Here is a 56,241-nt window from a genome sequence, read left to right as displayed (position 1 = left end):
CTTTTTAAACTTGTTAATAAAAGCTGAAACTCATCCCCTTGCAGTCTTCTTTCTCTCCTGTCAGATCGAGAAATAAGTTTAAGATCATGTAATGCTGGGTATGCTTCAGTAACAGCCTGATCAGTTATATTTATTCCCAATAAAGGTCTAGCGATTTTCAGAACTTTACGTAAACAACTAATATCTACTGCAATAGTCGATGGACTTGGAGTTGATGGGCTATCTCTTCTATCGATTGCGAAATTAACGATATCTTTCGCATTTAATCTATTGGTGAGTATTTTAGCTATTGGATAATTAAGGATTTGACGAAATGCAAAGAATGCTGAACGCCCAATGGGTCTACCTGATTTCTGTTTCATTTCTAAATACCGCTCAATCAATTGTCCTAAAGTACATTCAATAAGATCAAAAGTGGTATTGTCGAGATTCGATTCAACTTTATTAACAGTAGATTTAGCCCACTTTACTGCTAACACCTTTGATTTAAAACTTTTAGATTTACTAAATATGACAACCCCTTTCTCTTTGCTTCTAACTCTAACACTGTATGAATTACCGTTTTTACTCGCTCTCTTTGTAATGCTATAATTCGCCATTAGTAAGCCTCTTTAATACATATTTTGCTATCCAAATTTGTTCCCCCAAAACCGTGTATTTGTTCCCCCCGAGAGGGCATTTTGGGGTAAAATATGGCAAAATTTGCGTGTTTGTTCTTTTGGGAAGAAACTTCTTTAGGTTAATAATGATAAATAAAATCAATATGTTAGGTGTTTTGTCGTGACTGATTTAATCAACCGCACCATCTCCGTCGCGCCAATGCTGGATTGGACTGATAAACATTGTCGTTATTTTTTACGACAGATTTCACAACACTCTTTGCTTTATACCGAAATGGTGACAACGGGGGCTATCATCTTTGGTAAGGGCGATTATTTAGCTTTCAATGATGAAGAGCATCCAGTTGCGCTGCAATTAGGTGGTTCGGATCCCGTGGATATGGCTCGCTGTGCGTTGCTCGCCCAACAACGTGGTTATGATGAGGTGAATATTAACGTTGGCTGTCCGTCTGATCGTGTACAAAATGGACGCTTCGGCGCTTGTTTGATGGCTGAGCCAGAAACCGTTGCTGCATGTATTAAGAGTATGCAGGCCGAGGTAGATATTCCAGTGACTGTGAAATCTCGTATTGGTATCGATGAAATGGACGAGTATGAAGATTTGACCAGATTTATCGAACAAGTCGCGGATGCTGGTTGCGATACCTTTATTGTGCATGCCCGTAAGGCTTGGTTAAAAGGCTTAAGTCCGAAGGAGAATCGCGACATACCGCCTTTGATGTATGAGCGTGTTTATCATTTAAAAGAGCAATTTCCAGATTTGCACATTAGCATTAATGGTGGAGTGAAGACGTTGGACGATGTGGCCTTACACTTAAAATATATAGATGGGGCAATGATAGGTCGCGAGGCTTATAGCAATCCGTATATTTTAGCCGAGGTTGATAAGCTTTTTTACAACGATAGCCATGCTATTCCAACTCGTCATCAGGTTGTTGAAAAAATGATTGAGTATGCAGAGGTCCAATTAGAGTTACCTCATACCCGAATCTGGCACATAGCTCGGCATATGCTCGGTTTATTCCAAGGACAACCAGGTGCGCGTATTTGGCGCAGATACTTAAGTCAGAATGGTACTCAAAAAGGTGTCGGCATTGAGTTATTGCATGATGCATTAGATACTCTGGATGAAGCTCAATTCCAAGCGGAACAATTTCGCAATACTCATGCACCTGACCAAGTTGGTTAAAAACGCTAAGTGACTTGGTCAAAAACACTAAAATATTATTTTTTACTTCAAAAAAATGTTCTTTGGTTTATTTGTCGCGTCCCATGTTTTTTGAAAATCCTTTAAAAAACAAATGGATGTAATTTTTTTTAGTAGTTGGCACAACTATCGCAATAATGATTGCGACTTAACTAGTAACTGAATAATCAGTTACACATACAGCACAACTACTAAGGAAATTATTATGTTTAAGAAAATCACAGCAGCAACAGTACTTATCTCAGGTTTATTCGTAGCTTCATCTGTACATGCAGCAAATGTATCAGTAGAACAACTTGTTGGTTCACTTATTTCACAAGCAGTTAGCGTTACTAAAGAAGAAATATCATACGGTGTTGAAGAGGCCATTTTGACAGTAAACAATTCAATTGGTTTTGAGTCTGATTCACAAGATTATGTAACTAACGTAACCATTACAGATTTAAACAGTGACACTGAACTTAAAAAAGAAGAAAGTGATAAAGCTGAATAGTAAGGAGACTAACTATGTTTAACCACATACATCTACTTACTCTATTATTAGCACCGGTAATGGCCTACCTCGCAGCAGCATTAGTATTTAGTCTGGTCGAGTGTAAAAAGAACAGCCATGCAGTACCGGTTAATGGTTCTAATCTCCAATATCATGACGGTCGCAACGCGCAGTAGAGACCGTCATCTTTTATTTAAATTACCCTCTCGAAATTTATCCATCCTTAGCTTAAATAACTTTCCATCCTGTCCGCTTTGTCATCTAAAATAATGGTTCACTAAATTAATTGTTGATATATACTTGATGTGTCAATTAATGATTTGGATATGAAATGAAAAAACTAACTGACTCTATGTCGCTGTTAATCAATTTGAACTTAGCTGCTGTAAAGGTTAATAAAAAGCTTGATCGTAGTTTAAGTGTGCACGGGATTAGCTTTAGTGAGTACATGGCATTGCATGTTTTGTCTAATCAACCGATGCACACAATGAGTCGAATCGCCTTAGCTGAAGCTTTAGGTATGACAGCTTCAGGTGTAACACGTATGTTGAATCCTCTAGAAAAAATTCACCTCATTGAAAAACAAAAAAATCCAAGAGACGCCAGAATAAGTTTGGTTAAGTTATCGGCCACAGGTGCTGCATTGTATGAAGATGCATCTGTCAGCTTTAAACACTTTTCTGAGAATAGTGTATCTGACTTAAGGCAATATCAAATGGAGTCTGTTCTGGAAGTACTTAAGAAGTTTTAGTTGCCCGTCCGTTTCAAACCCTAGTATTAGGTTTAGCGGACTTGCTAAAAGTACTACTCACTTTTCAGAGGTTTGTTGGTTTGCCTGGTGAGATCGCGATCTCTCTAAAGATATGTTGTGCGCCGACAACATACTCCCATCACTATGACGTTTTTTCACGCCCTTAATTCAGACATCGAACATTTATCTGCCGCTATTTTATAACGCTTTCCTAGTTTTAATATTTTGACCAACTAATTAGCGAATTTGACTAATATCCTAATTTGAAATTCAAAACGTATTTTTTAATTTCAGGTGAAAACATTAAAAGTAGATAATAAACAATGGTTTAGCTGTATTTGAAAGTTTGGCACGTAGTTTGTAATAAGAGAAGTACTGGTAAAGAAAATTGAATTTAGAATTATCAAAGTAATTCAAAATACAACACTCATATAAATCTCGGAGGATCGAAAAATGGGTATGTTCACAAGAATGTCAGACATAGTACAAGCAAATCTTAATGCCATCTTAGACAAAGCGGAAGATCCACAAAAAGTCATTCGCCTAATAGTGCAAGAAATGGAAGAGAGCTTAGTAGAAATACGCTCAGTTGCGGCAAGAAGTTTAGCTGATAAAAAACACTTAGTGCGCAAACAGGAAAAGCTAGAGGGACAAGTTAAAGATTGGCAGAGCAAAGCCACAGTCGCGCTTAAAAAAGAGCGTGAAGACTTAGCTAGAGCCGCTTTAGTAGAAAAAAACAAAGCGCAAGAGTCGTTAAAATTGCTAACCAAAGAAATGGACGTGGTTGAAGAGGCTATTGCTAAATTGCAAGACGATACTTCACGTTTGCAAGAGAAACTTAAAGAAGCAAGAAGTCGTCAAAAAGCGTTGGATATTAGACAGCAATCAGTGTCAGTACGTCTGAAAGCGAAAACCTCTCAGAGTGTCGAAAAAATTGACGATGCAATTGCTCGGTTCGAACATTATGAAAGTCGTATCGACGACTTAGAATCACAAGTCGAAGCTTATGATTTGGTGTCTGAAAGCCAATCTTTAAGTGCGCAAATCGAGAAGCTTGAACAAGACGAAAATATCGAAAAAGAGTTGGCTGCGCTGCGCAAGAAAGTCGCGTAACAAAGTCGGCTCGGCAATCTCTAAAATGTTTATTCGTAAGGCCTGAAATTTTTGGGCCTTCGATTAAAACGTACTAATTTCTGTAGGAGTATCAACATGAAAGACTATTTAAATACAAATCAACTATATCGTGACACGGTTCGTGGCAAAATTAGCGGCGTATGTGCAGGCATTGCAACGCATTTTAGTGTTGATGCTTGGATTGTAAGAATCGCAGCTATCGCAGCCTTTATTTTTATGCCAATGGTTGTTGGTGTGGCTTATCTGTTAGCGGTTTTGTTAATTCCAACAAGATAACCTTAGTTTCGTAGGGAGAATGCGATGAAAAATCTTATTTTAGCTATTTTGATTGCCGTACTTATTACTTACAGTTGCGGTATCTTGGTTAGCGAGTGGTTTGATTTCTCGATTCATTTAGATGAGCATATATTTGGTCCGATGGAGTCGGTTGTAGGGGTTACCGCTATTGGCGCCGTAATGGCCATTGTTGGTGTTATTGTCGCTATCAGCGTGTTTGGTGCCATAGCATTGGCTTTGTTTGTTGCGTTTGTGGCTATGTTATTGGCTGGCGTTACTGTGTTTTGGCCAATGTTACTGGTGATTGCCTTCATTATCTGGTTAGTAAAAGACAAGCGGCCAACTCAATACTAACGGTAAAAATCGCCGGGCCGCATGAATACCAGTTACCGTTATTAACCGCACAACATAATCTGCCGCCATTATTAGGTGAGACGATAAACAACTCACAACTGAAAAAGCGCTGACTATTCTGGTAAAAGCGCGTGAATTAATTGATAATTACGGGAAATTTATTATTCAGGAAAGGCAGTTTATGAAATTCGTCAAGCAGCAACCGTGGTTGATTTTCATCGGATTATTGGTTTGTAGTTTTGCTAGCTCTGCAAATATCAAAATATCAGATGCAACAGTACGTTTATTACCGCCAACAGTTCCTAATACAGCTGCTTATTTTAAAATCCAAAATACTTCCAACAAAGATGTGGTTCTGGTATCCGCCAGCACCGACATTGCTGAAAAAGCTGAATTGCATGCTCATGTTATGGAAAACGGTATGATGAGTATGCAACAACAAGAACAAATTAAAATACCAGCTGGGGAAACAGTCGCCTTCAAACCTGGTGGTTTACACGTAATGATATTTGGTCTTAAAAAGCCATTGTCAGAAAATCAAAGGGTTTTAATTACCTTGGTCAGCGAAGATCAAAAAACGATTCAGGTAGAAGCAAAAGCGGTTATGCCCGGCAAAGAAAAGTCACATAGCCATCATTAGAATAGATGATGTTATGCGTGTAAGGTGTCATTAATTCAAAATACAGGAAGCATATTATGCAACGTTTTTTAAATGCGAAATGGCTCACCACCACTTTCCTAATAATTGTGTTTATAGGTTGGTTAGTTTCTATCTATTGGAGTTCAGAACCTGATTCGTTCAATGTGAGAACTGAAGCTCAATCATATGCTCAAGCGAATTCGGAAAATGTGGTTGTAGGTTACACAACAACTCATACACTGATTCGTGTGGTGGAATCGTTAATGGATAAACCGGGTGGTTATTTATCAAACGACGTTATGCCGCCGGGAATATTCATGGATAACATGCCTAGATGGGAATTTGGAGTGTTAGAAATGTCCCGTGATCTTGCGTTGGCAATGCGCAAAGATTTTAGTCGCTCGCAGTCACAATCTATGGAAAACCCAGAGTTAATAAAAGCGCAGCCAGCGTTAAATATGAATCACCTGAGTTGGATGCTTCCTTCAGCAGAGTCAATGTACCAAGACGCGCTTAAAGATTTGTATGCTTATCGAACTGATTTGGCTGATAAAGGCCAAGGCAGTGCGCAATTTTTCTCTCGAGCAGATAACTTGAGGGATTGGTTGAAGCAAGTAGAAAAACGATTAGGCAATCTTTCACAGAAGCTAAGTGCCAGTGTCGGCCAAGAAGTGCTAAACACAGATTTAGCTGGGGATGCACAAGCTAGACAGTCTACACCTGAACCTAAACAGCGTTATGAAAAAACCAGCTGGTGGAAAACCGACGATAATTTTTATGAAGCAAGAGGTGCCGCATGGGCTCTGATTCATTTTCTCAAAGCGGTAGAAGTCGATTTTGCTGACGTGCTTGAGAAAAAAAATGCGACTGTGAGTTTACGCCAAATAATTCGTGAACTAGAGTCAACCCAGCAAACTATTTGGAGTCCGATGATTTTAAATGGAAGTGGCTTAGGTATGTTAGCTAATCACTCATTAGTCATGGCGAACTATATTTCCCGAGCAAATGCTGCTTTAATCGAATTAAATGAACTGTTAAATCAAGGATAAAAGAGTGAAACATAGAGTCAAATCATTAATTTTAGCCGCATCCGTAGTCGCTGTACCTGCCCAAGCAGATACTCTACTCGGTTTGTATGTGGGTGCCCAAGGCTGGAATATGGATACCGAAGGTGGATTTGCCAACGATGCTGATATAACCAGATTTAATTTTGATACTGAAACTAAGTCGAGTTTTTATGCCGCATTAGAGCATCCAATCCCGTTGTTACCGAATATCAAAGTTCGTCAAACAACCCTAGATACCAGTGGCGATATTACACTAAATAGCACTTTCACCTTTAATGGTGAGATTTTTAGTGTAGACACGGCGCTGACCACGGAAGTGGATATGAGCAATACCGACTTTATTTTGTATTACGAATTATTTGATAACGATTTGGTTAGTTTTGATTTCGGCATCAATGGGAAATACGTAGACGGTGAAATATTTGTCAGAGAAACGGCGGACGCCTCTAACTTTGCCAGAGAAGAGTTTTCTGGTGTTGTGCCTATGGTGTATTCAAAACTTTACATTGGCCTACCTTTTACCGGCTTAGGGGTTTACGCAGAGGGCAGTTATTTGGCGATAGATGACCACTCTTTGAGTGATTATGAAATCGCGTTAGCTTACGAATTTATAGACAATTTGGCGATTGATATGACGCTACAACTGGGCTACAGAGCGACTTCTTTAGAGTTGGAAGATCTAGATGATATCTACTCAGATTTAGAGTTTAGTGGTGCATTTGCCGGGATCGAAATACACTTCTAAGTCAATAAAGTTTGGTTTTAAGTCCAATAAGTAATAAAAAATCCTATTTAGGTCTTTCCTGTTAATAATAAAAAACGCTAACCTGCTTGCATCAATTAAAAGGTTAGCGTTTTTATGTCTTCAAAGAACAATCAGGCACTTGTGCCAACTGCTGTTATTAACGAATCACAATGGCAACAAATTAATAGCGCCATCGCGCCGCTAAACAATGACCAGCTTACTTGGATGAGCGGCTATTTGGCGGGTTTAGCACATCAACAAACCGGTGGACAAGTCGTTGCGCCTGCTGCAACTGGTGCCGTTGTTGAAAAGCAACTTACAATTCTTTATGGATCACAAACTGGCAATGCCAAAGGTGTTGCCCAAGACTATAAAGAAAAGGCAGAACATGCTGGTTTGAAAGTCAACTTACTGAGTATGGCTGACTACAAAGCTAAGCAGTTGAAAAGTGAAACTCATCTACTTATCGTGGTCAGTACTCACGGTGAGGGCGATGCGCCAGATGATGCAGTTGAATTACATGAGTTTGTTGGCAGTAAAAAGGCACCTAAACTGCCAGAATTAAATTTTGCTGTAGTTGGCTTAGGTGATAGCAGTTATGAATTCTTCTGCCAGACCGCAAAAGACTTTGACGCTCGTCTTGAAGCCTTGGGCGCCAAACGCATTACTCCAAGAGTCGATTGTGACGTAGATTACGAAACTGTAACCAACGCATTTTTTGATCAAATAGCCATTCAGTTAAAAGAAGAATTTGCCGCTAGTCAAGCGCAAGTTGCACCTGTCGCTGGGGCTGTAGTTAGTACTTCTGGAACGGCAAGCAAATCAGAATATTCTAAGAAAAATCCATTTACGGCTACTTTATTAGAAAGTCAAAAAATCACTGGGCGAGATTCAATTAAAGATATTCGTCATATCGAAATTTCTCTTGAAGAATCAGGTATTCAATATCAACCAGGTGACGCATTAGGAATTTGGTTTACCAATGACGAAGCGCTAGTTGACGAATTATTGAAGCTCGTTGCTGTTGATGAAAATGAAACCGTGGTGGTTGGCAAGGATACTCTTAGCGTTAAACAGGCGTTAATCGAAAAATTTGAGTTAACCTTGAGTTATCCTACATTTGTGAAGAGCTATTTAGAGTCTGCTCCGAATGAAAAATTACAAGCATTATTCGATGATAAAGCGAAGCTAAGAGAGTATTTAGCGGATAAGCAAATTGTTGATATTGTGACTGATTTCCCAGCAAAAATTAGCGCTGAGCAGCTGGCTAGAGCACTCAGGCCCATTACCCCAAGACTGTATTCAATCGCTTCGAGTCAAGCAGAAGTAGATGATGAAGTGCACCTTACTGTTGCAATGGTTGAATATGACGTCAATGGCAATGTGCGCCAAGGTTCAGCTTCCAACTTCTTGGGGAAACGCCTAGAAGAAGGTCAAGAGCTCAAAGTGTTTGTCGAACATAACAATAACTTCCGTTTACCACAAAACCCAGAAACACCGGTGATCATGGTTGGTCCAGGCACAGGAATCGCTCCGTTTAGAGCTTTCATGCAACAGCGTGCAGAAGATGATGCCGAAGGTAAAAACTGGTTGTTCTTTGGAAATCCAAGTTTTACTCAAGACTTCCTATATCAAACGGAATGGCAACGTTTTGTTAAAGATGGCGTGGTAGACAAAGTAAGTTTGGCATTCTCCCGTGACCAAGAGCAAAAGATTTATGTACAGCACCGCATTTTAGAAAATGGTGCTGAGTTATTTGATTGGCTAGAGCAAGGCGCGCATTTTTACGTATGTGGTGACGCGACCCACATGGCTAAAGATGTTCATGATGCACTTTTGACTGTTGTTCAAGAACACGGTGGTAAAAGTGAAGAAGATGCTGAGGCGTATTTAACCGAAATGCGTCGTAGTAAGCGTTATCAGAAGGATGTGTACTAATGGTTTCCGATAAAAAGTTTATAGTTGAAGGTAAATTGGCAGAAAACGAGCGTATTAAAGGCGATAGTAACTTTTTGCGCGGGACGATTGCCCAAGACCTTAAAGACGATTTGACCGGTGGCTTTACCGCTGACAATTTTCAGTTAATTCGATTCCACGGTATGTATCAGCAAGATGACCGTGATATTCGTGCTGAACGAGCGAAACAAAAACTAGAGCCATTACAAAATGTGATGTTGCGCGCACGTTTACCTGGAGGAATTATTTCTCCAAAACAATGGTTAGCAATCGACAAGTTTGCAGAAGAGCATAGCCTTTACGGCAGTATTCGTTTAACTACTCGTCAAACGTTTCAGTTCCATGGTGTATTAAAACCACACATTAAAATGATGCACCAAATGCTTGATAAAGTGGGGATTGATTCAATCGCCACCGCTGGCGATGTAAATCGGAACGTGCTGTGCACGTCAAATCCAGTGGAGTCTGCAGTACATCAAGAGGCGTACGAATGGGCTAAGAAAATTAGTGAACATTTGCTGCCTAAAACGCGCGCTTATGCTGAAATTTGGTTGGATGGAGAAAAGGTCGAAACGACTGAAAATGAACCCATTCTAGGAAATAACTATTTACCGCGTAAATTTAAAACGACAGTGGTTATTCCACCGCATAACGATATTGACGTGCATGCAAATGACCTTAACTTTGTGGCCATTGCTGAAAACGGCAAACTAGTTGGTTTTAACGTATTAGTGGGCGGCGGCTTAGCCATGACCCATGGTGATCACTCTACTTATCCTCGTAAGGCTGATGACTTCGGTTATATCCCATTGGATAAAACCTTGGATGTCGCAGCTGCTGTTGTTGGTACTCAGCGGGACTGGGGGAATCGTGTTAACCGTAAAAACGCGAAAACCAAATACACTCTTGAACGTGTTGGGGTTGAGAACTTTAAAGCTGAAGTTGAAGCTAGAGCGGGCATTGAGTTTGCGCAAAGCCGTCCGTATGAGTTTACTTCTCGTGGAGATCGTTTCGGTTGGGTTGAAGGCGTTGATGGCAAATACCATTTAACCGTTTTCATTGAAAACGGCCGTATTCTAGATTACCCAGGGAAAACCTTAAAAACAGGCTGTGCTGAAATTGCTAAAATTCACACTGGTGATTTTCGTTTAACCGCGAATCAAAATCTGGTTATTGCTGGCGTGCCTGCTGAGCAAAAACAGGTAATTGAATCTTTAGCCAGAACCCATGGCTTGATTTCAGATGACGTGAGTAATCAACGATTAGATTCCATGGCTTGTGTTTCATTGCCTACTTGTCCTTTGGCAATGGCGGAAGCTGAACGCTATTTACCTGATGCGGTAACGGATATCGAAGGTTTGCTGGCTAAACATAATGTCGCTGACCGCAGCATAATATTCCGTGTCACTGGTTGTCCTAATGGATGTGGTCGAGCCATGCTTGCAGAAGTTGGTTTGGTTGGAAAAGGCCCTGGTAAATACAATTTCCACCTCGGTGGCGATCGTCAGGGTACGCGTATCCCCAAAATGTACAAAGAAAATATTAGCGAGCAAGAGATTTTAGCTCACCTCGACGAACTTATAGGTCGTTGGGCTAAAGAAGGTAACCAAGACGAAGGTTTTGGTGACTTTTTGATTCGCGCTAAAGTCATCGCTCCGGTTGTTAATTCAGCCAAGGATTTTTATGCCTAACGCAGTATTCCAAAATTCAGCCGAAAATGCTCATGCAGCAGATTGGATTAACAGTCTGAACACTGAGCAATTCGCTGAGCTTAATGCAGATCTTGAAAAACAAACACCTCAACAACGGGTGGTTTGGGCGCTCAAGCATCTGCCAGGTGAGCACATCGTTTCGTCTAGTTTTGGTGCTCAATCAGCGGTGATGTTACATTTATTATCTCAAGAATATGCCGATATTCCTGTTGTCTTAACTGATACCGGTTATCTTTTTCCTGAAACCTACAAATTCATTGATGAGTTAACGGAGCGATTAAAGCTTAACTTGAAAGTGTATCGGGCTCCAGAGTCCGCTGCATGGCAAGAAGCTCGTCACGGGTTATTATGGGAACAAGGTATCGAAGGTATTGAGAAATACAACAAGATGAACAAGGTTCTACCTATGCAGCAGGCTTTGAAAGAGCTGAAGGTTGGAACTTGGTTTGCTGGTTTAAGACGTTCTCAGTCAGACTCTCGTGAAAACTTAAATGTGCTGCAAAGATTAAACGGACAAACCAAAGTTTATCCAATTATTGATCAGTCAAACAAAGCACTGCATCAGTACTTAAAAGCACATGATCTGCCTTACCATCCACTTTGGGAGAAAGGTTTTGTGTCTATTGGTGACTGGCATACTTCGAAAGCTTTGGAAGCTGGTATGAGTGAGCAAGATACGCGTTTCTTTGGATTGAAGCGCGAATGCGGGTTGCATGAGTTTGGTGACGGCATTTAGCGGGGATAAATCCCCGCCTACAATGTAGCATGGGCTTTAGCCCATGATTAATTTAAGAAACAGCCGGAACTTTATCCAATTTTGTCCTGAGTTTTTGTTTCAAAATCACTGGCATCATGACGCTCATGTAACTGTGATTCTGGTTCTCCCCAAGTTTTATTTACCATGCGACCACGCTGTACTGCTGGACGCTCAGTAATCTGATCTGCCCAGCGGATAACATTTTTGTATGTATGGGCTTCAATAAATTCAGCTGCATCGTAAGCTAACCCTTTGACTAAAGCGCCATACCAAGGCCAAGTTGCAATATCCGCAATCGTATATTCATCACCACACATGTACTCGTTGTCAGCCAGTAGCTTGTCGAGCACATCAAGTTGACGTTTTATTTCCATGGTGTAGCGATCTATAGGGTATTCAAGTTTTTCAGGTGCATACGCGTAAAAATGACCAAAACCGCCGCCTAACAAAGGCGCACTAGCCATTTGCCAGAATAACCATGATAGACATTCTGTGCGTTGAGTGGGGTCTTGAGGTATGAATTCGTTAAACTTTTCAGCCAAATACAACAGTATTGAACCTGATTCAAACACGCGAGTAGGTGGTGATGTGCTGTGATCAACAAGGGCTGGAATTTTAGAGTTTGGATTAGCGGCCACAAAACCACTGCTAAATTGATCTCCTTCTAAAATATCGACCAAAAATGCGTCGTATTCCGCTCCTTTGTGCCCTTTTTCTAACAGTTCTTCTAGCAATACAGTCACTTTAACGCCGTTTGGTGTCGCTAAAGAATAAAGTTGCAAGGGATGTTTGCCCACTGCTAACTCTTTGTCGTGAGTTGCACCGGATATTGGCCTGTTAATATTTGCAAATTTCCCACCGCTTTCTTTATTCCAAGTCCATATTTTAGGTGGGGTATAAGAGTCACTCATTTTAGCTCCTGATAAAATTAGATAAGCGTATAGGATCGCATAGAATATTTAGATTGGGGTCAATTGAAAAACTTAAAGTAATGAACTTCAATTTAATTCAAACTCACCTGAAAGTAATACTAACAGGTCATCAATATAGTGTTTATTGGCAGTGCTATTTATCAAGCGCGCTAGTTCAGAGCCAATTGAGGTAAATTTATAATATTGTAGGCTTAAGCCTCTTTTTTTCGGGGCTAAATGAAAGCTTTCGCCGGCACAGCGATATTGAAATCTACTCTGTATTTCAAGCTCACTAGTCTCTATCTCACTATTATAAATTAACCCTAGATCCATTAACGATAATAGGTCAGGGTAGGCTAAACCATATGCGGCTAAATTTATTTGTTCGTTTTTAATCAGTCTAAACACTGACAAAATATTAGGTTTTCGATGATAACCGTAGATGATTTTTAAACCGTGTTCACCTTTTCGTCTACTTGCCATTCCTACCGCTAACTTGAGGATTTTGGCATCTCTATGGGTTAAGTTTTTTAAAGTATGTAAGGTTTTAAGTGAAAAAGAGCCGGGAACGCTTATCTCTACTGTGAAAATTTTAGCCCATAATTCTTGCATTGCTGGTGAATTGATATTTTCTGCCATTTCGCTAAAACTGAAGAACCAATCGGGATCCAGTTCATCTTGAACTGCTTGCTCTTGGCTGAAATCTGTCGCTAAAGTAAGTATACGTTCTAAATTTTTTAATTTTCGTTGTGCTTTTACAAACTGATGGCGACTCACCTTTTTATGCAGGTCTTGTTCAATAGCGCTCTTTTGCCCTATTGCAATGCCCGCCCTACTAAACCATTGCAGCATTTTGGTTTTTACCTGTTTAGCGTGCTCGGTGCTGGCTTTTTGTGTCGATGACACCTGTCCTTGCGCAGTGCTTTTGGCAACGGAATCTTTCCCTTGTAAGAGGTTGGGAGGTGGGATATTGGAATCTATTTTCATATAAGTGAAATTGACCTAGATAATAGGAGAATGATTATACCCGAAATCCACAACAATTGACGAATTCGACTGACATTATGAAATTGTGACAAAAACAAGCGGTTTTGCTGAATTTTGCTACAATTATTATTCCTCTTTGCTGCATATTGAGATATGTTTAAGCTGTAAACAATAGTATTCACCAATTATGGTGTTCGTATAGTGGAAGGATGAATGTCTCCAACGGATTATGAAAATGATGAATTGATTTTCTTGGAAGAAGACGAATCACAGGAACAAGAGACTAATTTCGGTCGCTGGAATGTGTTAGTAGTTGACGATGACGAAGAAATTCATTCAGTAACCAGATTAGCTTTGTCTGATTTACAGCTCAATGACAAAAAGCTACATTTTCATCATGCTTACTCAGGAGAGCAAGCACTCACTATCATTGAAAAGTTAGGCAGTAAACTAGCCATTATTCTTCTCGATGTCGTAATGGAAACCGATGATGCTGGGTTAGTGGTCGCGCGCAAAATGCGCGAAGAACTTAAATTAATGGAACCCAGAATAATCCTGCGAACAGGTCAGCCTGGTTATGCACCAGAAGAAAGTGTCATTAAAGAATACGATATTAATGATTACAAAACAAAAACCGAACTTACTCGCAGTAAACTGGTTACTACAATAATCGCCTCTCTTCGTTCGTATCAGCAAATACTCACCATAAATCAAAGTCGCCAAGGCTTGGAAAAAATTATTCACTCCTCAGCTAACCTATTAGAAGAGCACTCAGTGAAGGGGTACTGCGAAGGCATAGTAACCCAAATTAGCTCATTAATTGGTCTAGATGCTGGCGGTGTTGTCTGCGCGCGGGCTGGTGCTATTTTAGATAAAGAAGATAACAGCGTGTATGTGTTAGGGGCCGCTGGAGAATTTGCCAAGTACATCAATGAAAGTTTGGAAAACCTGCACGATAAAAAAATCGTTGATTCAGTAAGTCGCTGTTTAAGCAAAAAACAACACTTATATGAAGACAATTACTCTGTCTTGTATTTAAACAGTTCCGGTTACGATGCTGCGGTTTTTCTCAATGCAAAAAAGCAGATCAATTCACTAGACCGAAAACTGCTAGAGGTGTTTTTACACAGTATTTCCATCGGCTATGAAAATGTAAATCTGTTCCACCAATTGCGCACAGCAGCATTTAAAGACTGGTTGACCAAACTGCCCAATCGTAATGAATTCATTAATATGCTTGATGAAACTGCAGTAATGACAAGTACCGGTTACAACGTAGTCGCGTTGCTTGATATTAAGCATTTTTCCGATGTAAATGATGGATTAGGACAAGATGCAGGGAATAACCTGCTAAAAGCTGTATCTAAGCGAGTTCAGGACAGTTTAGGGGCAAATGTCAGAATGGGCCGTATCGGTGCTGATGTTTTTGGTTTGATTGGTTCTGAAGAAGTGGTGAATCCTGAACGAGTTAACGCTTTGTTTGCGTTCCCGTTCAAGGCTGGAGATCACACCTTACCTATTAATATAACCATGGGCTTTTGTAAGTTAGTAGATGATGAATGCTCTGGTATTAATTTATTAAAACAAACCAATATTGCCCTAAATCGAGCGAAAAAAGATCTCAACACCAATTTTGGTTATTACGAACCGGAAATGGAAGAAAAGACGACTTGGCGATTAGGTTTGATTCGCCAACTACGAACTGATTTTTCTGCACGCAAGTTAGAAGTTTGGTATCAACCGCAAGTAGATTTAGTCACTGAACGTGTTGTTGGTATGGAAGCGTTGTTGCGCTGGCCAACTGAAAATGAGGGCTTTATTTCCCCTGCGGTATTTGTTCCGTTGGCAGAGTATTCGGGTCTGATTATTGAAATTGGTGCTTGGGTTTTAGAGGAGTCATGCTGTCATCTCAAAGAGCTTATAAACAAAGGTTACACCGATTTGCGCATGGCTGTGAACATTTCCATGCCGCAATTCAGAGACCCAGACTTCATTCAAACGGTTAAAACGTCAGTAAACGACAATTCAATAGTGCCGGCGCAATTGGAATTGGAAATTACTGAAAGTGTTGTGATGGACGAACCGCAAATTGTTGTAGAGTCACTCAAGGAACTTAAAGAGTTTGGAGTGAAAATCGCCATTGATGATTTTGGTACTGGATTTTCATCAATGAGTTACTTGCAGCAACTGCCATTAGATCGCTTGAAGGTAGACAGGTCATTTATTAACGAGATAAAGCCCAATAAATCTGCATTCATTGCCGAAACTATTGTAACTTTGGGTAATCGTCTTGGTTTACAGACAATTGCTGAAGGTGTAGAAAAACGAGAGCAAGCTAGCTATATGTTGAAGTTAGGCTGTGATGAAGCGCAAGGTTATTTATATGCAAAGCCGATGGCATTTGATGAACTTGTCAAATTTTTAGATAGCTATCAATAATATATCAAACTCTTTTTGCTCAGTTATCCAAAAGGAAATTGCTCATTCGCTCTAGGTATTATCCTGAATGATTGTTTTAACTTCAGGTAAAACAGATTCTTCAAACCAAGTGTTCTTTTTTAACCAAATATTATTCCGTGGTGAAGGGTGGGGTAACACTATGTATTCTGGCAAATAGTCTTGCCAGTTCCTGACTCTGTTAGTGACACCTAACTTGTCGTTTAAGTAGTAATTTTGTGCATATTGACCAATCAAAAGGGTTATTTTGGGTGTAAATGAAGATAGCAATCTTTGATGCCAAATCTCTGCACACTTCTTTATAGGGGGAAGATCTCCAGAAGATGACTTTCCAGGATAACAAAACCCCATGGGTAAAATAGCGACGATATTTTCGTCGTAGAAAGTTGCTTTATTCATACCTAACCATGTCCTTAATCTATCTCCAGAAGCATCGTTCCATGCTAAGCTAGAATTATGGGCGGCGAGACCAGGTGCTTGACCAATTATACAAATTTGGCTATTCGCACTTCCTTGAATGATTGGGTTAGGTTGCAACGGCAGAATATTCACACATTCTCGGCAGTTTCTTGCTAAATCAAAGTCATTTTTTTTCAATAAATTACACTCTGTCATAATACTGTCATAAAACTATGGTCCGAATTTGTTGGTACCACACATAGTCTGTGTTATATTCTTTTCATCGGAGAACCGATGAATTAATAGGAGTAACACAATGCGTAAATTATTTTCTCTTCTTGCCGTCTTATCTTTAGGAACGGTTGCGCATGCTCAAGCCGATCAGTTAAAAACCTTTGATTGTGTAGACAAGCAATCGTTTGAAGTGAATAGTCAATGCATGGCAAATAAGATTAGCCAAAATATGACTTATCGAAACGTGCAAATGGACATTGCTGAAAAAGCAAATATTCAAAGTGATGCAATTATGGCCACTATAAAATATTATCCAAAAGACGCGTTAATCGAAGTTGTCGCTCACCGAGATGCGTTAGCGGACCAATCGCTAACAGCAGCAGTGCAACGCTAAGTTATTAAGCTTTTAAAAAAACCTGACAATCGTCAGGTTTTTTTTGTTTCGTATTTTAGCTTTCGACATTCGCGGGGCTAAAGCACCCGCCTACATATAGCAATCAAACCCAACATCAAATTTAAATTGTAGCATGGGCTTTAGCCCATAGAATCAAACCCAACATCAAGTCTAATTGTAGCATGGGCTTTAGCCCATGGAGCCGAGAACAACATCAAATTTAAATGTAGCAAGGGCATTAGCCCATGGAGCCGAGAACAACATCAAATTTAAATGTAGCAAGGGCATTAGCCCATGAAATCTACCTAAACCGCAGGTCGTGCCATAAACATCACTAGCAAAAAACTTTGTTCAGTTTAGGGTTTATTAAAGCCAACGCTAAGCCATTTGATAAAGTTCGTAGAACTTTTGCTTCTGCTGCAACATACTTAATTTTAGTTCTTTGTATTTGTTTGCCAATTCAAAATTGTCGTAACTTTTTTTGATCCGCGCTTGATTAAATTCCAACAACTTTTTCTTAGTCGCATAATAATCACTCATTTTGGCAACTAGCACATCGTACTCGTGTTGTAGTTTAACCATAATTTCTTCAGCGTCTGGTAGATTAGAGATTTTCTTCTGCGTACGTTTCATCATCATTTCAAAACGGGCTTTTTCAATTCTTTCTTCAGGGCAACGACGAAGGTTTTTCGCCAGTTTTAGCGCACAAAGTCCACGAATCAACCACTTAGTTGGATCAAATTGCCACCAATGGATGCCGTTTCGGTAATCGTACTCAAAAATATGATGATAATTGTGATAGCCCTCACCAAAGGTGAAAAAGGCTAAGATACCATTGTCTCGAGCAGTGTTTTTATCTGTGTAAGGCTGTTTACCCCAAATGTGCGCAAGGGAGTTGATAAAGAAAGTCACGTGGTGAACAACAACTAATCTAAAAACGCCAGCTAGCAGCAGCATGCCTAATACGTCGCCATTTAAAAATCCTAATGCGATTGGAATTCCAAAGTTGGTCGCTAACACTATGGGTAAATAGTATTTATGTTGCCACATGACAATAGCGTCTTTTTGCAAATCTCTACAGTTTTTATAATCATCAAAGCGGTGTGACTCATAATCTCTGAGCATCCAGCCTATGTGAGAAAATAGAAATCCACGTTTAGCGGAATAGGGGTCTTTGCCATTTTGGTCCACAAATTTGTGGTGAACTCTATGATCCGAACTCCAGTGTAAAATACTATTTTGCAGTGCCATAGCACCGCCAACCGCTAATATGAATCGAACAACAGAATTGGTTTCATAAGCTTTATGGGACCATAATCTATGGTAGCCGGCCGTTATTGACATGCCTGAAAAGTAGATCAAGAATACACATGTAATCACTTCAAACATGTCGAAACCATTGAAATAGGCTTCTAATGGTACGCCAATAACAGCGATTACACCGGTAATAAGAAAGACCAATATGTTGGTCAGTAGCAGAGGAGGTTTATTCATTTAATATACTTTTGAGCTTACAACTGTACGCTAATTTATCCTGAGCTAGGTATTTTATCAAGTAAATAAATTGAAAAGACTGTTAACCTGAGGTGTAATTCAAGCTGATAACTTTATTATTAGTGTAAAACATCTGAGGGTAGTAAGTGATTCAAACTCGACAGCAACAAAAGTTAAAAACCCGTCGTGCAATCATAGATGCAGCTTTTGGTCTGTTAGATGAACAACATAGTTTTTCAAGTATGAGTCTCAGGGAAGTGGCAAGAGCCGCTGGTATCGCGCCTACGTCCTTTTATCGTCACTTCAAAGATATCGATGAGTTAGGGTTAACGCTAGTGGATGAAGCTGGGTTAACTTTGCGTCAATTAATGCGTCAAGCTAGAGTAAGAATAGCGTCAGGAGGCGGAGTTATTAGTACTTCCATTGATACGTTTATGGAATTTATCTCGGCTAACAGCAATATTTTTAGATTGTTATTAAGAGAACACACTGGGACCTCAAACGCCTTCAGAGCTGCTGTGTTCAGAGAGATTCAGCACTTTACCGAAGAACTGACCGACTATACTGTGGCAACAACTGGTTTAAATAGAAAACTCGCGAATTTACAAGCTGAAGCAATGGTTAAACTGGTGTTTAGCACTGGTGCTGAGGCGCTGGATTTAGATCCTATTCAAAGAGAACAATTGGCGATTCGATTAAAAATTCAGTTAAGGTTCATTACAAATGGCTCGTTAGAGTTCGCTAAAAGCAATGAACCTATTTAAATCTTGTTAGTTTTTTCGCACTAAATATACACCGGCTTCAACGTGGTGGGTATAGGGGAACTGGTCAAATAGAGCAAAACGATGGACTTCATGAGTTTTGCTTAATAGGTCCAAATTATTTTGCAAGGTTTCTGGGTTACAAGAAATATACACGATATTGTTATATTTACTGATCATTGAAACTGTTTCATCATCTAAACCTGCTCTTGGCGGATCGACTAACACTGTGCGGCAATCGTATTGGGCTAAATCCACCCCTTCTAGTCGATTGAATTTTCTTATCCCCGCTTGGGCTTGTACAAACTCTTCGCTAGACATACGAAGAATTGTCACATTGTCAGCCTGATTGGCGCTGATATTATATTGTGCTGCAGCAACTGAGGTTTTTGAAATTTCGGTGGCTAAAACCCGTTTGAAGTTTTGCGCCAAGGGAATGCTAAAGTTGCCTAAGCCGCAGTATAATTCGAGTAAATCACCTTCGCTATTTGCGGTAACATCAAGTGCCCATTCAAGCATTTTTTGATTAACCAACGCATTTGGTTGAGTAAAGCTATTTTCAACCTGCTTAAATTCATAGGTTCTTTGTCCTATAGGTAAACGCTCGATGACAAAATCTTTATCCACTATGACTTTTTGTTTACGGGCTCGACCCACTATATCTATTGGATAGTGCTGTCTTAGCTGTTTTAAAATTTTACTTATCTGTGCTTGCCAGCTTTCATCTAATGGCTTGTGGTAAAGCAGGGAAACGACAATTTCACCACTTAAAGTACTTAAATAGTCGATTTGAAATAGTTTGCGTCGCGCTATTTCATTGTCTTTTAATAGCACCACCAAATCGGCCATTACTTGATTGATCAGTTTACTCGCGGGAGGAAATTGATCGACGCGGTATTTCTCTTTGCTTTGTTGGTCGAACATGATGTGAAACAGCTCATCACCTTCATGCCAAACACGAAACTCCGCACGCATTCGGTAATTCAGAGTTTGCGAAGCGAACACTTCTAATTTGGGCATTTTAAATTGGCTAAACTGAGCGCTTAAAGCTGTCACTTTTTCATCGAGTTGAGCTTGGTAAAATTGGGGATCTATTTCTGTTGGACGCATCAAAAACTCGATTAGGTTGGCATTGAAAGAAGATTCGCGAATTTTAAAGATTTCCTGCGCGCTTGCAAATGCAATTTGGTTTTTGTTTTATCGTACATAGGGTAAAGCACTAATTTGACTGATTATTTCCCATATTAGCGGAGTTATTTAATTTAATTTCTCAATAAAGTGAATTTATAGCCGATACTATTACATGAGGATAGTGAGGTATTGCACATGAATTTCGGTGAAATTAAAGCGTTTATGGGAGATAAAACTCAGGTTAATCCCAATGACGCTGTGAAAAATCAATTGCGCGAAGCGGGTTTAAGACAAGCCGAAGCGGGTATAAGTGCGCCTGCAGAATCTACGGTTAGCAAACTCAGCTCGCAAACCACAGTCGGGTTAAGAATTTACAATAACTCGCTCAATCAAACATTACAAATTGATGAGACGCGGGCCAATCTTAAAAACCCAGAAGAAACTAACAAGAGTCTGTTTGACTTCGAGGAAGTGGCCAAGAATGTGCTCCAATTTGTTGGTGGAGTGATATCTGGCGCTGCTCGTAATGGGGCAGATGAAGAAACATTAGTTAGTTTATTCGAACAAGCACGTTCCGGTGTTTCTAAAGGTATTAAGCTGGCTGAAAAAGATTTATCTGGTTTTATGAACGAAGAAATTTCCGACGGAATAGGCCGAAGTGCCGATTTGATTGAACAGGGAATTCAGCGTTTACAAGATAAACTCTTCGGTAGTCAGAGTGATCCAGAAGATAGGGAATTGCAATCAGATACTTCGTTAATAACAGAGAGTCTTTCTGCCTCCAGCCAACAAAATGGCGAATTACAGATCCGCACTCGAGACGGTGATGAAGTGGTTATTCGTTTCGAAGATTTAAAACAATTCGAATTAAATCGACAGGTTTTATTGCAACAAGAAAAACAGATTAAGCAAGAACCAAACATTGAGCACAATGATGTATTGCCACGGGCTGGTATTGACAGTGCTGGAAATGAAACAGTAGAAACTGCCAACAACGAAGCTGAAGAAGTATCAGCTCAATCTAATACTCAATCTGAAACGTCTCAAGCCGCCACTAAACAAACAGAAGTGCAGCAGTCGGTGTTTATTGCACAGAATAATTACAGCTTTTCTGTATCTGGAGAGTTAGACGAAAGTGAGTTGCAGTCCATTGGCCAGTTAGTTTCTGATGCTAATGATTTGGCTACGACGTTTTTTGATGGTGATATCGAACGGGCCTTCGAACAGGCCTTAGAAATTGGTTTTGATGAACAGGAGCTAACCGGCTTCGCTTTGCAGTTAACTCGACAAGAGCAAGTGGAAGTAGTTAAAACTTACGAGTCAGTCTCACACTACAGCGATGAGCAAGGTAGTCAAGAACAGTCATCAAAGCCGGTGGAGAGAGTAAGTGATTACTTACAAAAAATGTTGAATGTGTTTGAGCAATCACAGCAAAAGTTAGCCGATGGTGATCAGTACGAAACTTTGATTAATAGCATTATTAATGAAGTGCAGGATTTGGGTACAAATGATTTGGTGTCGGCAATCAATGATTTTCATGCATTCAATAAACAGTTATTGAATAATTTGCCCACTGCAAATCAATCATCTGAATCTGAACAATAGTTTAGAGACTAGTGCCACAGTTTATTAACAGGCTGTGGCACTAGTGCATAAACTGAAGTGCCTTTGGATTAATCAGCCCCACTGATGATCTGAATTTGCGCGATATCAGTGTCACCCTTTAAGACTTTCAAAATACCGTCTTGGGTAAGAGTACGCATACCGTCTCGCATTGCCTGGGCTTTCATTTCTGTTACCGATGCTTCTTTGTAGACAAGCGAGCGAAGATCTGGAGTCATGGTGAGAAGTTCATGTACACCGGTTCTTCCTTTATAACCAGTGTCACCGCAATCATCACAACCTTTTCCTCGGTGCAACCTCAATGGCTCTTGAAGATCCAGTTCTTGAAGATATTCTTCACCGTATTGACGGCGGATAAATGCCATGTCTGTTTCGGAAGCTTCATATTCTTCTTTGCAGTTAGAGCATAATGTACGAATCAAACGTTGCGCCATAATACCAACACAGGCATCAGAAAAGTTAACCGGATCTAATCCTAAATCTAATAATCGGGTTATTGTTTCTGGCGCTGAATTTGTGTGCAGAGTCGAAAGCACCAAGTGACCGGTTAAGGATGCTTCAATACCGGCATGAGCGGTTTCTTTATCCCGCATTTCACCAATCAGGATGATATCCGGATCGGCCCGCAAGAAAGCCCGCAATGCATTAGCAAAGGTAAAACCTATTTTGGGACTGACCTGAACTTGTTGTAAACCAGGTTGGGTTATTTCCACCGGATCTTCGGCAGTCCAAATTTTCTTATCTGGTGTGTTTAAATATCCCAATATTGCATGCAAAGTGGTAGTTTTACCTGAACCAGTTGGACCTACAACTAGCAATATTCCATGGGGCTTTTTGATCATTACCCGCAACATGCTCATATTTTTTGGTGAGATGTTCATTTTTTCAATGGGCAAGGCGCCACCCGAGGCCAATATCCTCATGACCACGCCTTCGCCGGCTACTGTGGGTATTGTCGCGACCCGAACTTCAACCAATTGGCCAGACATTTTAAATGCCAACTTGCCATCTTGAGGGACACGCTTTTCTGCGATGTTCAAGTTTGACATGATTTTTATACGGGCAATGACCGCACTATGGTGGGACGCTGGAACTTGTGTAATATCTCGACAAACACCGTCGATACGCATTCGTACCCGAGTTGGACCGTTCTTTTCTGGATCCACATGAATATCTGACGCATTTAGTCGTTTTGCGTCGTGCAGAACACGACTAACCAAACGTACCACTGCAGGAGCATCATCCGACATCTCCTCACTGGTATCATCTAATTCTTCACTACTGGTACCAATTTCGTCCAGTATTTCATCCATCTCGCCTGGCGTACCACCACCACCGCCTGCCCCTAAATATTGTAAAACTTGATTGGGCAAGCCTACGGAGATTTCATAACTGTCTATCCCTAATGCGCTTTCAATTTCCATCAAAAGTGCAGCATTGTTAGGTTCTGCCATTAAAACTATCGGGTTTTCAGAGGCGTCTGCTAACACCACAACGTAGTTTCGTTTTAAATAAGACAGGTTTAATTTATTGCCACTTTGTAATACGTGATATTTCTCAGGAAGATAACTAATATAAGGAACTTGATAGTGAACTGATAATGCATTACCCAATTCATCTTCAGGGATACGGGCTTCTGATACCATGCGTTGGATTAACTGGCGGATATCTTTACTGGATTCAGTAAATTGTTTGAGATCTTTTTCAGACATCAATTTGCGATGAACAAGATAATCAAACGGATTACTGGTGCCACCTAACTCATAACGAAATTTATTGCCTAATATTTCTGACAACGAATTCGCTAAGCGCAGGTCGGCATCACCAAAGGAACCTACTTTTTTATTAATAATCTGCATTACGCCCATCAACACGCCGGCGTTCAAAATCGGCACACAAATGATATTTTCAGTTTTAAAGGAACTGTTTTTATCAAATTTGTCGGCAAACTTTAGGCGAGGATGTATTTCCGCGAGCTCTTGCGCATTATAAGGATCACTAATCAATAATGGTTTTTGACTCAGTGCAACATACCCAGCTATGGACTGGGGACTGATAGGAACTTTAATTTGAAGTGTCTCTTTACCCGTTTTAAAACGGGCAACCAAGTCTTGATGTTGACGCCTGCGTTGAAAAATACTCATACGCTGAGCTTCAAACAAATTCAGAATAATCGGTTCCAATTGCTGATAAGCATCCATCAATGAAGGATGTGCTTCTAACAATCTGTCTATTTTTTGAAGAGTCTCTTCAATAACAAGTTCTGTTGCCATCTACTACGGTCAGTGTCATTACTTATTCCCTAACTATAACTGAGTGTAATCATTAACAAAACCTAAGATTTAGATTGCTTCTCATCGGACTCGCTTGGTTTCACATTTTGATTGAATAAAAAACCGATAATGATGAGCAACATGCTAGAGTGTACTACTGGATTTCCAAATAAATCTTTACCATCTTCAAACCAGCTTCCTGCAACTTGAATGAAAGAGAGTGCAATTAAAATATATAGAATCCAGTTAACAAAAGTGATTATTTTGGGGTTCATTATTTAATCTCCATCGTGTTTTTATGAAAAGTTTTTGTTGAAAAGTGTTGGTTGAAAAGGAAACCACAGATAACGTATAACAATGCTGTTTGTAAATGTGGGTTACTAGACATGTCAATATCATCAAACAACCAACCAGAGGCAGCATTCCAAAGGTTGGTTACTATCATAAAAAACAATATTGCATTGGCGAACATGATAAATTTACGATCCATTTTATTTCCTATTGATTAAGAGTATAAAAGGGGACTAGTCCCCTTGACGTGTACTAATTAGTGAAATAGGTCGTATAAAGTGGTACCCAATTTATAACCAGCCTTACCACCAAAAACATATCCGATGCCGTAGCCAATTGAGTAGCCTATATCTTGAACTTCAAAGCCACCTGATACTTTAGATATATCATGTTCCTTAATCTCTAACATAGTCTTAGCCTCTAAGTTAATGAGTTGCGTCATAAATGCCGTAGCCGAAACCTGTGCCGAAGTTACTAAAAGTGGCGGTTAAACCCATATAACCACCTAACGTAACCATCCCTTTTAAAATCACAATCGGAGCTATTCCACCATTTACATCTTCTAATTGCATTTCATTCAATTCTCGCATTTGCGAATTCCTTTTGATTAATTAAAAATTACCGCTTGGTATTAATCACCAAGCGATTTAAAATTGCATTTCGATTGCTAGAACATCGTATTCTGAATCTCAATCGCAACATCAAAAGGTTAGTGAAATGGTAACTAAAATACACCTGTCCCTTGGTACAGTTTTTTATCGCTATTATTTCTCTTAATTGTTGTACTTATAAAAAAACCTTCTAAACTCGACTTTTATTAGTAATAGGCGTTGCAATAAATCTTCATACATGTATAATTCGCGCCCACTCGCCCTGATGGGTAGTGATTTCAGCCCTATCAATAATTAACCATGTAAGTGGGGAGTTTGAGAAAAAGCTGGAATATTATGAACAAGACCCCAATTGTGGGTCATCGGTTTACATGCATCCTCCCACCTAATGAAAGGTTGGTGTGGATGGTTTTTTTTGTTCTTTCGATTGGAGCTTAATCGATGCCAAATCAAAGAATTCGTATTCGTTTGAAAGCGTTTGATCACAAGTTGATCGATCAGTCTACGGCTGAAATCGTTGAAACTGCGAAACGTACAGGTGCTCAGGTTAGCGGTCCTATTCCACTACCTACTCGCAAGGAACGCTATACAATATTGGTTTCACCTCACGTGAATAAAGACGCACGTGATCAGTATGAAATCCGTACACATAAGCGTTTGGTAGATATCATTGAACCAACTGATAAAACAGTTGATGCATTGATGAGATTGGACTTGGCTGCCGGTGTTGATGTTCAAATCAGCCTGGGCTAACAAGAGAGGGTTTTAACAATGGCGATTGGTCTTATCGGTCGTAAAGTAGGAATGACGCGTATCTTCACTGAAGATGGTGTTTCAATTCCTGTGACTGTTATAGAAGCGACCCCAAACCGTGTGACTCAGTTACGTACTGAAGAAACAGATGGGTATCGCGCGCTACAAGTAACCGCTGGTGATAAAAAAGCAAACCGCGTTAATAAAGCTTCAGCAGGTCATTTTGCTAAAGCTGGCGTGGAAGCGGGCCGTGGTTTATGGGAGTTTCGTTTAGACAGCAACGAAGGCGAAGGTATTGAAGTAGGCAGTGAAATTACTGTTGAAATCTTTACTGAAGCTACAAAAGTTGATGTTGCAGGAACTTCTAAAGGTAAAGGTTTTGCCGGTGCTATCAAACGTTGGAACTTTAGTCACCAACGTATGACACATGGTAACTCTTTGTCTCACCGTGCTCCTGGTTCGATTGGCCAAAACCAATCTCCAGGTAAAGTTTTCAAAGGGAAGAAAATGGCTGGCCAATTAGGCAATAAAGCTGTGACTACTCAATCTTTGGAATTAGTACGTGTTGACGCAGAGAACAACCTTCTTCTAATCAAAGGTGCAGTACCTGGTGCTCCAGGCAGTGACGTTATCGTCAAGCCTGCAGTTAAAGCGTAACGTCTGGGAGTTAAGTGATGGAATTAGTATTGAAAGACGCGAATAGCGCTCTTGAAGTCTCCGAAGCAACCTTTGGACGTGATTTTAACGAAGCGCTAGTACACCAAGTAGTAGTGGCTTACGGTGCAGGTGCCCGTCAGGGTTCTAAAGCACAAAAAACACGCTCTGAAGTTAGAGGCGGTGGCAAGAAGCCTTGGCGTCAAAAAGGTACAGGTCGTGCCCGTGCTGGTACAATCCGCAGCCCAATTTGGGTTGGTGGTGGCCGTGCGTTTGCAGCCAAACCTCAAGATCACAGTCAAAAAGTAAATAAAAAGATGTACCGTGGAGCTATTCGTAGCATCCTTTCTGAATTGGTACGTCAAGATCGCTTGATTGTGGTAGAAAAATTTGGTGTTGATGCACCTAAAACAAAAGCATTGATTGCTAAGCTTGACGAACTTGAGCTTAACGACGTGTTAATCGTAACGTCAGAAGTAGAAGAGAACTTGTTCTTGGCTGCTCGTAACTTGTATAAAGTTGACGTTCGTGATGTTCAAGGCATTGACCCAGTAAGCTTAATTGCATTCGAAAAAGTGTTAATCACTGCCGATGCAGTTAAACAGCTAGAGGAGTCGTTAGCATGATCTCTGAAGAGCGTTTACTTAAGGTGCTTTTAGCACCGCATGTTTCTGAAAAATCAACCATGGCTGCTGAAGGCAACAACGCTGTTGTTTTCAAAGTCGTAAAAGACGCAAACAAAGCTGAAATCAAAGCGGCAGTTGAAAAACTGTTTGAAGTTGAAGTTAGCAGCGTTCGTACCTTAAACGTGAAGGGTAAAACCAAGCGTCACGGTCAGTCTTTTGGTAAGCGTAACGACTGGAAAAAAGCATACGTTGTGCTTAAAGAAGGTCAAGACATCGACTTCGTCGGTGGCGAAGCTTAAGAAGGGGATTTGATATGCCATTATTAAAAGCTAAGCCGACTTCTGCTGGTCGTCGTCACGTAGTTCAGGTTACAAATCCTGATCTACATAAAGGCGCACCTTACGCACCATTGCTTGAGAAAAACAGCAAGTCTGGTGGTCGTAACAACAATGGTCGCATTACTGTGCGTCACATTGGTGGTGGTCACAAACAGCATTATCGTTTAATTGACTTCAAACGTAACAAAGATGGCATTCCAGCCAAAATTGAACGTTTGGAATACGATCCTAACCGTTCAGCTAATATTGCACTTGTGCTTTATGCTGATGGTGAGCGTCGTTATATTCTTGCTCCGAAAGGTGCTCAAGCTGGACAACCTATACAGTCTGGCGCTGATGCTCCGATCAAAGCGGGTAACGCCATGCCAATGCGTAACATCCCAGTAGGTACAACTGTACACGCTATTGAGATGAAGCCTGGTAAAGGTGCTCAAATTGCTCGTTCTGCAGGACAATATGCACAAATATTAGCGCGTGCCGAAGGTTATGTAACACTTCGTCTACGTTCTGGTGAAGTACGCAGAGTTCTAGCCGATTGCCGCGCCACTATTGGTGAAGTTGGTAACGCTGAACACATGCTACGTTCACTGGGTAAAGCTGGTGCAACACGTTGGCGCGGTGTGCGTCCAACAGTTCGTGGTGTAGCCATGAACCCAGTAGATCACCCACATGGTGGTGGTGAAGGTCGTACCTCTGGTGGCCGTCATCCAGTTTCACCTTGGGGTGTACCAACTAAGGGTAAGAAAACCCGTAGTAACAAGCGTACCGATAAACTTATCGTACGTCGTCGTAACAAGTAACAGCGAGGATTCACCATGCCACGTTCTCTCAAGAAAGGTCCATTTATTGACCTGCACTTGCTGAAGAAGGTAGAGGCTGCAGTGGAAAAGGGCGAAAAGAAACCAATTAAGACTTGGTCTCGTCGCTCCATGATCATCCCAGATATGATTGGGTTGACCATTGCGGTCCATAACGGTCGCCAGCACGTACCTGTTTTCGTCTCTGACGAAATGGTTGGCCATAAGTTGGGCGAATTTGCTCCAACGCGTACTTACCGCGGCCATGTCGCGGATAAGAAAGCGAAGAGATAAGAGGAAAAATTATGGAAGCTTTAGCTAAACATCGTTTTGCCCGTTCTTCGGCTCAAAAAGCACGCTTGGTTGCAGATCAAATTCGCGGTTTACACGTTGAAAAGGCGCTTGAAGTTCTGACTTATAGTCCGAAGAAAAGTGCTGCTCTAGTCAAAAAAGTACTAGAGTCTGCGATTGCGAACGCTGAACACAATGAAGGCGCAGACATCGATGAGTTGACTGTCGCAAAAATCTTCGTTGATGAAGGCCCAACTATGAAGCGTATCAAGCCAAGAGCCAAAGGCCGAGCTGATCGTATCTTTAAACGCAGCAGTCATATCACTGTTGTAGTAGCGGACTAGGAGATTAGAAATGGGACAGAAGGTACATCCTACAGGTATACGCCTGGGTATCAGCAAACCATGGACGTCTACTTGGTACGCTAACACAGCGGAATATGCAGACAACCTGTTTAATGATCACCAGGTACGTAAATACCTGACTAAAGAATTGAAAAACGCGTCTCTTTCAAAAATCGTTATCGAGCGCCCAGCAAAAAGCATACGTGTGACTATTCACACAGCTCGCCCTGGTGTTGTAATCGGTAAGAAAGGCGAAGATGTAGAGAAGCTTCGCAAATTTGTATCTAAGCTAGCCGGTGTGCCAGCTCAGATCAATATTGCTGAAGTGCGTAAACCTGAACTAGATGGCCAGCTTGTTGCTGACAGTATTTCTAGCCAATTAGAACGTCGCGTAATGTTCCGTCGTGCTATGAAGCGTGCTGTACAGAATGCAATGCGTCTTGGCGCTAAAGGTATCAAGGTTGAAGTAAGCGGTCGTTTGGGCGGAGCAGAAATTGCACGTTCAGAATGGTATCGTGAAGGTCGTGTACCACTACACACTTTCCGTGCTGATATCGACTATGCAACTTCAGAAGCTTTGACTACTTACGGCATCATTGGCGTAAAAGTTTGGATCTTCAAAGGTGAAGTACTAGGCGGATTGCCTCTTACGCAAGAGCAACCTGCTCAAGCACCTAAGAAGAAAGGCCGTTCTGCTAAGCGTGAGGGCTAATAATTATGTTACAACCTAAACGTATGAAATTCCGCAAAATGCATAAAGGTCGCAACCGCGGCATGGCAGTTGCGGGCGGCAAAGTTAGCTTTGGTACTTACGGATTGAAATCAATTGGCCGTGGTCGTATGACTGCTCGTCAAATTGAAGCAGCCCGTCGTGCTATGACTCGTCACGTTAAACGTCAAGGTAAAATTTGGATACGAGTTTTCCCTGACAAGCCAATTACTGAGAAGCCTCTAGAAGTGCGTCAAGGTAAAGGTAAAGGTAACGTTGAGTACTGGGTATGCCAAATTCAACCGGGCCGTGTGTTATATGAGATGGAAGGTGTTCCAGAATCATTGGCTCGCGAAGCGTTTGAATTGGCAGCGGCTAAATTGCCATTTAAAACAACCTTTGTAACTCGGACGGTGATGTAATGAAAGCTGAACTGAAAGCCAAAAACGTAGAAGAATTGAACGCAGAGTTGTTAAACCTTCTTCGCGAACAGTTTAACCTACGTATGCAGCACAGCACTGGACAGTTGGAAAAGACTGACCAGCTACGTAAAGTGCGTCGTAACATTGCGCGTGTTAAAACCATTCTGACTGAAAAGGCTGATAGCTAATGACTGAACAACAAATTCGTACAGTTCGCGGTCGTGTGGTAAGCAACAAGATGGATAAAACCATTACTGTTGTTGTTGAACGTTTCGTAAAACACCCTATTTATGGGAAGTTCCAAAAGCGTTCTACTAAACTTCACGCCCATGACGAAACTAACCAATGTAACGAAGGTGACGTAGTGACTAAAGCTACTGCTATTTAAGTAGAGCTTTACGTAAAATTAGAAAGCCGCTCATTGAGCGGCTTTTTTGTTTTCGGCTTATATTAAAAAATGATCATCAAACTGCCTATCATTAAAATAAGTGTAAACTTGGACAAGACTATGGCTATACTGTGGAGGTCTTAAATTTAAAATAATTATATGATTAAAGCTGTTCGAATAATTGTGATGCTTATTGTCGCCACATCGCCTTTGCGCGTCATGGCAGACACCTTTGTATCCCACTGCCGGGATTTTCCGCCGGAATTATATTTTGATGGTAAAAAGTGTATAGGTGTTATTCCTGAGCTAGTTGAAGACGTTCTCAACGAGTTAGGTCACGATATAGATTGGATTTATGCACCGTGGATACGATCAATGAAAGAGGCCAAACGCGGTAATGTTGATTTGTTAGTTCGACATTCTATGACCGAGCAGCGTCTGGCTGTTTTAAAGCCGATTAATTACGGGATTAGAAAAAGAACTCTGTCTTTTTTTAAATCCAATGAATTTAAAGGTGACATAACCTCCTACGAAGATTTACAACACGTCAAATTGGGCGCGATTCGTGGTGTTTTTTACTCAGCCGAATTTTCTAAACTTAACCAAGATAAGCTGATATTGGTCGGCAGGACTGAGCAACTAATCGGCATGTTAGAGATGGCAAGAATTGATGTTGTAGTAACCTCACCGTCACACAATATCGATTTATTTGAAGGCCGTTTTGAAAAGGTGTCCTTTGAAGATGCTTTTTTAAATTATTATTACATTAGTATTCCTAGAAATTCTAAAGCAATCCGCTTTTATGATGATATCGCCCGAGTTATGCTTAAGTACCGAAAGACAGGTCAAGTTAATCGGTATTTTCAGAAATATGGGGTATCTGTACCCGAACAAATTTTTTCTGAAAAAGAGGATAAACCATACTAAAATTTCATTCTGAACATCGCATAGTTTTACAATGTTCGTACACTATTATTACTATCTTCAGGAGTTGTCTGCTCGCAACAAATATTTAATCTTGGTTTTGCTGTAGATTGTGTAAGGGATAAAATCGAAACACGAATATTATGGGTACTATCTATATCCATGGCTTCCATTTTGGGCGAGATAGCAAGTTCGATAAAAGTGTGCTTTAGAGCTTCTAATCTATATAGTCCAACTAAATTTTGTGATTAAATTAAAGTTAGCGTTTTTGTCGTTCGAGGTTTTAGAAGTGCTAAAGTGTTTCAGTAAAATATTGCTTGTTGGCAGTTTAATCTTTTGGGGGACGCTTAATGCCAGCCCAAATTCAGTTCAAAAAAATGGCGCAAGCAAAATTCTATTTGCGATAAATGATCCAGGTTCACCTCCATATTTATATTTTGATGATGAAAATCGCCGATACCAAGGAATCATTGTAGACTTTTTCAACAGTTTTACAGAAGAAAACAGATTTGATGTACAGTTTTTAGATTCTAGTAGAGCCAGAAACGAATACTTGGTTTTAAATGGAAAAGCTGATCTTTTTCTATCAAGTCCAGTGTGGTTAGATAATCCTGACGAAGTCCTATATAGCGATGATTTGATACTTCACAAAACTTTTTTGTATTCTGTGAATCAATTTAGTCAGCCATTCTCATTGTCTACCTTACCTAAACCATTAATTTGCGCGCGCAGGGGATATATTTATCCTTCGTTAACTCAGTTGTTCAAAGATAAAAAACTTATAAGGGTAGATTCAAGTTCACAAATAGCTATTGCCAATATGCTAGTGAAAGGCCGTTGTGATTATGCTGTTATGAATGAGTACAATGCCAACGCTGTACTCAACCAAAAGCAATTTTGTGATACTACTTTTTATCAATCGCCTAATTCTATTCATGAAGCTCCGATAGCCTTCGTGATAAATAAACAACGCAGCGATATTATTTCCAATTTGAATCAGCAATGGCGTATTTTTCAAAGTTCCGGTCAGTTGAGTGATTCGATTCGCTTTCACGGTGGAGCTACTGAATTAGCATCTAAAACAAGCTGTTAGCATCTATGGGCAATTACTTTGTTAGACTAGACTACGCCATTGATTTTCTACCAAATAAAACTTGATACTCCAATAAGACAGAATAATATTGCGGCAGCTATGTGGACAGCCTTCACAGGCAGTCTTTGCATTAGTTTCTTACCTAAAAATATAACTGGCACATTGGCAATTAACATTCCTAAGGTTGTCCCGGCAGTAACCAGCCATATCGATTGATACTGCGCACCTAACAACACGGTTGCTACTTGTGTTTTATCACCAATTTCAGCGATGAAAAACAAAATAAAGGTCGCGATAAATGCCCCATATTTATCAAACTGATTTGTTCTTTCTTCGTCTTTATCGGGGATTAACAGCCACAGACCGACGGCGATAAAACTAGCCCCAATAATCCAATTTGCGATTTCAGAAGACAAAAAGTTGCCGATGTATAAGCCAAACCAGGCGGATATACCGTGATTGATCAAAGTGGCTATAATTATTCCAGCTACGAGCGCGCTTTTATTTCGAAATTTAATTGTTAGGAGTAATGCAAGTAGCTGGGTTTTATCGCCTATTTCGGCAAGGGAAACGGTTAAAGTTGAAGTGAAAAAAGCTTCCATAAATGATTCTCTGCGGGGTAAAAAAAGGTACAAAGCCATTCGCCCGCTGTTCGAATCGCATTGCACCTCAGGTCTTGCCGATATCCTAGTGGATACAAATCTACCATATGCCGTTTTCGCACAATTATGTTGACAGATTTACTCAATGAATTGAGCAGGCTACTCCCCCGAAGCGTTAATTGAATTTTAATTTGTTACACATAAATTGCAATGGCTTTTTTATTTTGTTTGAAATTCCTAATTGCTGTAGTTTGCACTTCTTTTTATGCTTAAAAAATATTCTAATTACTTGTTTTTAATCTTTATTTATTTTATCGTTTCAGCCTACTTTCAATAAATTACTCTACTGAATCTGCCTTTCAAAAATGGAAAAAAGAAAGGAAAAGAGCAAGGAAAAGAACTTTGTTAAAACAACGTGGTTTTACACTCATAGAACTCATCATTGTCATTGTGATATTAGGGATTTTAGCGGTTACCGCTTTGCCACGTTATATCAACTTGTCTGACGACGCGAATCTTGCCGTTATGAAAGGTGAGACGGCGGCGTTTAAGTCTTCTGTTGATTTGGTCCGCAATACTTACTTGGTAAGGAAAACGAGTCCGATAGTTGTGCACGGCTCAACTGTTGAAATTGATAGCACCTCCGAATGGCCTACTGGCACCGGTGTCGGAACGGCTCTGTGTATTAGTTTGTGGGATAGTTTGATGGAAGATGCAGCAACCATGAACGCAATTAGTAACAGCAGCCCTCAAGTCACTGGGTGGAGTGCGATTGGATTAAGCAATGTGTGTATTTATGGGAAAAAATACAACGACAGTACCTTTGCGTCTGGTGATCTTCCGCACTTTGCATATTTTATTAATGATGTAGCTGGTATAACTTTATTGGGTCAGACATATGCCGGCTCAGCAGGTGAAATTCAAAAAGTTAATATGTAGACCAGATGCTCACTCTGGTGCGCCTAAGCGCAATCAGTATTAAGACGATTTAGCCGACACTGCCGCAATAACGCCTTGCCTATAATTATCGGTTTTTCTATGATTATCTCGAATTAATGCCTTTCCAGTAACAAACAAGTTTAGCATTCACACATCCAAGCTTTAGGATATCTACACGCTTTTCATAAGGGCAATAATGTTCTCAAAAGCCACTTTGATTGTACTTTCTTAACCTAAATTAGTATTTATGTGTTGCTTATTTTGCTCGAATAAACAAGTATTTAAGTATCTGTTTTTTTTAAGCATATAGTGGGCAGTTACCATTTATGACGTTGCGCTCAATTAATATTCCACCTCTACTGGCAATAATGCTTATGTTCTGTAGTTTTTTAGTCAGAGCAGAAACTGCGTTTTTCTTTCAACATGCAGATAATCAAACTCCTTTTTCACAAATACACGCCACTTTAGTAAATCGTATTGCTGATTCTGCAACCGTTGAAGAGCAGGTGAAAAACAATTTCTCTTTGGCATCGTTGTTATTGCAATTTGATCGGGTTGAGTTACTAACCGAAGTGTTAGATGAGTTGGCTGAGCTGGGTGTAGGCCAATCCAATGGTGTGAATTCACTCAAGTGGCAGATATTTAGGGGGTATAGTTACTTTTCATTAAGTCAATATGTTGCTGCAGATACCTCTTTTAACCAAGCGAAAGACATTCTGGATATTTTAAACATCGCAAATAAACAACAACCTGAGTTGATTTATCTTACTGCCGTATTGACCATGTACAGCGGTATCAATGACGGGTATTTGCAACGTTACACTAAGGCTACTGAATCACTGTCTGAGGTGAACCATATTGCCAACGCTAATAATTGGTCGATACTTTCTGGGCTATCTCTGTACTACAGTGGCGATGTAAATTACGAGCTGAAAAATTACGAACAAGCTGAAGTTTTTTATCGATTATCTAAACAAATGTTTGCCGAACATGACACCATATTTAGGGCCATCTCATTAATGAGTGAAGGGCAAATGATCAATATTGTAGGCGACCGAAAACAGGCATTCTTTTTATTGGATAATGCAATTCAGGTATTTGTCAAAATGGAAGATATTTCTTCTTTGGCGTATGCCTACCTACTTAAATCGTATTTTCACAGTAAAGATGGTAATGATACCGAAGCCTTGAGGTGGATTGGCGAATCTGTGACTTTACGGGAAGAATTGAACAACCCAGTCACTATCGCTAACTCTTACGTGCATTACAGTTCAATTTTAAACGCTAATGGGTTTCTTGACCGAGCTTTAAGTTACGCTGAAAAAGCTGCGTTAATGGCTGCCGAAACCGATGATTTAGCAGGCCAATGGGATGCATTTAATCAATATGCAAGAATACTAAACGAAAAAGGCGAATTTCAGAAAGCCTACGATTATATGTATAAGTCGGAACGTGCTCTTTTAGCCAAAGCTCGATTAGATATTACAAGTCAAACCGCAAGATTAAACAGTGAATTTAATTTGGCACAACAACAACTGGAAAATCAGTTTTTAGACGAAACGAATGAATTGTTACAAACCCAGTTAGAACAGCAAACGCAATTGCAAAAAAGACAGCAATGGATAGTCCTTGGTTTAGTGGTTTTTACCGTTATTGTGATGTTATTTCTTGCGATAATATACCAGCTTTATCGCAAAAATAAACGCCTAGCCATATTGGATAATCTGACTGGATTACGCAATCGCAGGAGTATCTTGGAATCCGGGGAGCAGGCCTTTGCTATTAGTAAACGTTACAAACAGAACTTATGTGTACTGATGCTCGACGTGGATAATTTCAAATTAGTAAATGACAATTACGGACACGCTGAAGGAGATAAAGTGCTGAAGTTCGTTGCTTCAATTTGCAAAGAGGCATTACGGGCTTCCGACTATGTAGGGCGAATTGGTGGTGAAGAGTTTCTATTCGTTTTACCAAATAGCAGTGAAAAAGAAGGCAATCAATTAGCCAAACGTCTTTTCCAGAATATTCAAGAGCACATCTCACTAGCGGGTTTAAAAGTGGGCGAGGTTACTTTTAGTCTTGGTTTGGCGGCAAACTTAGAGCAGTGCAATGACTTTCTTGAGCTCGCCAGCTTAGCTGACGCAGCACTTTATGAAGCCAAAGCCAAAGGTAAGAATCAGGTGCAAACATACACAGATGAGATGCAGTTTAAACACAAAGTAGAACCTACGGGCTAATTTGACTGTTACTTGCTTGATGGAATAACTGATTCAAAATGCGGCCTGAGTTAACCAGATTGTCTGGCCTACTAGGCAGTCAGAATCCCAACATTTTGCATACGTCAGAAACAAAATACCGTCTTTGTCCACTTCAAAATAAATATTAAGTCGACAAGACGGTAAGTATGATAATGATGCACTGTTAGCCTACAAGTTTACAATCAAGTAGGTTGCGAACTACTATCTTAGAGTTGCTCTAAGCATCCACGCGGTCTTTTCATGTACACGCATTCTATCTGATACCAATGCTGCAGAAGATTCGTCATCTGCATCTTGAGCTACTTTAAGGGCCTCTCTACAAGTTTTAACCACTTGCTCATGACCCTGCAATAGAATTTTAACCATTTCTTCTGACGCGGGGACGCCATCGACTTCTTTAATTGCGCTCAGTTTTGCAAACTCTTTATAGGTCCCTGGTGCAACCATACCCAAAGTCCGGATCCGTTCTGCTATATCATCAACAGCAACCGCTAACTCAGTATAATGTTCTTCAAACATCAAATGTAACTCTCTGAATTGAGGACCCGTCACATTCCAGTGAAAATTATGGGTTTGGAGATACAAGGTATAGCTATCTGCCAGTAACTTTTTCAAACCTTCAGCGATTTGATTACGATCTGTTTCATTAATACCAATGTCAATTTTCATAATTTCTCCTTGTTATCTAAGAATCTGCTAATCAGTATAGTCGTTTAGAAAATTTTGTATAATTAGTTTTATCGATTGAGTATATCGCTTCACTATATCAATCTCTCAATATATAAACGTTTAATGTCAGAAAAAGTTCAACCGTCAAATTTATTATTATTAATCAATTGGTTGGTTAACAAAGCTAGCTGTAGCTCAACTCGTTTAACTTCTCTGAGTACAGACAATCGATTTAATTCCATGAACAACCATAAGCGCATAGCTGCGAAGATGATAAAAGCCACAAGTGTTCCAAGCAGCCAGTGTAATTTAATTCCAATATTTTGTTCATTGAATAGATTGAACCCGAAATAAATCGCCAATCCTATGAATATAACTTGCAGGGAAATAATCGCGATGGCCGTAAATTTGAATGTCCCTTTAAAGCTTCGACCAATAAGTTGCAATGTATTTGCTTCTTGTTCAGATACCTTTTCAGCATTGCTTTGTTGTTGCATGGCCGCTAAAATTTTTTGATTAATATCACTCATTTTAATGTCCTTTATTGCTTAGTTTAAGTTTTTGTCGAATCCCATGCAGCCTCGATTTCAATGTACCTACCGGGAGTCCGACAATATGGCTAATCTCGGTTAGCGTAAACTCTTCAAAATAGTGTAAGTACACTAACTGGTATGCGTTGTTATCTAGATTAGAAAGATCAACTTCTGGTGTGTTGTCTAGCAACTCAACTTTCTCGATTTCAAGGTATTGACTTGCTTCAAGTGCACGGGCTTTGTGACGCTCTTTTTGTAAATGTTTGATGGAATCAGCGCACTTGTTTTGTAGTATTTTAAAAATCCATTTAGGAAAAGCCGCAGGATCTTCAATTTTTTTAATATTCCTGCACATATCAAGCAACGCGTTTTGGATTGCATCATTTGCTAAGTGTTCGTCTTCCAGAAGTCTTGACGCATAACCAATTAATTTGGGATACCAGACTCGAAGCAACTGTTCGAGTGCTTTTTCATCGCCCATTTGAGCGTTTATGACTAACCACTCAGTTAAAACTGTTTCACTATTTCTTTTCATACTTTATAGGTCTGTCAATAAGCTCCAGCGGTTCAGTATTTCTTTAATCTTTCGTGATTCGCCCGTGATACTTTTGTGATAAATCATTCGTAATCTGACAATTGCTAGTAGTTATCCCTCATTGCTTGGCGATTAGTAGTGAATTTATTAATGCCAATGTTTCTATCTCTAACATTAATAAGACAAACGAAAGGGATGTAAGCCACGGGAACGCTTTAAATATTGTTTCAAAAGCGTGTTTACTTAGAATATTGGAAGATCATAATTATGAAAACATTAAACAAAGGAATTATCACTACTGCTTTGGGGGCATGCCTAAGCCTCTCAGCCAATGCTACAACTATTCAGGTGCAGGTTAGCAGTTTATTTGACGATGGAGGTTTAGCTATGACGCCAGTCTGGTTAGGCTTTCATGACGGTATGTACGATGCTTTTGACGCAGGCTCTGTGGCGTCTTCGTCATTACAAAGTTTAGCGGAAAATGGCATGACTGCGGGGATTGAAGCGGATTTTGCAATGAGTAACCCAATGGGAGTTCAAAGTGTGTTAGCCGCTCCCACTGGTGCGGCGCCCGTGTTTGAGCCGGGTGAAACGGCAACTAGCGGATTGTTAGAAATAGAAGCGATGAGCAGTGGTTATTTCAGCTTTTTATCCATGCTTATTCCCACAAACGATGCGTTCATTGGCAATGACAACCCAATGTCATATTCACTATTCAATGACGATGGTAACTTTGTAGGATTGGACATCTTAGTGCTAGGTTCATCAGTCTACGATTCTGGTACTGAATTAAACCGAGGATTTGGTGCGCCTTTCTTGCAAGGAGCTGAGGCCGAAGCACGTCAAAACGAAAATGGGGTGATCACCTTTCACAACGGGCTTGAAGTCTTACCCGGAGGATTAGCTATCATCGGTGGAACTACTGCCAGTGGTTATACCCTAGACCAAGCTGCTGCCGATTTTACAGCATCTGGTTTTGAAGTGGCACGCATCACCGTATCACAAGTTCCGGAGCCTGCAACGCTTGGCTTTTTTGCTATCGGATTATTGGGTTTGATGGCTCGGATTAAACGTAAATTAGCTGACTAATATTATCTGCTGCTGCGCACTTGGGTGGCAGCTTTTCGCATATCCTGAATCCAAAATTATTTTTCAACTTATAAGTTGGCGTTAGCGGTTTACGCGAGGCTCAGCACTGCTCTATCCTTTTTATTTGCTAAATCCCATCAACACCTTGTTACATCTTGAATTTGCAGGTCACCAGTGAGGCATCACAATAGTATTGAACTGCTAGATAAGCTCAATGGAGCAATAGTACCATTACCTAAAATTGTTTTTGTCGCAGCATCTAGCGAGTTTGCGATGCAAGCGTTTGAATACAAGGTGTTTGATTATTTATTAAAACCCATCTCCAATTGCCGTTTCAAGGCTTGTTTAGATAGGCTAGGAAATGCATTGTTAGAGAATCAAGCGTTGCTTGCGCAAACTAAACTTAATCAATTGTTGTGTAGTAAAACCGGTAAGTCGTTGGATGGTTTTATGCAATGCCTAGAACATTCGAAGCAAGCTACACTAACGGATTTGCAACAAACTATTTCAATTAAAAGCGGCACTCAATGGTTACGGATCAAGCTAGAAAACATTTTGTGGATTGAAGCCGCTGGTGATTATATGTGTATCCATACCCTTGATGAGACCCATATAGTGCGTAAAACACTTCGTCAATTTGAAGCCGAATTGGATAAATGGTGTTTTCCAAGGATCAATCGGTCAAGCATTATAAATCTGAACCAGATTACACATCTAACCCCTAATTCAAATGGCGAATATATGGCCAGATTAGTCTCTGGCGTTGAGCTCAAAGTAAGTCGTAAATACAAGCTTAAACTGAGTGCACTAAATTTAAATTGATTTAGCGACAAATTTATCGGAATTATAGCAACTGCTATTAACAGGAAGGGGAGGTGAATTAACCGCGTATTATGTCGTAAACGTCAAATAGGCTAACATTCCACTTTGCTAGCTGAATTGCGACTGTTTTAGGATGGCAGAGGCTAATGAATTTGCGTAATATTGTTTTCAACACTGTCATTCTGGCCTAGTAGATTACAATAGTTCAATGGCTAGAGCTTGAAGTAAACTGAAATTGATAAGGGTTCTATGCCAAACCATCTGTCTATACGGTCGTACAGTACTAAGCCCACTAATCATAGCCACACATTCAATCAGTTGGTTTTGCCTCTGAGGGGCGTTATCAATATTAAAGTAGGTAACTTTAACGGCAAGGTAGCGCCGGGTGAGTGTGTCGTTGTGAAAGCCAATGAATCTCATCTTTTTACGGCAAATACTGAAGCTAGGTTTGTAGTCGCTGATATGCAAGTTCTGCCAAAAAACCTGGAACTGTCTGAACAGGTTGTTTTTACAATTAATTCAAGTCTTATCAGTTATTTAGGATTTATCGAGAATCAACTTGAATACCAGCTAAACCCGTCTCTTGAGCAAGCGATGTACGAAACTTTCTTTCTTATATTGAGTGAACAAGCTTTACTACCAAAAGTGGATAGACGAATTGGCGCTACTATTGCCTACATAGAACAGAATATTGCCAACAAACTACAAATTAAACACTTGGCTAAAATTGCATGTTTGAGTGAAACACAACTTAAAAAATTGTTTAAGCAGCAGACTGGTACTACTGTAATGAAATATGTCACCACCTTAAGGATGGAAAAAGCTCAGGCATTGCTGCGCCATACGGATTATCCTTTGCAGCTAGTTGGTGAAAGGGTCGGATTTAGTGATCTTTCGAGCTTTAGCCGAAAGTTTTCAAGCTATTTTGGTCTTCCTCCAACAAAATTTAAACATTAAATTTAGTCTGCTTCGTCAAAGAAAGTGTCTTATTTGTCAAATTTTTTGAATTTTAAAGGCGTATAGTTTTACTACCATTAAATACACATTCTCACATTTTGTTATGTCTCAGCAATTCCACGTTTTTAAAAGTATTTTTGCAATAGTTATTGCTAGCTTTCTTTGGGGTACCACTGGGGTAGCAGCAAGCTATGCGCCAGATATTAGCTCATTGGCGATAGGGGCTTTTTCGATGGGTATCGGCGGCGTGCTTTTGGTGTTTTCTGCCCGTTCCAAGTTACGCGCTGATTTTAGATTAATGCTCGCGTATCCCCATTTCGTGTTGTTCGGAGGCGCGTGTGTCGCGATCTACCCGTTAGCCTTTTATACCTCGATGCGATTTTCTGGTGTTGCTATTGGTACTGTCATTTCTATTGCTAGTGCACCTTTTTTTGCTGCATTGTATGAACGGGTTATTAGTAAAAAGAATATTTCTGTTCAGTGGATTGTGAGTTTTGTTATCGGCGTTATTGGAATTGTCCTGTTAGTGATTGGCAAAACTGACGGTTTAGTCACATCAACTCACCAAACCTTACAATATGTGGGGATTATTTTGGGTTTATTGGCAGGGCTAACCTATGCTGGCTATTCTTGGGCAGCTAAACATTTGATTGAAAAAGGTATTGATTCACAATCTTCGATGGCAGGGTTATTTGGCTTGGCTGCATTGTTGTTACTACCGTCTTTATGGTTTACCGGTGCTAATTTATTTTCTACCGTTACAAATACCTCGGTTGCTTTGTACATGGCCTTTTTTCCGATGTTTCTAGGGTATTTATTGTTTGGATTTGGCTTGAAACTTGTTGATGCTAGTCGCGCCACGTTAATAACGCTAATCGAGCCCTTGGTTGCTACTTTTTTAGCGGTTATCATTGTGGGAGAAGATTTTAAGTTGATTGGTTGGTTTGGTATGGGGCTGATTTCGCTGTGCCTAGCATTACAAACGGTGAAGTTTAAACTTCAGCCTCAGATGGACTCGGTGGTAATATCGAAAACTTAACATGCAGATGGTAATGTTTTCCCCATAGTGACTTCATGGTCACTATGGGAATATTTGTTCTGGTTTATTTTCCTTCATTCTCTACACTTGGTTGTTTGCGCATAGATTGGGCTATTTTTTCGCCACTTCTACCGACAACATAACCGCCTACACCTACGGTTAACAGCGTAAACAGTTCCTCTGGCAGTTCTAACATTGCCACTTTGTCGGTAAACAGATTGAGGTAAGGAAACAGAATGTAGTTATTCGCTACAATAAAAATAATCACCATCATTAAGACCGGCCGCCAATTTCTCTGTATCCAACTTTTGCCTTGAGCTTCGGCGACAATGACGGCTTGCTGAGCTTGAAGTACTTTAGTTTCATACTCTAAAACTTTGTGCTCCAACTCAATCATCTTAAGTTGTACACCAGCCCTAATTTCATCGAGTTGTTTTTTAAGTACTAAGCGTTCTTCATCTGAAGTGTGCACATTATCAATCAAATCTGCAGCTGGCTTAAAAATACCGCCAATAAATTCCATAATTCCAATAGCCATAATGACTCCTTTCTTTAGTTAGGGTGAAATTTACCGGTTATTTACTGCGACTGTTTGCCACTGTTTACAATGGCGATTGTCTTAACCTGTCCTAATATGTTTAACATTTTTTCAGATTAATTGCTGTATTTTTAAACAACTTTTGATTGTGTATAAAAATAAACGTGAATAGTTTTTACATAAGCGCTTTTGGTTTAGAGGACTGCGCCCCCCGCATTGCGAAGTGCGTTCCTAATAAAGATAGTAAACAATAACCAGCAAAATAGTAGAATCCTTGGCCTGCATTAGATAGTGTTTGTGTGCTGATATCTAACGACATTTTAAATCCGAATACCGCAAAATTATGAGAGTCAGTTGTTTCTGCGTGATTGGTGGATAAAATAGCGAGGAAAACTGCTACAACAAACACATCAGCCATCGACCATTTCCCAATGCTTGAAACCACACTTAAAAAAGCCCGTTCTAGCCTTGTACCAGGTTGGAAATATGCAACACAAACCATGCTCGTTTTTATCAGTGGTATCCCCACTGAAAACAGTAAAATTAGTGCCGCGACTAATATTCTTTGGTCGTGCCATAACTCATCGATGGTTGCCATTATCGATAGCTCTTTATCGACAATACTGGAGCTCAGAGTCGATCCCCCTAATGATGCAGCCATCTCCATATCTAACGAAAACATAGGTAATAATATTCCAGGGAAAAACAAACCTATTGCAAGAATATTTAGTGCAAAACCAATATGACGTTTCAAAGCATAATCCTGTGAGTGTATTCAATATGGGACAAATATACCCTAATCATTTTTGAAATCAGTTGTTGGTTTAAAAAAAATTAGATATTTATGAAAGTGATTGAATTCCGAGTCTGTTTTGACCGAAGTTGATTTAGCTGTGATGACTTTGCATCACCTAAGTTTGTTTTATATTGCTTGTAAAATTAATATCACTTGGGAGCTAGCAAGGCTGTGAATTCAGTTTGATATCTTTTGAGTTGCAATAAAAAATGAGTTTGGACCGCTATACTCTTATACTAGTTAGACTAAGACTGATTAAAGTATTGGTACTAAGGGTAATCCACTATGACTATTATACAAATAACTGAGCTATTTGGTTGGGCGTCAATAATTAATCTCGCCTATTTATTACTTGCTACATTAATTGTAACACTTATGCCTGATGCAATAGCTTCAATTCATAGTAAGGTATTCAAAGTTGAAAAAAGCACATTGCCACCTTTGTATATTAACTTTCTGAGTCTTTATAAAGTCATGACATTGGTTTTTATTGTTTCTCCGTATATTGCTTTAAAAATAATGGGGAGTTAAGCGCTAAATGAAGAAGTCCGTATTCATATTCTTAGTCTGTGGATCAATTTTTATCTTCAAAAGTGGGATAGCAAACGATGGACTTCAATTGGCAAGTCAGGAAGATTTATTGGTCGCCAAAGGTGAGCCCAATTCCCAACATGAGTTTGAAGATCAAGGAGACCTTTTTGTTCATTACTACTATCAAACTGAGAATGAGTCTTATTTGGTAGATGTTGAAACCGGTAAGGTTTGCAATGCCTATACAGGCAAAGAAGTTCGCAGTTGCTTTCCTTGTGCTGAGAATGAAGTTTCATTTAAATGCCCTTAACAAACCTATGAGATTGATATGTCGAAAACAACTAAGTATTTATTAATATCAGCGTTATTTTGCCTCGCCTTTGTCTGCTATTACGTTGGCAGTGTCATTGGCGCAATCGCATTTATTGCATTAGGCTTTTTGTTGGAGGTGGCTCTGTGGATTGGTATTTTAAAGACGTCTAAAAAACATATGTCTAACCGCTCTTGCGTCGATTTCCTGCGCTGATGTGAAGACAAAAAAATAGCACTTTAAAAGTGCTATTTTTAAGATTAAAACCTGTATTGAATCAGGCTTATTTCACTGGGAATCCGCGATCGCGCATCAGGGCTTCTACATTTGCATCTCTACCTCTAAACAAACGATAAGCTTCAGCAGGGTCCATTGCGTTTCGAATGGCGAATAAATGCTTAACTAGCTTTTCACTTAGTTCTTTGTCGTAGAATCCACCAGGTGCTTCAGCAAAGGCTTCAGCAGCATCTGAGGTTAAAACTTCAGCCCACATGTACCCGTAATAACTAGACGCATAACCTTCACTACTAAAGATGTGCCCAAATTGAGTACTACGGTGACGCATTACCATTTCTTCCGGCATGCCTAATTTCACAAGTTGTTCTTGTTCAAACTTCTGAGGATCAATCGCAGCAGGATCTGTTGTGTGATACAACAAGTCCATTATTGCAGATGCCATGTACTCAGTGGTTTTGAAACCTTCATTGAAAGTAGATGCTTTTTTGATTTTAGCTACTAACTCTTGTGGGATAGGTTCACCGGTTTTGTAATGCACTAGATAATTATTAATTACTTCATCAGTGATTAACCAACGCTCTAACAATTGAGATTGGAATTCAGTGTAATCACGCACACCTGAATGTGACGTTGGGTAGGCTACCTTGGCCGATAAGAAGTGCAATGCATGGCCAAATTCATGGAAGTAAGTTTCCGCATCATCCCAAGAAATCAATGTTGGCTCGCCTTCAGGACCTTTCACGAAGTTTGAGTTATTCGAAGAAAGTACCGTTTTCTTACCATCAAAAGTGGTGTAACTGCGGTAAGTCGTTGCCCAAGCGCCAGAACGTTTACCAGTGCGAGCAAATGGGTCTAAATACCATAAACCTATATGTTCACCAGACGTAAGATCTGTCACTTCCCATACTTTAACATCTGGGTGAAAAACAGGTACTTTGCCTTCTTCGATAGGTGTAAATTTGAAGTTGAAGAGACGACCTGCAACATAAAACATAGCTTCGCGAAGTTTGTCTAACTGCAAATATTGTTTTACTTGGTCTGAGTCTAGGTCGTATTTTTGTTTACGTACTTTTTCAGCATAAAAACGATAATCCCATGGCTCTATGGTGATATTCGCATTCTCTGCATCCGCAACGGCTTGCATGTCTTTTACTTCTTCATCCACACGAGCAATAGCCGCAGGCCAAACTTTCTGCATCAAGTCCATGGCGTTTTCAGGATTTTTCGCCATGCGATCTTCTAGTCTCCACTGTGAATAGTTTTCGTAACCTAACAGTTGAACACGCTCATGACGCAATTTTAAAATTTGTTTGATCAATTCATTATTGTCATATTCGTCACCGTTGTTGCCGCGGCTGTAATATGTTTCCCAAACTTTTTTACGTAGTTCACGTTCTTCAGAATAGGTTAGGAAAGGGTCCATTGATGAACGGGTGTTGGTAATCGCATATTTACCTTCATGGCCTCGCTGGGCTGCGGCTGATGCTGCACCAGTCACAAAGGACTCAGGTAAACCAGAAAGTTGATCAGCGTCGATGTAGAGCACATAGTTTTCTTCATCAGCCAACACATTATTTGCAAATTTGGTTTGTAAACTTGCTACTTCTTGGTTTATTTCTGCATAACGCTTTTTCGCTTCCCCTTCCAAGGTCGCGCCATTGCGTGCAAAACCGTTGTATGTCAACCAAGTCACACGTTGCTGTTCAGAATTGAGCTGTTTATATTCTTCGCCTTCATACACTGCTTTTACCCGTGCAAAAAGCTTTTCATTTTGGTTTATCTTTGAACTAAACGCGGAGATCTTAGGAACCATTTCCTTTTGAATCTCACGGAACTCAGGGCTATTCTTATTGGAACTCCAAATACCCCAGTAGGTGAATACGCGACCTAACTCTGCACCAGACTTTTCTAACGGAACAATAGTATTTTCGAATGTAGGCGCTTCAGGATTGTTAATAATCGCGTCTACTTCGGCTAAATTGATTTCCATTCCTTTTTCTAACGCTGGAACTAGTAGGGCTAAGTCCATTTTATCAAAAGCTGGAACACCGCCATAAGGGCCTGAATATTCAGCAAGTAATGGATTTGTTTCTTGTGCGACTTGTTCAGTCATGGATGTTTTATCTTCTGTTTTAGTGGGGGTTGTGCTTTGAGAGCACCCACCTAATGTTGCAATTAGCATTGCACTTGTTAGTGTCAGAGCAAATTTTTTCATTTAATTTTTACCAATTATTTGAGAGATAGTTCCGTCATTATTATTCATTGTATGCTCTGAAATGAGCATTGTGGATAATACTAATCTTTAGTGTCAAAACTACAAGCGCTAAGGCCAAATCTACTTTTACATATCGTCTACAAACCCTTACAAAGTAAATTTCACATATCTTTTTCTAGTTTTAAGCCGAAGTGCTGAGTTTGGTCTTTTTAACTAAGTGATTGAAAAGTATTGTTGCGTGTTTGAATCGTCTGTTGTTCACGTATTGTTTCGAATACCTAATGTCGGTTGATGTACGTTACAGCTGCTGTTTTTTGAGTACTATTTAATCAAGTTAAATAAACCCTTTGAGTTAGCCATCATGTTCAAGTATTTGTGTTTGTTTATGACCTTAGTTGGCAGTAGTTGCCAAGCAGATGAGTTTTTTATTGCTAAAGGGGTGAATTGGCTAAACAACCTAGTACCAGAGACTACCAAATTTGAATTTAATAAATCTCGTATTAAATTTGATGGTTGTCGTCATCGGGAATATGAATTGACATTCAGTCAACCGGTTAACCAACGCTTGTCATTTGAAGGCGGTATGAGCTACGCAAATGGCAAGTTGCAGTGGGGCATCAATAGCCAAAAAATCAGTCTTAAGCGTTACTCTTTTTTACCACGCTATAGTGTCAATCGTAAAATTAGTCTAAGTGCGGGTATCATCTTGCAATCAGCGCCTGAATTTAGTACTTCTCAGGGATTAGAGCTCGCCTTACCGAAAAGTAAAATTTATAAGATTAGCAGTCGTTTCAAAGGCATCCGAGATGACCATCAGGTGGATATCGCATTGAGTAGTCACCATTGGGATGCTAACGATGAATTTGGCACTTTGTTTGACAACGGATTAATCGATAATAAGCTAAATGTTAATTACGCCGCATTTTTCTAACGCTAAGTTCGCAGTGCTAAACCGCAGCCCCCTTTACGACTGTTTGACGTAAATGTTTAATGTCACAAAGTAACTGAATTTTACTGAAATCGTTTTTAGCTATCTGAGTTACACAGGTATTTTCAAATCCAGCGCGCTCTAAACTCAACCCATCAATTTTTAAAATGTGTTCTAAAATATATCGTAAGACCAAGCCATGAGTCATCACCATTAAGCTGTCTTCAACCGCGTTTGCCTGTTCAACAATGTGTTGCCACGCTAGCTCAACACGTTGTCCAAATTGGTGCTGACTTTCGCCATTTTCCGGTTGATAATCGGCGGCTAAAAAATCAAAGTCAATTAGCTTCCAAGGGGTTCCTCTGAGCGCTCCCAAATTACGTTCCTGTAACAGTTCCGATAAAACTAATTCGCAGCCCAATAGCTGCTGAACCGGCTTTGCTGTCTGCTGGGTGCGAGTATGATCGCTACACAATATTCTAGAAATAGCGTGGTGTTGATAAGCATCGGCCAAATCGTTTGCTTGTTGCTGACCATGAGCGGATAACGGAGTCTCTGGCGTCTGTACAATCCTATTTCGATTGCCGTCTGTCTCACCGTGGCGGACCAAATAAATAGACATCATTAAGCCCTTAATTTATGCAAATACAACGGTTTTATTTTTGTGAATAATCACGCGGTCTTGCAAATGGTAACGAACGCCATTGGCTAACGCGGCTTTTTCACAATTCTTGCCTTTGCGAACCATATCTTCAGCTGAGTCACTGTGGCTGATGCGTATTACTTCTTGCTCAATAATTGGCCCTTCATCTAAGTCTTTTGTCACATAATGACAAGTCGCGCCAATCAGTTTAACACCGCGGTCATAGGCTTGTTGATAAGGTTTAGCTCCGGCAAAGGACGGCAAAAAGCTATGGTGGATATTGATAGCTTTGCCTGCTAATTTTTGACATAAGTTGTCAGGCACAATTTGCATAAATCGCGCAAGTACTGTGAGATCTGCTTGATACTCTTCTAGTAAAGCTTCAACTTGGGCAAAGGCTACTGCTTTGTCTTGATTTTTGAAATCTACCCAATGGAAAGGTACTCGATACCAATCTGCAAATTGTTTCATTTGCGGGTGATTCGCAATGATGCAAGGTATTTCACAATCAAGCTCACCACTGTGCCAGCGATGCAGAATATCAATGAGGCAATGAGATTCATGGCTGGCAAGCAAAGCCACTTTTTGTTTTTGCAAGGAATCGGATACTTTCCACTTCATTGAAAATTGTTTAGCGATGGGTTCAAAGGCCTGTTTGAAACTCTCTAAAGTCAATTTCAGCGTGGCAGTCTTTATTTCATGACGCATAAAAAAGCGCCCTAATTTGGCGTCTGTATGGTGGCTTGCTTCTACAATAGTGGCTTGATGATCAGCTAAAAACTGACTCACAGCAGCGACTAATCCTACTTGATCGGGACAATCGATTACCAGCCTGAAGGTTTGTTGCATGAATAAATTACTCTTGTTAAATCGGACTTACTACTAATCCCCTTATTGTGCTGCCGGAATAGGCCTGAGGTAAAGCACTTATTGGAATTACATAAAAGTTTATCTTGGGCGAATGGGACGATGCAAAGGCCAAGTCTGTCGAATAGGGTATTGCACCCCGTTTTTGCCACTAACAGATTCAAATAAATGCAATTGATCTATCTTTAACTCGAAATCTGGTTCATATAGTGGCGCCGGAGGATTGTTTTTAGCGTTTCTAACTAGGGTGATATGAGGAATATACTCTCTAATGGGCAAGTTCAGTCCTGCTTGTTGTGCATATTCGGTCAACCGTTTTGTCGTTTGCAACATGTGCTCTGGAATTTGGGTACTACCGAGCCATAATATTTTCGGTTTTGACCAATAACCTAAGGTATCAATTTGCAGGCTAAAATTTTGAAATTGGCTTTCTTGTATGGCACAACAAAGGTGGTCTAATTGTTGTTCTCTAACTTGTCCTAGAAACACACTAGTGATGTGAAAATTTTTAGCAGGCACGCAGCGCTCAAATCTCGGTAAGGCTTTGTTGCGCCAATCATCTAATGCAATTTTTGATTTGGCATCTAAATCAAATCCTAAAAAGTAGCGCATTGAAACTCCAGCAACGATAGAATGGGGTGATTATAGAGGATTTTTGGTTTGACTGCGTGTTACCTGTAGAAACTTGCTGGCCAGCATTAGAAAAATACATTGAAGATCAAGATGTGATTTTAGTGGCTCCACCTGGAGCGGGTAAATCCACATATTTGCCTTTGAAACTGCTACAACATCCTAAATTTGCTGATCAGAAAATCATTATGCTGCAACCGCGACAAATAGCAGTGACGTCGATCGCCAACTATTTGTCAGAGCAGCTAAATGAAACCGTTGGGCACACCATCGGTTATCGTATGCGAGGTGAAACTAAAGTAAGTGCTCACACTAGATTGGAGATTGTTACTGAAGGGTTGCTTACCCGTATGTTGCAAAACGATCCAGAGTTAGCCAATGTTGGACTGATTATATTTGATGAATTCCATGAGCGGAATATCCATTCTGATTTTGCCTTAGCGTTATGTTTGGAAGTAAAGCAAGCGCTCCGTGATGACTTACGGTTATTGGTAATGTCGGCGACTTTGGATGCAGCAGCGGTGGCTAATTTATTGCCTGATGCCAAACAACTGGAAAGTCATGGCCGCAGTTTTCCGGTCACTAGCCATTACCGACCACGAGATAAAAGTACTCTTTTAGAGCAACATGTTTTTAAGATTATCAAAGAAGCAGTGAATAGCCACGATGGCGATATTCTTGTCTTTCTGCCCGGTGCACGACAAATATTGGCAACGCAACAATTGTGTGAGCAATACTTTGAACAAGATATTGAAACTTATACTTTGTTTGGACAACTGGATAAACAAAAGCAGCGTTTAGCAATACGACCGGCTAAACAAGGCATGCGCAAAATTGTGCTGGCAACCAATATTGCTGAAACTAGCTTAACCATCGACGGTATTAAAGTGGTAATTGACTCTGGTTTAGAGAATGTTGCAAGTTTTAATTGGCAGCGGCGCATCGAGCAGTTAAGCAGCAAACAAATTTCTAAAGCCTCAGCTACTCAGCGGGCAGGTCGGGCGGGGCGTTTAACTGCTGGAGATTGTTACCGATTGTGGTCTAAGGATACTCAACAACGTTTAATTGCACAGCGCCCCGCGCAAATTTTAGAAACAGATATTAGTGGCTTGTATTTAGATGCAAAAGTCTGGGGCAGTGAATTATCTGAATTACCTTTGTTGGACACCCCTAGTCGTTCTCAACTCGACTATGCAAAATGGGTGTTATCGTTATTAGGTGCGATAGATTCCTCCGCTAAATTAACCCCCCATGGCAGAGCGTTGAACGGCTTTGGTTGCCATCCAAGATTGGCTGGGATGTTAGTAGACAGTCAAAAAGGGCAGCCCTTGCAAAAAGCGCTAGCGTGCTTATTGGTGGCAATGCTTGAATTTCGTCCCATTAGTGAACTGCGAAGAGAAACCCAGCTACGTCAGCATTTACGTTTTCTACTCACGCAGCCCTCGCATCCTATTTGGACGCAAGCAAAACGTTGGGCAAAACGGCTTGGATGTTCTTGTGATAGCCGTTCGGTAAGCCTTGAAAAGGGGAATCTCAGTGAACTGTTAAGTGTGGCATATCCTGATCAGATAGGTCGCTTGCGAGACAATGGAACTTATCAGCTAGTAAATGGAACAGGAGCTAAATACTTCAACTCAAAAGATCAAGGCACTAGTGCGTTGAGTAAATGGATTATCGTGACCAAATTAACCATCAGTGACCAGGCTGATGCACTCATACAAATGGCCGAACCAATAGACGAACACTTGGTTTTTGAGCGATTTAAACATCATTTTAAACGACAAAGTGAATATAGTTGGTCCCATACATTGGCAAAAGTTGTCGCGCGAGAAAAACAAACATTCGGCGCTATTACGCTATGGGAAAAACAAATCGAAGCCTCAGATGGGCTGCAATGCGTGCAAATATTGATAGCGCAAATCAAACAACAAGGACTTTCATTTTTACCTTGGAAAGAGAAGGTTTGGACGTTTATTTATCGAGTAAGTTTGGCTCGTAAAGTGGAAGGTGAGCATTGGCCTGATTTCTCAGAGACTAGCTTGTTGGCTGAGCTCGAAGAATGGTTGGAACCTTTTCTCGATGGCATAGTTACAGGCAATAAGCTACAGCAGTTAGATTGGTTAACTATCTTAAAAAATCGATTAACTTGGGAGCAGCAACAACAACTAGATCATCACTATCCACTTAAAATGAAAGACGCAACAGGGCAAGACTGTAAACTAGTATATTCAGCCGATGAACAAGTTGAAATGCAAGTGAAAATGCAGCATATGTATGGTTACGATGGTTCACCCTGTGTTGCCAATGGCAAAGTACCAATAACCCTAACACTGCTATCACCAGCCGGTAGAGCATTGCAGAAAACCCAAGATCTTGCAGGGTTTTGGCAAGGTAGCTACAGCCAAATTCAAAAAGAAATGAAAGGCCGATACCCCAAACATTTTTGGCCCGACAATCCAGCGACAGCACAAGCAACAACGCGCGTTAAGAAATATATGTAGTGCTCAAGCCTAATATGTCGCAGTATAGTATTCCAGCGTTAGTTGTTTGAGCCAACCACGTTGCACTGATATACTGGCTTCTTGAAAATAACCCCAACAAAGATCCCCTTATTCAGCCATGTCATTAGCCCAAAAATTGAATCCCTTACCTTGGTTCCGCAAGTATTTCTGGAAGTTGTTTCTGGTTTGCGTCGTTGCTATGTGTGCCTACATGGTTTATTTAGATGCTATTATTGCCCATCAGTTTTCTGGTAATAAATGGCAAGTTCCCGCGCAAATTTATGCTCGTCCTTTGGTGCTAAGCTTAAAAGAAGAAATCACCAGTAAAGAAATTATAGAAGAGCTGACGCTATTGGGGTATCGACGGGTTGCTAAAGCGAGTCGCACTGGTGAATATCAGTACAACAATAATCATTTCGAAGTTTATCGTCGAGCGTTCCATTTTCCTGATGGCTTTCAAGCCGAGACAGCTTTATCTCTGACCGTTAAATCGGGGCGTGTGTCTAGCATTGTTAACCTCAATAGTGGCAAACAAATTGATAGTTTCCGTTTAGAGCCATGGTTAGTTACACGATTGATCAGTGAGGGGAAAGAAGATCGTATGTTGGTGTCTTTGGGTCAGGTGCCTAAAGAACTAGTTGAAGCTTTAGTTCTGGTAGAAGACAAGGATTTTTATCAGCATCATGGAATAGCTCCGCTTTCAATTTTACGGGCTTTGATTGCTAATATCTCAGCGGGACGCGCGGTGCAAGGTGGCAGTACCTTGACCCAGCAATTGGTTAAGAACATGTATTTGACCAATGAAAAGTCGATAACCCGTAAAATCAAAGAAGCGTTTATGTCAATATTGATCGATGCCCGTTATAGCAAAGATCAAATAATGGAAGCTTATTTAAATGAGGTGTTTTTAGGACAAAACGGGAATACTGGGGTGCATGGATTTGGTTTGGCCAGTTACTTCTATTTCGATCGGCCGTTAAACGAACTAAATCTAGAAGAAATGACCACCCTAGTTGGTATGATCAAAGGGCCGTCTTATTACAATCCAAGGCGTCATCCTGAGCGTGTCATTGAGCGACGTAATCTGGTGTTGAGGCTGCTGTTTGAAGCTGGAAAGATTAACAAAACAACCTTTGAACAGTTGTTGGATAAGCCAATTCAAGTCGCCACTGGCGCAACTCTGGTTAGGGGGAAACATCCAGCCTTCATGGATAGAGTAGGGCGAGAATTACGTACTATTCTAGATAATCCAGATATTCGTGATTCTGGTGTGAAACTCTTTACGTCCCTTGACTCAAACGCTCAGCGCAAAGCCGAGACCGCCCTGTCTGGTGGATTAACCAGTATTGAGAAGCAACGTAAATTAGAGAATTTACAAGCCGCTATGGTAGTCACTGACATTGATAGTGGTGAAATTCGCGCTATGGTAGGAGATCGCAACACCGGTTTTAGTGGTTTTAATCGAGCATTGGATGCGAAACGCTCCATAGGCTCTTTAATCAAACCAGCAATTTATATCACTGCTTTAGAACATCCAGAAGAATATAATCTGGCCACACCTCTGTTCGATGATCCAATCAAATTACCCAGTGAAGGTGGGGAAACTTGGGAGCCGCAAAATGCAGATAAAAAGTTTCGTGGTCAAGTGCCATTGTATACAGCATTAACACAATCACTGAATGTTCCCACTGTAAGCTTAGGTATGGAACTAGGCTTAGAAAATATTACTCAAACACTCAAGCGTTTAGGGGTAACTGAACCTATTACCCAATATCCTGCATTGACATTAGGTGCCCTAGATTTATCGCCTATTCAAGTCAATCAGGTATATCAGACGATTGCAAATAATGGCGTGCAAATCCCTCTTCATACAGTTAACGCAATCATGTCTGCAGATGACCAATTAATGTATTCATTTTCTTCTCAGGCCACTAGAATCATCGATGAAAAAGTAGCTTATTTGATGAATTACGCGCTGCATAAAGTCACCTTAGAGGGCACCGCGAAACAAATTAGACGGCGTTTTCCAACGATTAATATGGCCGGCAAGACCGGTACAACTGATGATTATCGAGATAGTTGGTTCAGTGGTTACGACAAAAATATATTAGTAACCAGTTGGATTGGCACTGATGATAACAAAAGTACCGGGTTAACTGGTGCCAGTGGTGCATTGCGATTATTTATGGATTTCCAGTTATTGCAAGAACCTAAGTCACTCGTTCGTCGCTTCCCTAAAGGTTTAGGGATCGCACATTTTAATCCGCAAACCGGTAGAGCGACGCAAGCGGGATGTCAAACAAGCATGAGTTTGCCAGCCATATTAGAAGTGCTGCCGAAACGAGCCGATAAATGTGATACCAAAAATCCGAAGATCCAAGAGCGCAAGAGCTTTTGGGAAAGGCTTTTTGGTAATTAACCAAAAAGTTAATTATTAATATTCAAAACTGACATTAACGTTTGTCTTTGGGGGGCATTGGTTTTTTCACATGTTTGTCTAAGAACGGCGCTAAATCGGTCGGTTTACTGCAATCTAAACTACCACCAGTAAAGGTGGATAAAACGGCAATGGTTTTATTTACTGTTGAGCTGCAATCCACTCGTACCGAGTTACTTTCTCTTAGTTTTTCATCGTCCGTTTTAAAGGGATCAAACTTAGGTAAATTCAAATCAGGCGACTCTCTTTGCTGACGATAGCGCTGCGCCTCCTGTTCAGCCATGCGTTGATTGGCTTGGGCTGAGTGATCTAACAAATGTTTTTGCGCTAAGTTTCGTGAGGTCTCAACCTGAGTGTCAGTGTTAGTTTTGTCTGGAAAATCAATCGAAGGCAAATCTTCCCGTCTTGAATCATTTTCAATAGGGGGTATTTGCGGTGTTACCTGTTCAACAATTTCGGGCGCTTCATTAGGTTCGATGGTATCTGCTGGTGGTAACGTTTCTGACACTTCTATTTCAGTTACTTCTACGTCTTCAATAACTTGGTCTGCTTGTTGTTTTTGTTGATTATCATCAGGTTTGGCCAGCGCTTCTGGTTCAGATAACGGTTCAACAGTTTCGATTTCGGCAGCTTCTTCCACAACTTTTGGCGCAGGCAAAAATACGAGTTTGGCGTTGATCGCAGAAACCTCTTGCTCGATTTTTGTTGGGATAATAATTCGTTGTTGAGACAAAATCCACCAACCAATCAGGCCATGAGCAAGCACGGAAATAAACAACACTTTTCGTAGAGAATTGTTTTTCGTTTTGGTTGGAAGGTGTTGTTGACGTTCAAAATCCAAGGTGAGCGCTATCCAGCATTAATATTTGTGAACTTGATTCGACAATAGACTTGCAGTACCTCCTTTAGTTCCCTAAAAGCAACACTTTCGAAATACATCCAGACAGCGCACCCAGAACGTGCAAAAATAGGTATTTGCACACAATTGGTGCGTAAGTTGACTGTTTAATCTGCTTTTTTTAATCTAAGTCTTTGATTTTTATGTGTAAACATTAGTGGCATAAGACTTGTTTTAAGAATGGAGCGTTTCAATAAAAACAAATTCAAAATACCGGGAGTAACACAATGAAACTAGTAACTGCGATAGTTAAGCCTTTCAAGCTTGATGATGTTCGCGAAGCCATTTCAGAGATTGGCATTGATGGTTTGACTGTCACTGAAGTGAAAGGCTTTGGACGTCAAAAAGGTCATACCGAATTGTACCGTGGTGCAGAATACCAAGTGGACTTTTTACCAAAAGTTAAACTGGAAATTGCGGTTCAAGACGATCATGTTGAACGTTTAGTTGAAGCTATTGTTAGCGCAGCGAAAACGGGCAAGATTGGAGACGGAAAAGTATTTGTGTATGACTTAGAGCATGCAGTACGTATCCGTACGGGTGAAACTGACGGCGAAGCCATTTAAGTAGCAGGGCAGGAGAAAATCATGGAAATTACATTCGAACTTGGGTATGCACTAGATACCTTTTACTTTTTGATATGTGGC

The 56,241-nt window shown here is 40.3% G+C and carries 64 protein-coding genes and 1 pseudogene (2 of these 65 running past the window's edge); 43 read left to right on the top strand and 22 right to left on the bottom strand.

The genetic code is table 11. The annotated features are described in order from the left end of the window. A protein-coding gene (locus ABWV72_RS10845; RefSeq protein ID WP_353370491.1) for a tyrosine-type recombinase/integrase crosses the window boundary here: on the bottom strand, positions 1 to 599 show its 5' portion. It extends 475 nt beyond the left edge of the window; only the first 599 of its 1,074 coding nucleotides appear in the window; its start codon is at positions 597 to 599; the stop codon falls past the left edge of the window. A gap of 181 nt (positions 600 to 780) precedes the next feature. Here ABWV72_RS10845 and dusA point away from each other — a divergent pair, with 181 nt between their 5' ends. The 13 genes from dusA (at position 781) to ABWV72_RS10780 (ending at position 11,691) form a co-directional block, all read left to right on the top strand. Beyond that, entirely contained in the window at positions 781 to 1,809 is a 1,029-nt protein-coding gene (dusA, locus tag ABWV72_RS10840) for a tRNA dihydrouridine(20/20a) synthase DusA (RefSeq protein ID WP_353370489.1), read from the top strand. A gap of 223 nt (positions 1,810 to 2,032) precedes the next feature. Then, the gene (locus ABWV72_RS10835) at positions 2,033 to 2,320 is read left to right on the top strand and encodes a hypothetical protein (protein WP_216048914.1); all 288 of its coding nucleotides are present in this window, start codon (positions 2,033 to 2,035) and stop codon (positions 2,318 to 2,320) included. Between the two features lie 14 nt (positions 2,321 to 2,334). Then, positions 2,335 to 2,496 (top strand): hypothetical protein, encoded by a 162-nt coding sequence (locus ABWV72_RS10830; protein WP_216048913.1) that lies wholly within the window; start codon positions 2,335 to 2,337, stop codon positions 2,494 to 2,496. A 155-nt stretch (positions 2,497 to 2,651) separates the two neighbouring features. Beyond that, positions 2,652 to 3,071, top strand: coding sequence for a MarR family winged helix-turn-helix transcriptional regulator (locus ABWV72_RS10825; protein ID WP_342805241.1), 420 nt, complete (start codon positions 2,652 to 2,654; stop codon positions 3,069 to 3,071). Between the two features lie 453 nt (positions 3,072 to 3,524). Further along, on the top strand, positions 3,525 to 4,184 hold the full coding sequence (gene pspA, locus ABWV72_RS10820; protein ID WP_353370486.1) for a phage shock protein PspA: 660 nt from the start codon (positions 3,525 to 3,527) through the stop codon (positions 4,182 to 4,184). A gap of 96 nt (positions 4,185 to 4,280) precedes the next feature. Then, positions 4,281 to 4,481 (top strand): PspC domain-containing protein, encoded by a 201-nt coding sequence (locus ABWV72_RS10815; RefSeq protein ID WP_216048910.1) that lies wholly within the window; start codon positions 4,281 to 4,283, stop codon positions 4,479 to 4,481. Positions 4,482 to 4,505: 24 nt separating this feature from the next. Further along, the gene (locus tag ABWV72_RS10810; RefSeq protein ID WP_342805239.1) at positions 4,506 to 4,835 is read left to right on the top strand and encodes a hypothetical protein; all 330 of its coding nucleotides are present in this window, start codon (positions 4,506 to 4,508) and stop codon (positions 4,833 to 4,835) included. 181 nt (positions 4,836 to 5,016) lie between these two features. Continuing rightward, on the top strand, positions 5,017 to 5,475 hold the full coding sequence (locus tag ABWV72_RS10805; RefSeq protein WP_303499203.1) for a copper chaperone PCu(A)C: 459 nt from the start codon (positions 5,017 to 5,019) through the stop codon (positions 5,473 to 5,475). A 56-nt stretch (positions 5,476 to 5,531) separates the two neighbouring features. Continuing rightward, on the top strand, positions 5,532 to 6,524 hold the full coding sequence (locus tag ABWV72_RS10800) for a DUF2333 family protein (protein WP_216048907.1): 993 nt from the start codon (positions 5,532 to 5,534) through the stop codon (positions 6,522 to 6,524). Positions 6,525 to 6,528: 4 nt separating this feature from the next. Further along, entirely contained in the window at positions 6,529 to 7,287 is a 759-nt protein-coding gene (locus ABWV72_RS10795) for a TIGR04219 family outer membrane beta-barrel protein (protein WP_342805237.1), read from the top strand. A 114-nt stretch (positions 7,288 to 7,401) separates the two neighbouring features. Further along, on the top strand, positions 7,402 to 9,225 hold the full coding sequence (locus ABWV72_RS10790) for an assimilatory sulfite reductase (NADPH) flavoprotein subunit (protein WP_216048905.1): 1,824 nt from the start codon (positions 7,402 to 7,404) through the stop codon (positions 9,223 to 9,225). Then, the gene (gene cysI / locus ABWV72_RS10785; protein ID WP_353370482.1) at positions 9,225 to 10,934 is read left to right on the top strand and encodes an assimilatory sulfite reductase (NADPH) hemoprotein subunit; all 1,710 of its coding nucleotides are present in this window, start codon (positions 9,225 to 9,227) and stop codon (positions 10,932 to 10,934) included. The genes ABWV72_RS10790 and cysI overlap by 1 nt, the downstream gene beginning before the upstream one ends. Further along, the gene (locus ABWV72_RS10780) at positions 10,927 to 11,691 is read left to right on the top strand and encodes a phosphoadenylyl-sulfate reductase (RefSeq protein WP_353370480.1); all 765 of its coding nucleotides are present in this window, start codon (positions 10,927 to 10,929) and stop codon (positions 11,689 to 11,691) included. The genes cysI and ABWV72_RS10780 overlap by 8 nt, the downstream gene beginning before the upstream one ends. Before the next feature lie 71 nt (positions 11,692 to 11,762). On the opposite strand, the gene yghU is transcribed toward ABWV72_RS10780, so the two are convergent. Together yghU and ABWV72_RS10770 are read right to left on the bottom strand one after the other, a co-directional pair. Further along, positions 11,763 to 12,623: a glutathione-dependent disulfide-bond oxidoreductase gene (gene yghU / locus ABWV72_RS10775; protein ID WP_353370478.1), complete on the bottom strand. Its 861-nt coding sequence runs from the start codon at positions 12,621 to 12,623 to the stop codon at positions 11,763 to 11,765. Positions 12,624 to 12,710: 87 nt separating this feature from the next. Then, positions 12,711 to 13,610 (bottom strand): TIGR03899 family protein, encoded by a 900-nt coding sequence (locus ABWV72_RS10770; RefSeq protein WP_342805229.1) that lies wholly within the window; start codon positions 13,608 to 13,610, stop codon positions 12,711 to 12,713. 213 nt (positions 13,611 to 13,823) lie between these two features. Between ABWV72_RS10770 and ABWV72_RS10765 the strand changes: the two genes are divergently transcribed. Then, the gene (locus tag ABWV72_RS10765) at positions 13,824 to 16,049 is read left to right on the top strand and encodes a bifunctional diguanylate cyclase/phosphodiesterase (protein WP_353370476.1); all 2,226 of its coding nucleotides are present in this window, start codon (positions 13,824 to 13,826) and stop codon (positions 16,047 to 16,049) included. A gap of 51 nt (positions 16,050 to 16,100) precedes the next feature. Here the strand turns inward: ABWV72_RS10765 and ABWV72_RS10760 are convergent, their stop codons facing one another. Then, on the bottom strand, positions 16,101 to 16,682 hold the full coding sequence (locus ABWV72_RS10760) for a uracil-DNA glycosylase family protein (RefSeq protein WP_353370474.1): 582 nt from the start codon (positions 16,680 to 16,682) through the stop codon (positions 16,101 to 16,103). Between the two features lie 100 nt (positions 16,683 to 16,782). Between ABWV72_RS10760 and ABWV72_RS10755 the strand changes: the two genes are divergently transcribed. Next, positions 16,783 to 17,094: a pyridine nucleotide transhydrogenase gene (locus ABWV72_RS10755; RefSeq protein ID WP_216048898.1), complete on the top strand. Its 312-nt coding sequence runs from the start codon at positions 16,783 to 16,785 to the stop codon at positions 17,092 to 17,094. Between the two features lie 378 nt (positions 17,095 to 17,472). Here the strand turns inward: ABWV72_RS10755 and ABWV72_RS10750 are convergent, their stop codons facing one another. Further along, entirely contained in the window at positions 17,473 to 18,588 is a 1,116-nt protein-coding gene (locus ABWV72_RS10750; protein ID WP_216048897.1) for an acyl-CoA desaturase, read from the bottom strand. A gap of 146 nt (positions 18,589 to 18,734) precedes the next feature. Here ABWV72_RS10750 and fabR point away from each other — a divergent pair, with 146 nt between their 5' ends. Then, on the top strand, positions 18,735 to 19,352 hold the full coding sequence (gene fabR, locus ABWV72_RS10745) for an HTH-type transcriptional repressor FabR (protein ID WP_216048896.1): 618 nt from the start codon (positions 18,735 to 18,737) through the stop codon (positions 19,350 to 19,352). Between the two features lie 6 nt (positions 19,353 to 19,358). On the opposite strand, the gene trmA is transcribed toward fabR, so the two are convergent. Continuing rightward, complete coding sequence (trmA, locus tag ABWV72_RS10740; RefSeq protein WP_353370471.1) at positions 19,359 to 20,459, bottom strand: tRNA (uridine(54)-C5)-methyltransferase TrmA; 1,101 nt, start codon at positions 20,457 to 20,459, stop codon at positions 19,359 to 19,361. 216 nt (positions 20,460 to 20,675) lie between these two features. Here trmA and ABWV72_RS10735 point away from each other — a divergent pair, with 216 nt between their 5' ends. Further along, positions 20,676 to 22,085: a DUF5610 domain-containing protein gene (locus tag ABWV72_RS10735; RefSeq protein WP_353370469.1), complete on the top strand. Its 1,410-nt coding sequence runs from the start codon at positions 20,676 to 20,678 to the stop codon at positions 22,083 to 22,085. A 68-nt stretch (positions 22,086 to 22,153) separates the two neighbouring features. Here the strand turns inward: ABWV72_RS10735 and ABWV72_RS10730 are convergent, their stop codons facing one another. The 5 genes from ABWV72_RS10730 to ABWV72_RS10710 form a co-directional block, all read right to left on the bottom strand. Further along, positions 22,154 to 24,304, bottom strand: a complete 2,151-nt coding sequence (locus ABWV72_RS10730; protein WP_502902139.1) for an ATPase, T2SS/T4P/T4SS family — start codon at positions 24,302 to 24,304, stop codon at positions 22,154 to 22,156. 134 nt (positions 24,305 to 24,438) lie between these two features. Then, complete coding sequence (locus tag ABWV72_RS10725; protein ID WP_353370467.1) at positions 24,439 to 24,651, bottom strand: hypothetical protein; 213 nt, start codon at positions 24,649 to 24,651, stop codon at positions 24,439 to 24,441. Further along, on the bottom strand, positions 24,651 to 24,866 hold the full coding sequence (locus tag ABWV72_RS10720; RefSeq protein ID WP_353370465.1) for a hypothetical protein: 216 nt from the start codon (positions 24,864 to 24,866) through the stop codon (positions 24,651 to 24,653). The genes ABWV72_RS10725 and ABWV72_RS10720 overlap by 1 nt, the downstream gene beginning before the upstream one ends. A 57-nt stretch (positions 24,867 to 24,923) precedes the next feature. Next, complete coding sequence (locus ABWV72_RS10715) at positions 24,924 to 25,076, bottom strand: hypothetical protein (RefSeq protein WP_353370463.1); 153 nt, start codon at positions 25,074 to 25,076, stop codon at positions 24,924 to 24,926. Between the two features lie 16 nt (positions 25,077 to 25,092). Next, positions 25,093 to 25,257, bottom strand: a complete 165-nt coding sequence (locus tag ABWV72_RS10710) for a class IIb bacteriocin, lactobin A/cerein 7B family (protein WP_353370461.1) — start codon at positions 25,255 to 25,257, stop codon at positions 25,093 to 25,095. 462 nt (positions 25,258 to 25,719) lie between these two features. Between ABWV72_RS10710 and rpsJ the strand changes: the two genes are divergently transcribed. From rpsJ to ABWV72_RS10645, 13 genes and pseudogenes are all read left to right on the top strand, one after another. After that, entirely contained in the window at positions 25,720 to 26,031 is a 312-nt protein-coding gene (rpsJ, locus tag ABWV72_RS10705) for a 30S ribosomal protein S10 (protein ID WP_006002183.1), read from the top strand. Positions 26,032 to 26,049: 18 nt separating this feature from the next. Next, positions 26,050 to 26,688: a 50S ribosomal protein L3 gene (rplC, locus tag ABWV72_RS10700; protein WP_342805219.1), complete on the top strand. Its 639-nt coding sequence runs from the start codon at positions 26,050 to 26,052 to the stop codon at positions 26,686 to 26,688. A gap of 17 nt (positions 26,689 to 26,705) precedes the next feature. After that, positions 26,706 to 27,311: a 50S ribosomal protein L4 gene (rplD, locus tag ABWV72_RS10695; RefSeq protein WP_216048887.1), complete on the top strand. Its 606-nt coding sequence runs from the start codon at positions 26,706 to 26,708 to the stop codon at positions 27,309 to 27,311. Continuing rightward, positions 27,308 to 27,610, top strand: coding sequence for a 50S ribosomal protein L23 (gene rplW / locus ABWV72_RS10690; protein ID WP_216048886.1), 303 nt, complete (start codon positions 27,308 to 27,310; stop codon positions 27,608 to 27,610). Before rplD ends, rplW begins: the two co-directional genes overlap by 4 nt. Before the next feature lie 14 nt (positions 27,611 to 27,624). Beyond that, on the top strand, positions 27,625 to 28,449 hold the full coding sequence (gene rplB / locus ABWV72_RS10685; RefSeq protein WP_216048885.1) for a 50S ribosomal protein L2: 825 nt from the start codon (positions 27,625 to 27,627) through the stop codon (positions 28,447 to 28,449). 15 nt (positions 28,450 to 28,464) lie between these two features. Then, positions 28,465 to 28,740, top strand: coding sequence for a 30S ribosomal protein S19 (rpsS, locus tag ABWV72_RS10680; protein WP_014107406.1), 276 nt, complete (start codon positions 28,465 to 28,467; stop codon positions 28,738 to 28,740). Positions 28,741 to 28,751: 11 nt separating this feature from the next. After that, positions 28,752 to 29,081, top strand: a complete 330-nt coding sequence (gene rplV, locus ABWV72_RS10675) for a 50S ribosomal protein L22 (protein ID WP_008845781.1) — start codon at positions 28,752 to 28,754, stop codon at positions 29,079 to 29,081. A 10-nt stretch (positions 29,082 to 29,091) separates the two neighbouring features. Beyond that, positions 29,092 to 29,793: a 30S ribosomal protein S3 gene (rpsC, locus tag ABWV72_RS10670; protein ID WP_216048884.1), complete on the top strand. Its 702-nt coding sequence runs from the start codon at positions 29,092 to 29,094 to the stop codon at positions 29,791 to 29,793. 5 nt (positions 29,794 to 29,798) lie between these two features. Beyond that, positions 29,799 to 30,212 carry a 50S ribosomal protein L16 gene (gene rplP, locus ABWV72_RS10665; RefSeq protein WP_216048883.1) on the top strand — a complete coding sequence of 138 codons (414 nt, stop codon included), beginning with the start codon at positions 29,799 to 29,801 and terminating at the stop codon, positions 30,210 to 30,212. Then, a complete protein-coding gene (gene rpmC / locus ABWV72_RS10660) occupies positions 30,212 to 30,400 on the top strand; it encodes a 50S ribosomal protein L29 (RefSeq protein WP_216048882.1) in 189 nt (62 codons plus the stop codon). Before rplP ends, rpmC begins: the two co-directional genes overlap by 1 nt. Then, a pseudogene (gene rpsQ, locus ABWV72_RS10655) lies at positions 30,400 to 30,579 on the top strand (30S ribosomal protein S17); the annotation flags it as partial. The gene rpmC and the pseudogene rpsQ, both read left to right, overlap by 1 nt. Positions 30,580 to 30,759: 180 nt before the next feature. Beyond that, positions 30,760 to 31,527, top strand: a complete 768-nt coding sequence (locus ABWV72_RS10650) for a substrate-binding periplasmic protein (RefSeq protein ID WP_353370454.1) — start codon at positions 30,760 to 30,762, stop codon at positions 31,525 to 31,527. A gap of 286 nt (positions 31,528 to 31,813) precedes the next feature. After that, positions 31,814 to 32,617, top strand: coding sequence for a substrate-binding periplasmic protein (locus tag ABWV72_RS10645; protein ID WP_353370452.1), 804 nt, complete (start codon positions 31,814 to 31,816; stop codon positions 32,615 to 32,617). Positions 32,618 to 32,664: 47 nt separating this feature from the next. Here ABWV72_RS10645 and ABWV72_RS10640 read toward each other — a convergent pair whose 3' ends face one another. After that, on the bottom strand, positions 32,665 to 33,219 hold the full coding sequence (locus tag ABWV72_RS10640) for a TMEM165/GDT1 family protein (protein WP_353370450.1): 555 nt from the start codon (positions 33,217 to 33,219) through the stop codon (positions 32,665 to 32,667). 402 nt (positions 33,220 to 33,621) lie between these two features. Here ABWV72_RS10640 and ABWV72_RS10635 point away from each other — a divergent pair, with 402 nt between their 5' ends. Together ABWV72_RS10635 and ABWV72_RS10630 are read left to right on the top strand one after the other, a co-directional pair. Next, positions 33,622 to 34,158 (top strand): prepilin-type N-terminal cleavage/methylation domain-containing protein, encoded by a 537-nt coding sequence (locus ABWV72_RS10635; protein ID WP_216048877.1) that lies wholly within the window; start codon positions 33,622 to 33,624, stop codon positions 34,156 to 34,158. A gap of 326 nt (positions 34,159 to 34,484) precedes the next feature. Then, positions 34,485 to 36,398, top strand: a complete 1,914-nt coding sequence (locus ABWV72_RS10630; RefSeq protein ID WP_353370448.1) for a diguanylate cyclase — start codon at positions 34,485 to 34,487, stop codon at positions 36,396 to 36,398. A 222-nt stretch (positions 36,399 to 36,620) separates the two neighbouring features. Here the strand turns inward: ABWV72_RS10630 and ABWV72_RS10625 are convergent, their stop codons facing one another. The 3 genes from ABWV72_RS10625 to ABWV72_RS10615 all read right to left on the bottom strand — a co-directional run bounded on the left by ABWV72_RS10625 (position 36,621) and on the right by ABWV72_RS10615 (position 38,156). Next, the gene (locus ABWV72_RS10625; protein ID WP_303471664.1) at positions 36,621 to 37,091 is read right to left on the bottom strand and encodes a Dps family protein; all 471 of its coding nucleotides are present in this window, start codon (positions 37,089 to 37,091) and stop codon (positions 36,621 to 36,623) included. Positions 37,092 to 37,225: 134 nt separating this feature from the next. Continuing rightward, positions 37,226 to 37,618, bottom strand: a complete 393-nt coding sequence (locus ABWV72_RS10620; RefSeq protein WP_342805210.1) for a DUF6768 family protein — start codon at positions 37,616 to 37,618, stop codon at positions 37,226 to 37,228. A 1-nt stretch (position 37,619) separates the two neighbouring features. Further along, entirely contained in the window at positions 37,620 to 38,156 is a 537-nt protein-coding gene (locus tag ABWV72_RS10615; RefSeq protein WP_342805208.1) for an RNA polymerase sigma factor, read from the bottom strand. Between the two features lie 267 nt (positions 38,157 to 38,423). Here ABWV72_RS10615 and ABWV72_RS10610 point away from each other — a divergent pair, with 267 nt between their 5' ends. The 4 genes from ABWV72_RS10610 (at position 38,424) to ABWV72_RS10595 (ending at position 42,063) form a co-directional block, all read left to right on the top strand. After that, positions 38,424 to 39,245 carry a spondin domain-containing protein gene (locus ABWV72_RS10610; RefSeq protein ID WP_342805206.1) on the top strand — a complete coding sequence of 274 codons (822 nt, stop codon included), beginning with the start codon at positions 38,424 to 38,426 and terminating at the stop codon, positions 39,243 to 39,245. A gap of 174 nt (positions 39,246 to 39,419) precedes the next feature. Next, complete coding sequence (locus ABWV72_RS10605) at positions 39,420 to 40,067, top strand: LytR/AlgR family response regulator transcription factor (protein WP_353370445.1); 648 nt, start codon at positions 39,420 to 39,422, stop codon at positions 40,065 to 40,067. A gap of 399 nt (positions 40,068 to 40,466) precedes the next feature. Beyond that, a complete protein-coding gene (locus ABWV72_RS10600) occupies positions 40,467 to 41,024 on the top strand; it encodes a helix-turn-helix domain-containing protein (RefSeq protein ID WP_342805202.1) in 558 nt (185 codons plus the stop codon). Between the two features lie 103 nt (positions 41,025 to 41,127). Continuing rightward, a complete protein-coding gene (locus ABWV72_RS10595; RefSeq protein ID WP_303471015.1) occupies positions 41,128 to 42,063 on the top strand; it encodes a DMT family transporter in 936 nt (311 codons plus the stop codon). A 64-nt stretch (positions 42,064 to 42,127) separates the two neighbouring features. On the opposite strand, the gene ABWV72_RS10590 is transcribed toward ABWV72_RS10595, so the two are convergent. Both ABWV72_RS10590 and ABWV72_RS10585 read right to left on the bottom strand, forming a co-directional pair. Next, positions 42,128 to 42,601, bottom strand: a complete 474-nt coding sequence (locus ABWV72_RS10590) for a 3TM-type holin (protein WP_216048868.1) — start codon at positions 42,599 to 42,601, stop codon at positions 42,128 to 42,130. Between the two features lie 175 nt (positions 42,602 to 42,776). Next, positions 42,777 to 43,355: a paraquat-inducible protein A gene (locus ABWV72_RS10585; RefSeq protein ID WP_342805200.1), complete on the bottom strand. Its 579-nt coding sequence runs from the start codon at positions 43,353 to 43,355 to the stop codon at positions 42,777 to 42,779. A 327-nt stretch (positions 43,356 to 43,682) separates the two neighbouring features. Here ABWV72_RS10585 and ABWV72_RS10580 point away from each other — a divergent pair, with 327 nt between their 5' ends. Together ABWV72_RS10580 and ABWV72_RS10575 are read left to right on the top strand one after the other, a co-directional pair. Then, on the top strand, positions 43,683 to 43,928 hold the full coding sequence (locus tag ABWV72_RS10580) for a DUF6868 family protein (RefSeq protein WP_216048866.1): 246 nt from the start codon (positions 43,683 to 43,685) through the stop codon (positions 43,926 to 43,928). Positions 43,929 to 43,935: 7 nt separating this feature from the next. After that, positions 43,936 to 44,238 carry a hypothetical protein gene (locus tag ABWV72_RS10575; RefSeq protein WP_216048865.1) on the top strand — a complete coding sequence of 101 codons (303 nt, stop codon included), beginning with the start codon at positions 43,936 to 43,938 and terminating at the stop codon, positions 44,236 to 44,238. A gap of 283 nt (positions 44,239 to 44,521) precedes the next feature. Here ABWV72_RS10575 and ABWV72_RS10570 read toward each other — a convergent pair whose 3' ends face one another. Beyond that, positions 44,522 to 46,690, bottom strand: a complete 2,169-nt coding sequence (locus tag ABWV72_RS10570) for a M3 family metallopeptidase (protein WP_303499218.1) — start codon at positions 46,688 to 46,690, stop codon at positions 44,522 to 44,524. 361 nt (positions 46,691 to 47,051) lie between these two features. On the opposite strand from ABWV72_RS10570, the gene ABWV72_RS10565 reads away from it, so the two are divergent. After that, positions 47,052 to 47,621 (top strand): hypothetical protein, encoded by a 570-nt coding sequence (locus tag ABWV72_RS10565; protein WP_353370440.1) that lies wholly within the window; start codon positions 47,052 to 47,054, stop codon positions 47,619 to 47,621. Between the two features lie 16 nt (positions 47,622 to 47,637). On the opposite strand, the gene ABWV72_RS10560 is transcribed toward ABWV72_RS10565, so the two are convergent. From ABWV72_RS10560 to thpR, 3 genes are all read right to left on the bottom strand, one after another. Continuing rightward, positions 47,638 to 48,243 (bottom strand): histidine phosphatase family protein, encoded by a 606-nt coding sequence (locus tag ABWV72_RS10560; RefSeq protein WP_353370438.1) that lies wholly within the window; start codon positions 48,241 to 48,243, stop codon positions 47,638 to 47,640. A gap of 12 nt (positions 48,244 to 48,255) precedes the next feature. Next, positions 48,256 to 49,110, bottom strand: coding sequence for a formyltetrahydrofolate deformylase (gene purU / locus ABWV72_RS10555; protein ID WP_353370436.1), 855 nt, complete (start codon positions 49,108 to 49,110; stop codon positions 48,256 to 48,258). 99 nt (positions 49,111 to 49,209) lie between these two features. Then, positions 49,210 to 49,740: an RNA 2',3'-cyclic phosphodiesterase gene (gene thpR / locus ABWV72_RS10550; RefSeq protein ID WP_342805198.1), complete on the bottom strand. Its 531-nt coding sequence runs from the start codon at positions 49,738 to 49,740 to the stop codon at positions 49,210 to 49,212. A gap of 56 nt (positions 49,741 to 49,796) precedes the next feature. Here thpR and hrpB point away from each other — a divergent pair, with 56 nt between their 5' ends. Together hrpB and mrcB are read left to right on the top strand one after the other, a co-directional pair. Continuing rightward, positions 49,797 to 52,259: an ATP-dependent helicase HrpB gene (gene hrpB, locus ABWV72_RS10545; protein ID WP_353370434.1), complete on the top strand. Its 2,463-nt coding sequence runs from the start codon at positions 49,797 to 49,799 to the stop codon at positions 52,257 to 52,259. A 118-nt stretch (positions 52,260 to 52,377) separates the two neighbouring features. Beyond that, entirely contained in the window at positions 52,378 to 54,678 is a 2,301-nt protein-coding gene (gene mrcB, locus ABWV72_RS10540) for a penicillin-binding protein 1B (protein WP_342805194.1), read from the top strand. Between the two features lie 34 nt (positions 54,679 to 54,712). Here the strand turns inward: mrcB and ABWV72_RS10535 are convergent, their stop codons facing one another. Beyond that, a complete protein-coding gene (locus ABWV72_RS10535; RefSeq protein WP_216048857.1) occupies positions 54,713 to 55,537 on the bottom strand; it encodes a hypothetical protein in 825 nt (274 codons plus the stop codon). Positions 55,538 to 55,821: 284 nt separating this feature from the next. Between ABWV72_RS10535 and glnK the strand changes: the two genes are divergently transcribed. Together glnK and ABWV72_RS10525 are read left to right on the top strand one after the other, a co-directional pair. After that, positions 55,822 to 56,160 (top strand): P-II family nitrogen regulator, encoded by a 339-nt coding sequence (gene glnK, locus ABWV72_RS10530; protein ID WP_216048856.1) that lies wholly within the window; start codon positions 55,822 to 55,824, stop codon positions 56,158 to 56,160. Between the two features lie 21 nt (positions 56,161 to 56,181). Further along, a protein-coding gene (locus ABWV72_RS10525; protein ID WP_216048855.1) for an ammonium transporter AmtB crosses the window boundary here: on the top strand, positions 56,182 to 56,241 show its start. The gene runs 1,185 nt beyond the window's last position; the window shows 60 of its 1,245 coding nt (coding positions 1-60); it begins with the start codon at positions 56,182 to 56,184; the stop codon falls past the right edge of the window.

The sequence above is a fragment of the Aliiglaciecola sp. NS0011-25 genome (assembly GCF_040370605.1).
In the GTDB taxonomy this organism is placed as follows: domain Bacteria; phylum Pseudomonadota; class Gammaproteobacteria; order Enterobacterales; family Alteromonadaceae; genus Aliiglaciecola; species Aliiglaciecola lipolytica_A.
Note: the sequence above shows the minus strand (reverse complement) of the source record. Positions and strands in the feature narration are given on the sequence as shown.

Bases quoted from the DNA above. Each gene is read 5' to 3' on its own strand.
- rplP (WP_216048883.1), top strand. From the start codon at position 29,799: ATGTTACAACCTAAACGTATGAAATTCCGCAAAATGCATAAAGGTCGC.
- ABWV72_RS10780 (WP_353370480.1), top strand. From the start codon at position 10,927: ATGCCTAACGCAGTATTCCAAAATTCAGCCGAAAATGCTCATGCAGCA.
- rpsS (WP_014107406.1), top strand. From the start codon at position 28,465: ATGCCACGTTCTCTCAAGAAAGGTCCATTTATTGACCTGCACTTGCTG.
- ABWV72_RS10835 (WP_216048914.1), top strand. From the start codon at position 2,033: ATGTTTAAGAAAATCACAGCAGCAACAGTACTTATCTCAGGTTTATTC.
- purU (WP_353370436.1), bottom strand. From the start codon at position 49,110: ATGCAACAAACCTTCAGGCTGGTAATCGATTGTCCCGATCAAGTAGGA.
- ABWV72_RS10720 (WP_353370465.1), bottom strand. From the start codon at position 24,866: ATGGATCGTAAATTTATCATGTTCGCCAATGCAATATTGTTTTTTATG.
- ABWV72_RS10830 (WP_216048913.1), top strand. From the start codon at position 2,335: ATGTTTAACCACATACATCTACTTACTCTATTATTAGCACCGGTAATG.
- ABWV72_RS10750 (WP_216048897.1), bottom strand. From the start codon at position 18,588: ATGAATAAACCTCCTCTGCTACTGACCAACATATTGGTCTTTCTTATT.
- ABWV72_RS10805 (WP_303499203.1), top strand. From the start codon at position 5,017: ATGAAATTCGTCAAGCAGCAACCGTGGTTGATTTTCATCGGATTATTG.
- ABWV72_RS10650 (WP_353370454.1), top strand. From the start codon at position 30,760: ATGATTAAAGCTGTTCGAATAATTGTGATGCTTATTGTCGCCACATCG.
- ABWV72_RS10825 (WP_342805241.1), top strand. From the start codon at position 2,652: ATGAAAAAACTAACTGACTCTATGTCGCTGTTAATCAATTTGAACTTA.
- ABWV72_RS10755 (WP_216048898.1), top strand. From the start codon at position 16,783: ATGCGTAAATTATTTTCTCTTCTTGCCGTCTTATCTTTAGGAACGGTT.
- glnK (WP_216048856.1), top strand. From the start codon at position 55,822: ATGAAACTAGTAACTGCGATAGTTAAGCCTTTCAAGCTTGATGATGTT.
- ABWV72_RS10630 (WP_353370448.1), top strand. From the start codon at position 34,485: ATGACGTTGCGCTCAATTAATATTCCACCTCTACTGGCAATAATGCTT.
- mrcB (WP_342805194.1), top strand. From the start codon at position 52,378: ATGTCATTAGCCCAAAAATTGAATCCCTTACCTTGGTTCCGCAAGTAT.
- ABWV72_RS10570 (WP_303499218.1), bottom strand. From the start codon at position 46,690: ATGAAAAAATTTGCTCTGACACTAACAAGTGCAATGCTAATTGCAACA.
- rpmC (WP_216048882.1), top strand. From the start codon at position 30,212: ATGAAAGCTGAACTGAAAGCCAAAAACGTAGAAGAATTGAACGCAGAG.
- ABWV72_RS10715 (WP_353370463.1), bottom strand. From the start codon at position 25,076: ATGTTAGAGATTAAGGAACATGATATATCTAAAGTATCAGGTGGCTTT.
- ABWV72_RS10710 (WP_353370461.1), bottom strand. From the start codon at position 25,257: ATGCGAGAATTGAATGAAATGCAATTAGAAGATGTAAATGGTGGAATA.
- ABWV72_RS10815 (WP_216048910.1), top strand. From the start codon at position 4,281: ATGAAAGACTATTTAAATACAAATCAACTATATCGTGACACGGTTCGT.
- thpR (WP_342805198.1), bottom strand. From the start codon at position 49,740: ATGCGCTACTTTTTAGGATTTGATTTAGATGCCAAATCAAAAATTGCA.
- ABWV72_RS10595 (WP_303471015.1), top strand. From the start codon at position 41,128: ATGTCTCAGCAATTCCACGTTTTTAAAAGTATTTTTGCAATAGTTATT.
- ABWV72_RS10810 (WP_342805239.1), top strand. From the start codon at position 4,506: ATGAAAAATCTTATTTTAGCTATTTTGATTGCCGTACTTATTACTTAC.
- ABWV72_RS10560 (WP_353370438.1), bottom strand. From the start codon at position 48,243: ATGATGTCTATTTATTTGGTCCGCCACGGTGAGACAGACGGCAATCGA.
- ABWV72_RS10620 (WP_342805210.1), bottom strand. From the start codon at position 37,618: ATGAGTGATATTAATCAAAAAATTTTAGCGGCCATGCAACAACAAAGC.
- ABWV72_RS10725 (WP_353370467.1), bottom strand. From the start codon at position 24,651: ATGAACCCCAAAATAATCACTTTTGTTAACTGGATTCTATATATTTTA.
- rplV (WP_008845781.1), top strand. From the start codon at position 28,752: ATGGAAGCTTTAGCTAAACATCGTTTTGCCCGTTCTTCGGCTCAAAAA.
- ABWV72_RS10765 (WP_353370476.1), top strand. From the start codon at position 13,824: ATGTCTCCAACGGATTATGAAAATGATGAATTGATTTTCTTGGAAGAA.
- ABWV72_RS10800 (WP_216048907.1), top strand. From the start codon at position 5,532: ATGCAACGTTTTTTAAATGCGAAATGGCTCACCACCACTTTCCTAATA.
- ABWV72_RS10590 (WP_216048868.1), bottom strand. From the start codon at position 42,601: ATGGCTATTGGAATTATGGAATTTATTGGCGGTATTTTTAAGCCAGCT.
- trmA (WP_353370471.1), bottom strand. From the start codon at position 20,459: ATGCGTCCAACAGAAATAGATCCCCAATTTTACCAAGCTCAACTCGAT.
- rplW (WP_216048886.1), top strand. From the start codon at position 27,308: ATGATCTCTGAAGAGCGTTTACTTAAGGTGCTTTTAGCACCGCATGTT.
- rplB (WP_216048885.1), top strand. From the start codon at position 27,625: ATGCCATTATTAAAAGCTAAGCCGACTTCTGCTGGTCGTCGTCACGTA.
- ABWV72_RS10790 (WP_216048905.1), top strand. From the start codon at position 7,402: ATGTCTTCAAAGAACAATCAGGCACTTGTGCCAACTGCTGTTATTAAC.
- ABWV72_RS10610 (WP_342805206.1), top strand. From the start codon at position 38,424: ATGAAAACATTAAACAAAGGAATTATCACTACTGCTTTGGGGGCATGC.
- yghU (WP_353370478.1), bottom strand. From the start codon at position 12,623: ATGAGTGACTCTTATACCCCACCTAAAATATGGACTTGGAATAAAGAA.
- ABWV72_RS10580 (WP_216048866.1), top strand. From the start codon at position 43,683: ATGACTATTATACAAATAACTGAGCTATTTGGTTGGGCGTCAATAATT.
- cysI (WP_353370482.1), top strand. From the start codon at position 9,225: ATGGTTTCCGATAAAAAGTTTATAGTTGAAGGTAAATTGGCAGAAAAC.
- ABWV72_RS10640 (WP_353370450.1), bottom strand. From the start codon at position 33,219: ATGGAAGCTTTTTTCACTTCAACTTTAACCGTTTCCCTTGCCGAAATA.
- ABWV72_RS10770 (WP_342805229.1), bottom strand. From the start codon at position 13,610: ATGAAAATAGATTCCAATATCCCACCTCCCAACCTCTTACAAGGGAAA.
- ABWV72_RS10730 (WP_502902139.1), bottom strand. From the start codon at position 24,304: ATGGATGCTTATCAGCAATTGGAACCGATTATTCTGAATTTGTTTGAA.
- rplD (WP_216048887.1), top strand. From the start codon at position 26,706: ATGGAATTAGTATTGAAAGACGCGAATAGCGCTCTTGAAGTCTCCGAA.
- ABWV72_RS10615 (WP_342805208.1), bottom strand. From the start codon at position 38,156: ATGAAAAGAAATAGTGAAACAGTTTTAACTGAGTGGTTAGTCATAAAC.
- ABWV72_RS10760 (WP_353370474.1), bottom strand. From the start codon at position 16,682: ATGACAGAGTGTAATTTATTGAAAAAAAATGACTTTGATTTAGCAAGA.
- rpsC (WP_216048884.1), top strand. From the start codon at position 29,092: ATGGGACAGAAGGTACATCCTACAGGTATACGCCTGGGTATCAGCAAA.
- ABWV72_RS10575 (WP_216048865.1), top strand. From the start codon at position 43,936: ATGAAGAAGTCCGTATTCATATTCTTAGTCTGTGGATCAATTTTTATC.
- rplC (WP_342805219.1), top strand. From the start codon at position 26,050: ATGGCGATTGGTCTTATCGGTCGTAAAGTAGGAATGACGCGTATCTTC.
- ABWV72_RS10735 (WP_353370469.1), top strand. From the start codon at position 20,676: ATGAATTTCGGTGAAATTAAAGCGTTTATGGGAGATAAAACTCAGGTT.
- pspA (WP_353370486.1), top strand. From the start codon at position 3,525: ATGGGTATGTTCACAAGAATGTCAGACATAGTACAAGCAAATCTTAAT.
- rpsJ (WP_006002183.1), top strand. From the start codon at position 25,720: ATGCCAAATCAAAGAATTCGTATTCGTTTGAAAGCGTTTGATCACAAG.
- ABWV72_RS10565 (WP_353370440.1), top strand. From the start codon at position 47,052: ATGTTCAAGTATTTGTGTTTGTTTATGACCTTAGTTGGCAGTAGTTGC.